This is a genomic window from Achromobacter marplatensis, assembly GCF_002209535.1.
GTDB lineage: Bacteria > Pseudomonadota > Gammaproteobacteria > Burkholderiales > Burkholderiaceae_B > Achromobacter > Achromobacter marplatensis.
The window spans coordinates 172,455-230,125 of sequence record NZ_NJIG01000002.1 but is presented as its reverse complement, the minus strand read 5'-3'; the positions used below and the strand labels follow the sequence as shown (position 1 = coordinate 230,125).

Annotated in this window: 49 protein-coding genes (1 of these 49 only partly in view); 29 read left to right on the top strand and 20 right to left on the bottom strand. The window is 66.0% G+C overall.

Going from position 1 to position 57,671, the window contains the following annotated elements; all coding sequences use genetic code 11:
• Positions 1-4 precede the first annotated feature (4 nt).
• From minC to minE, 3 genes are all read left to right on the top strand, one after another.
• Entirely contained in the window at positions 5-880 is an 876-nt protein-coding gene (gene minC / locus CEY09_RS04560; protein ID WP_088587743.1) for a septum site-determining protein MinC, read from the top strand.
• A 110-nt stretch (positions 881-990) separates the two neighbouring features.
• Positions 991-1,806, top strand: coding sequence for a septum site-determining protein MinD (gene minD, locus CEY09_RS04555; RefSeq protein ID WP_006226438.1), 816 nt, complete (start codon positions 991-993; stop codon positions 1,804-1,806).
• Between the two features lie 3 nt (positions 1,807-1,809).
• The gene (gene minE, locus CEY09_RS04550) at positions 1,810-2,070 is read left to right on the top strand and encodes a cell division topological specificity factor MinE (protein WP_006226437.1); all 261 of its coding nucleotides are present in this window, start codon (positions 1,810-1,812) and stop codon (positions 2,068-2,070) included.
• Positions 2,071-2,174: 104 nt separating this feature from the next.
• On the opposite strand, the gene CEY09_RS04545 is transcribed toward minE, so the two are convergent.
• The 4 genes from CEY09_RS04545 to CEY09_RS04530 all read right to left on the bottom strand — a co-directional run bounded on the left by CEY09_RS04545 (position 2,175) and on the right by CEY09_RS04530 (position 6,000).
• Entirely contained in the window at positions 2,175-2,399 is a 225-nt protein-coding gene (locus CEY09_RS04545) for a glycine zipper 2TM domain-containing protein (protein ID WP_088587742.1), read from the bottom strand.
• A 190-nt stretch (positions 2,400-2,589) separates the two neighbouring features.
• The gene (locus tag CEY09_RS04540; protein ID WP_088587741.1) at positions 2,590-3,123 is read right to left on the bottom strand and encodes an isochorismatase family protein; all 534 of its coding nucleotides are present in this window, start codon (positions 3,121-3,123) and stop codon (positions 2,590-2,592) included.
• A 193-nt stretch (positions 3,124-3,316) separates the two neighbouring features.
• Positions 3,317-4,990, bottom strand: coding sequence for an energy-dependent translational throttle protein EttA (gene ettA / locus CEY09_RS04535; RefSeq protein ID WP_088587740.1), 1,674 nt, complete (start codon positions 4,988-4,990; stop codon positions 3,317-3,319).
• Positions 4,991-5,076: 86 nt separating this feature from the next.
• Positions 5,077-6,000, bottom strand: coding sequence for a DMT family transporter (locus CEY09_RS04530; protein ID WP_088587739.1), 924 nt, complete (start codon positions 5,998-6,000; stop codon positions 5,077-5,079).
• A 96-nt stretch (positions 6,001-6,096) separates the two neighbouring features.
• Between CEY09_RS04530 and CEY09_RS04525 the strand changes: the two genes are divergently transcribed.
• Both CEY09_RS04525 and CEY09_RS04520 read left to right on the top strand, forming a co-directional pair.
• Positions 6,097-6,888, top strand: coding sequence for an AraC family transcriptional regulator (locus tag CEY09_RS04525; protein ID WP_088587738.1), 792 nt, complete (start codon positions 6,097-6,099; stop codon positions 6,886-6,888).
• Positions 6,889-7,011: 123 nt separating this feature from the next.
• Positions 7,012-7,527 carry a hypothetical protein gene (locus tag CEY09_RS04520; protein ID WP_006226431.1) on the top strand — a complete coding sequence of 172 codons (516 nt, stop codon included), beginning with the start codon at positions 7,012-7,014 and terminating at the stop codon, positions 7,525-7,527.
• Between the two features lie 126 nt (positions 7,528-7,653).
• Here the strand turns inward: CEY09_RS04520 and CEY09_RS04515 are convergent, their stop codons facing one another.
• The 6 genes from CEY09_RS04515 to CEY09_RS04490 all read right to left on the bottom strand — a co-directional run bounded on the left by CEY09_RS04515 (position 7,654) and on the right by CEY09_RS04490 (position 14,015).
• A complete protein-coding gene (locus CEY09_RS04515) occupies positions 7,654-8,649 on the bottom strand; it encodes an ABC transporter ATP-binding protein (RefSeq protein ID WP_006226430.1) in 996 nt (331 codons plus the stop codon).
• Positions 8,646-9,698: an ABC transporter ATP-binding protein gene (locus CEY09_RS04510; RefSeq protein WP_006226429.1), complete on the bottom strand. Its 1,053-nt coding sequence runs from the start codon at positions 9,696-9,698 to the stop codon at positions 8,646-8,648. The genes CEY09_RS04515 and CEY09_RS04510 overlap by 4 nt, the downstream gene beginning before the upstream one ends.
• A gap of 7 nt (positions 9,699-9,705) precedes the next feature.
• A complete protein-coding gene (locus CEY09_RS04505) occupies positions 9,706-10,620 on the bottom strand; it encodes an ABC transporter permease (protein WP_088587737.1) in 915 nt (304 codons plus the stop codon).
• Positions 10,620-11,609 carry an ABC transporter permease gene (locus tag CEY09_RS04500; RefSeq protein ID WP_088587736.1) on the bottom strand — a complete coding sequence of 330 codons (990 nt, stop codon included), beginning with the start codon at positions 11,607-11,609 and terminating at the stop codon, positions 10,620-10,622. Before CEY09_RS04500 ends, CEY09_RS04505 begins: the two co-directional genes overlap by 1 nt.
• Positions 11,610-11,753: 144 nt before the next feature.
• Positions 11,754-13,325 (bottom strand): ABC transporter substrate-binding protein, encoded by a 1,572-nt coding sequence (locus CEY09_RS04495; RefSeq protein ID WP_006226426.1) that lies wholly within the window; start codon positions 13,323-13,325, stop codon positions 11,754-11,756.
• A 183-nt stretch (positions 13,326-13,508) separates the two neighbouring features.
• Positions 13,509-14,015: a MarR family winged helix-turn-helix transcriptional regulator gene (locus tag CEY09_RS04490; RefSeq protein WP_006226425.1), complete on the bottom strand. Its 507-nt coding sequence runs from the start codon at positions 14,013-14,015 to the stop codon at positions 13,509-13,511.
• Between the two features lie 368 nt (positions 14,016-14,383).
• On the opposite strand from CEY09_RS04490, the gene CEY09_RS04485 reads away from it, so the two are divergent.
• The 14 genes from CEY09_RS04485 (at position 14,384) to CEY09_RS04420 (ending at position 31,645) form a co-directional block, all read left to right on the top strand.
• The gene (locus tag CEY09_RS04485; RefSeq protein ID WP_088587735.1) at positions 14,384-16,612 is read left to right on the top strand and encodes an indolepyruvate ferredoxin oxidoreductase subunit alpha; all 2,229 of its coding nucleotides are present in this window, start codon (positions 14,384-14,386) and stop codon (positions 16,610-16,612) included.
• A gap of 13 nt (positions 16,613-16,625) precedes the next feature.
• Complete coding sequence (locus tag CEY09_RS04480; protein WP_088588043.1) at positions 16,626-18,170, top strand: indolepyruvate oxidoreductase subunit beta family protein; 1,545 nt, start codon at positions 16,626-16,628, stop codon at positions 18,168-18,170.
• Between the two features lie 26 nt (positions 18,171-18,196).
• On the top strand, positions 18,197-19,174 hold the full coding sequence (locus tag CEY09_RS04475) for a PDR/VanB family oxidoreductase (protein ID WP_006226422.1): 978 nt from the start codon (positions 18,197-18,199) through the stop codon (positions 19,172-19,174).
• Positions 19,175-19,203: 29 nt separating this feature from the next.
• Positions 19,204-20,523, top strand: coding sequence for an aromatic ring-hydroxylating dioxygenase subunit alpha (locus CEY09_RS04470; RefSeq protein WP_006226421.1), 1,320 nt, complete (start codon positions 19,204-19,206; stop codon positions 20,521-20,523).
• Positions 20,520-21,011 (top strand): aromatic-ring-hydroxylating dioxygenase subunit beta, encoded by a 492-nt coding sequence (locus tag CEY09_RS04465; RefSeq protein ID WP_088587734.1) that lies wholly within the window; start codon positions 20,520-20,522, stop codon positions 21,009-21,011. Before CEY09_RS04470 ends, CEY09_RS04465 begins: the two co-directional genes overlap by 4 nt.
• A 9-nt stretch (positions 21,012-21,020) precedes the next feature.
• A complete protein-coding gene (locus CEY09_RS04460; RefSeq protein WP_088587733.1) occupies positions 21,021-22,655 on the top strand; it encodes an AMP-binding protein in 1,635 nt (544 codons plus the stop codon).
• Complete coding sequence (locus CEY09_RS04455) at positions 22,652-23,821, top strand: thiolase family protein (RefSeq protein WP_088587732.1); 1,170 nt, start codon at positions 22,652-22,654, stop codon at positions 23,819-23,821. Before CEY09_RS04460 ends, CEY09_RS04455 begins: the two co-directional genes overlap by 4 nt.
• Positions 23,818-25,059: an SDR family NAD(P)-dependent oxidoreductase gene (locus CEY09_RS04450; protein ID WP_088587731.1), complete on the top strand. Its 1,242-nt coding sequence runs from the start codon at positions 23,818-23,820 to the stop codon at positions 25,057-25,059. The genes CEY09_RS04455 and CEY09_RS04450 overlap by 4 nt, the downstream gene beginning before the upstream one ends.
• 41 nt (positions 25,060-25,100) lie before the next feature.
• Positions 25,101-25,886 (top strand): cyclase family protein, encoded by a 786-nt coding sequence (locus CEY09_RS04445; protein ID WP_006226416.1) that lies wholly within the window; start codon positions 25,101-25,103, stop codon positions 25,884-25,886.
• Positions 25,887-25,918: 32 nt separating this feature from the next.
• Positions 25,919-26,647, top strand: coding sequence for an SDR family NAD(P)-dependent oxidoreductase (locus tag CEY09_RS04440; RefSeq protein ID WP_088587730.1), 729 nt, complete (start codon positions 25,919-25,921; stop codon positions 26,645-26,647).
• A 173-nt stretch (positions 26,648-26,820) separates the two neighbouring features.
• Positions 26,821-27,972 (top strand): ABC transporter substrate-binding protein, encoded by a 1,152-nt coding sequence (locus CEY09_RS04435; RefSeq protein WP_006226414.1) that lies wholly within the window; start codon positions 26,821-26,823, stop codon positions 27,970-27,972.
• Between the two features lie 93 nt (positions 27,973-28,065).
• Complete coding sequence (locus tag CEY09_RS04430; RefSeq protein ID WP_088587729.1) at positions 28,066-29,106, top strand: branched-chain amino acid ABC transporter permease; 1,041 nt, start codon at positions 28,066-28,068, stop codon at positions 29,104-29,106.
• Positions 29,103-30,896 (top strand): branched-chain amino acid ABC transporter ATP-binding protein/permease, encoded by a 1,794-nt coding sequence (locus CEY09_RS04425; protein WP_088587728.1) that lies wholly within the window; start codon positions 29,103-29,105, stop codon positions 30,894-30,896. Before CEY09_RS04430 ends, CEY09_RS04425 begins: the two co-directional genes overlap by 4 nt.
• Positions 30,896-31,645 (top strand): ABC transporter ATP-binding protein, encoded by a 750-nt coding sequence (locus CEY09_RS04420; protein WP_088587727.1) that lies wholly within the window; start codon positions 30,896-30,898, stop codon positions 31,643-31,645. Before CEY09_RS04425 ends, CEY09_RS04420 begins: the two co-directional genes overlap by 1 nt.
• A 24-nt stretch (positions 31,646-31,669) precedes the next feature.
• On the opposite strand, the gene CEY09_RS04415 is transcribed toward CEY09_RS04420, so the two are convergent.
• The gene (locus tag CEY09_RS04415) at positions 31,670-32,605 is read right to left on the bottom strand and encodes a glycosyltransferase family 2 protein (RefSeq protein ID WP_006226410.1); all 936 of its coding nucleotides are present in this window, start codon (positions 32,603-32,605) and stop codon (positions 31,670-31,672) included.
• Between the two features lie 224 nt (positions 32,606-32,829).
• Here CEY09_RS04415 and CEY09_RS04410 point away from each other — a divergent pair, with 224 nt between their 5' ends.
• Positions 32,830-33,801, top strand: a complete 972-nt coding sequence (locus tag CEY09_RS04410) for a LysR family transcriptional regulator (RefSeq protein ID WP_088587726.1) — start codon at positions 32,830-32,832, stop codon at positions 33,799-33,801.
• A gap of 115 nt (positions 33,802-33,916) precedes the next feature.
• On the opposite strand, the gene CEY09_RS32690 is transcribed toward CEY09_RS04410, so the two are convergent.
• From CEY09_RS32690 to CEY09_RS04395, 4 genes are all read right to left on the bottom strand, one after another.
• The gene (locus tag CEY09_RS32690; protein WP_006226408.1) at positions 33,917-34,045 is read right to left on the bottom strand and encodes a hypothetical protein; all 129 of its coding nucleotides are present in this window, start codon (positions 34,043-34,045) and stop codon (positions 33,917-33,919) included.
• A 185-nt stretch (positions 34,046-34,230) separates the two neighbouring features.
• Complete coding sequence (locus CEY09_RS04405) at positions 34,231-35,163, bottom strand: sugar kinase (protein ID WP_088587725.1); 933 nt, start codon at positions 35,161-35,163, stop codon at positions 34,231-34,233.
• A complete protein-coding gene (locus CEY09_RS04400) occupies positions 35,156-35,803 on the bottom strand; it encodes a bifunctional 4-hydroxy-2-oxoglutarate aldolase/2-dehydro-3-deoxy-phosphogluconate aldolase (RefSeq protein WP_088587724.1) in 648 nt (215 codons plus the stop codon). The genes CEY09_RS04405 and CEY09_RS04400 overlap by 8 nt, the downstream gene beginning before the upstream one ends.
• A 22-nt stretch (positions 35,804-35,825) precedes the next feature.
• Entirely contained in the window at positions 35,826-36,611 is a 786-nt protein-coding gene (locus CEY09_RS04395; RefSeq protein ID WP_006226405.1) for an IclR family transcriptional regulator, read from the bottom strand.
• Between the two features lie 239 nt (positions 36,612-36,850).
• On the opposite strand from CEY09_RS04395, the gene uvrA reads away from it, so the two are divergent.
• From uvrA to CEY09_RS04365, 6 genes are all read left to right on the top strand, one after another.
• Positions 36,851-42,643 carry an excinuclease ABC subunit UvrA gene (gene uvrA, locus CEY09_RS04390; RefSeq protein WP_088587723.1) on the top strand — a complete coding sequence of 1,931 codons (5,793 nt, stop codon included), beginning with the start codon at positions 36,851-36,853 and terminating at the stop codon, positions 42,641-42,643.
• Between the two features lie 5 nt (positions 42,644-42,648).
• A complete protein-coding gene (locus CEY09_RS04385; RefSeq protein ID WP_088587722.1) occupies positions 42,649-43,785 on the top strand; it encodes an aminodeoxychorismate synthase component I in 1,137 nt (378 codons plus the stop codon).
• A 75-nt stretch (positions 43,786-43,860) separates the two neighbouring features.
• Positions 43,861-44,493, top strand: coding sequence for an aminotransferase class IV family protein (locus CEY09_RS04380; protein ID WP_006226403.1), 633 nt, complete (start codon positions 43,861-43,863; stop codon positions 44,491-44,493).
• A 95-nt stretch (positions 44,494-44,588) separates the two neighbouring features.
• On the top strand, positions 44,589-45,110 hold the full coding sequence (locus tag CEY09_RS04375) for a sigma-70 family RNA polymerase sigma factor (RefSeq protein ID WP_088587721.1): 522 nt from the start codon (positions 44,589-44,591) through the stop codon (positions 45,108-45,110).
• Positions 45,068-46,090, top strand: coding sequence for a FecR domain-containing protein (locus CEY09_RS04370; protein ID WP_088587720.1), 1,023 nt, complete (start codon positions 45,068-45,070; stop codon positions 46,088-46,090). Before CEY09_RS04375 ends, CEY09_RS04370 begins: the two co-directional genes overlap by 43 nt.
• A 105-nt stretch (positions 46,091-46,195) precedes the next feature.
• A complete protein-coding gene (locus CEY09_RS04365) occupies positions 46,196-48,583 on the top strand; it encodes a TonB-dependent receptor (protein ID WP_088587719.1) in 2,388 nt (795 codons plus the stop codon).
• 7 nt (positions 48,584-48,590) lie between these two features.
• Here the strand turns inward: CEY09_RS04365 and CEY09_RS04360 are convergent, their stop codons facing one another.
• On the bottom strand, positions 48,591-49,493 hold the full coding sequence (locus tag CEY09_RS04360) for a LysR family transcriptional regulator (RefSeq protein ID WP_088587718.1): 903 nt from the start codon (positions 49,491-49,493) through the stop codon (positions 48,591-48,593).
• Positions 49,494-49,704: 211 nt separating this feature from the next.
• On the opposite strand from CEY09_RS04360, the gene CEY09_RS04355 reads away from it, so the two are divergent.
• The 3 genes from CEY09_RS04355 to CEY09_RS04345 are packed head-to-tail and all read left to right on the top strand — an operon-like array spanning position 49,705 to position 51,766.
• Positions 49,705-50,964 (top strand): aromatic ring-hydroxylating dioxygenase subunit alpha, encoded by a 1,260-nt coding sequence (locus tag CEY09_RS04355; protein WP_088587717.1) that lies wholly within the window; start codon positions 49,705-49,707, stop codon positions 50,962-50,964.
• A gap of 2 nt (positions 50,965-50,966) precedes the next feature.
• Positions 50,967-51,440 (top strand): aromatic-ring-hydroxylating dioxygenase subunit beta, encoded by a 474-nt coding sequence (locus CEY09_RS04350; protein ID WP_035213777.1) that lies wholly within the window; start codon positions 50,967-50,969, stop codon positions 51,438-51,440.
• Between the two features lie 14 nt (positions 51,441-51,454).
• Positions 51,455-51,766: a non-heme iron oxygenase ferredoxin subunit gene (locus CEY09_RS04345; protein ID WP_088587716.1), complete on the top strand. Its 312-nt coding sequence runs from the start codon at positions 51,455-51,457 to the stop codon at positions 51,764-51,766.
• A 49-nt stretch (positions 51,767-51,815) separates the two neighbouring features.
• Here the strand turns inward: CEY09_RS04345 and CEY09_RS04340 are convergent, their stop codons facing one another.
• From CEY09_RS04340 to CEY09_RS04325, 4 genes are all read right to left on the bottom strand, one after another.
• Positions 51,816-52,655: a tRNA threonylcarbamoyladenosine dehydratase gene (locus CEY09_RS04340; protein ID WP_088587715.1), complete on the bottom strand. Its 840-nt coding sequence runs from the start codon at positions 52,653-52,655 to the stop codon at positions 51,816-51,818.
• Positions 52,656-53,542: 887 nt separating this feature from the next.
• On the bottom strand, positions 53,543-54,940 hold the full coding sequence (locus tag CEY09_RS04335) for an efflux transporter outer membrane subunit (protein WP_175216755.1): 1,398 nt from the start codon (positions 54,938-54,940) through the stop codon (positions 53,543-53,545).
• 5 nt (positions 54,941-54,945) lie between these two features.
• A complete protein-coding gene (locus CEY09_RS04330; protein ID WP_088587714.1) occupies positions 54,946-56,904 on the bottom strand; it encodes a MacB family efflux pump subunit in 1,959 nt (652 codons plus the stop codon).
• Position 56,905: 1 nt separating this feature from the next.
• Positions 56,906-57,671, bottom strand: partial view of an efflux RND transporter periplasmic adaptor subunit gene (locus CEY09_RS04325; RefSeq protein ID WP_006226391.1) — the 3' portion only. Its footprint extends 422 nt past the window's final position; only the last 766 of its 1,188 coding nucleotides appear in the window; its start codon lies off the right edge, out of view; the stop codon is at positions 56,906-56,908.

Here is a 57,671-nt window from a genome sequence, read left to right as displayed (position 1 = left end):
CAAGATGAACACTGAATCCCTAGCCCTGGACTTCAAAAGCGCCACCCTGTATGCCATCCGGGTGGTTCTGCACAGCGCAGACCCCGAACGCCTCGTTGCCGCGCTGACCAAGCGCATGGCCGACGCCGGCAGCTTCTTCGAGAACGAACCCGTCGTGATCGACGCCAGCCGCGTCGAAGAGAAGATCGATTGGAAGGCGCTGGTAGCCGCGTTGCGCAGCCATAACCTGCCCCCGATCGGCGTCGTGGCCGAAGGCGCCAATCTGAAAGCCGCGCGCGAAGCCGGCCTGACGCCGGTGGAACTGTCCACCCCCGCCGCCCGCCCGGCCCCGGTCGTGGATACCGCGCCGCCGAACGACGTGTCCACGCCCGTGCCCTCGGTGCCGGCCGCCGCCGTCGAGACCGCGCCCGCGCCCACCGATACGTCCGCCCCCGAGACGCCCGCCGCGGACAAGCCCGCCGCCGCCTCGGCCGAACCGATGCCGGCGCGCGAAGCCAGCAGCACCACGTCCGCACCCGCCCCGACGCAAGCCGCGCCGCATTCGTCGTCGGCGCTGGTCATCACCAAACCCCTGCGTTCCGGGCAGCGCGTCTACGCGCGGCACACGGACCTGGTCGTCATCGGCATGGTCAGCCAAGGCGCGGAAGTCATCGCCGACGGCAATGTGCACGTCTACGGCCCCTTGCGCGGCAAGGCCATGGCCGGCGCGCGCGGCGACACGTCGGCGCGCATCTTCACAACGCATCTGGACGCGGAACTGCTTGCCGTGGCCGGCGTGTACCGCGTGGTGGAAGACAAACTGGACCGGACGCTGCAAAACCAGCCCGCCCTGGTTCGCCTTGACGGCGACACCCTGCGCATCGAAGCGTTGAAAGCCTGACCGCTTTCTTCGCTGGTGCGCGAACGTCTCAACACATTCTGTAAGAAGCCTTACATGGGCTTTTTGCTTTACGATAACGCGATTTATTCGAACATAAGGGTTTGATCGTCATGACACGCATTGTTGTGGTGACTTCCGGCAAAGGCGGCGTGGGTAAAACCACGACGAGCGCCAGTTTTTCCGCGGGCCTCGCGATGCGGGGCCACAAGACCGCTGTCATCGACTTCGATGTCGGCCTGCGCAATCTCGACCTCATCATGGGCTGCGAGCGTCGCGTGGTGTACGACTTCGTCAATGTGATCCAGGGCGAAGCCACCCTCAACCAGGCGCTGATCAAGGACAAGCAGCTTGAAAACCTGTTCATCCTGCCCGCCTCGCAAACGCGCGACAAAGACGCGCTGACGCAGGAAGGCGTGGAAAAGGTCATCAACGACCTGAAGGAAATGGGCTTCGAGTACATCGTCTGCGATTCGCCCGCCGGCATTGAAACGGGCGCGCTGATGGCCGCCTATTTCGCCGACGACGCATTGGTCGTGACGAACCCGGAAGTCTCGTCGGTGCGCGACTCCGACCGCATCCTGGGTATCCTGGCCGCCAAGTCCAAGCGGGCTGTGGACGGCGGCGAGCCGGTCAAGGAATTCCTGCTGCTCACGCGCTACAACCCCAAGCGCGTCGTCGACGGCGAAATGCTGTCGCTGGGCGACATCGAAGACATCCTGCGCATCAAACTGATCGGCGTCATCCCCGAATCGGAAGCGGTGCTGCAAGCGTCGAACCAAGGCCTGCCGGCCATCCACCTGAAAGATACCGACGTCTCCGAAGCCTACAAGGACGTCGTGGCCCGTTACCTTGGCGAAGACAAGGCCCTGCGCTTTACCGATTACGAAAAGCCCGGTCTTCTGAAACGCCTGTTCGGAGGCAAGTAAGCAATGTCCTTCCTGTCGTTTCTGCTTGGTCAAAAGAAATCTTCTGCCTCCGTTGCCAAGGAACGGTTGCAGATCATCCTGGCCCACGAGCGGGGCCGCGGCGACTCGCCCGACTACCTGCCGCAGTTGCAGCAGGAACTTATCGCCGTGATTTCAAAATACGTGAAGATCAACCCCGAAGACATCAAGGTGCACCTGGAACGCCAGGACACGCTGGAAGTGTTGGAAGTGAAGATCGAGATGCCGCAAAACGAGGCGCCATAAGGCCGACGCGCGCCGGCCATCCGGCGCGCTTCAGCCCTCGTGCAAAACACGACGATAAAAAAAACGCCTGGCAATGCCAGGCGTTTTGCTTGGGGCGCGGGGGCTTAGTGTTTGCCGACCTGATCGCCGATCACACCACCGATCGCCGCTCCACCCACCGTACCCAGGACGCCGCCATTGGTGATCACGGCGCCTGCGACACCGCCCAATGCGGCGCCGCCGACCGTGCTCTTCTGACGATGGCTCATGCTGTCCCAGGACGAGCAGCCAGCCATGGCGGCGGTCATTGCCAGTGCGACACAGATTTTGGAAAGAGATGCGATTTTCATGATGAGGCTCCTATTCTTGTACCCCGGGGCCGCACCATGGACCTGACGCGAGCGCGCGGTCCCCTTATGGGTTTAGAGCTTTCAGGATCTCAAAATAAACGCACGGGTGGTGTGAGGTTTGCCCAGGAATTGTGTCAAACGGCGAGTGAATCTTTGCGCGCCCCCGGGACAGTGTTGCAGGCCGCGTCGGTTATTTGACCAGACGTAACACATCACGGAAACGCGGATGCTCGCAAGTCTCCATCCATTCGAAAATCGCCATTTCTGAAGTGACGATTTCAGCGCCGTGTGCACGCGCGCGGCGCAGCGCCGCATGATGGTCGGCAGGCTTGCGCGACCCCGCCGCGTCAGACACCAGCACGGCCTTGTAGCCCATGTCCACTAGGCCGATCACGGTTTGCAGCACGCAGATGTGGGCCTCGCACCCCGCCACCAGGATCGTCTTGCGCGCCGCCGGCAACCACGCTTCGAAACCCGGTTCGCGCGCGGATGAAAAGTGCATCTTCTGGAAGGTGGCCTGCACGATATCGCGCAGGGGATCCACCGTGACGCCCAGCATCTTGCTGTGATGCTCGGTGGCGATCACCGGCACATCGAGCAGGCGCGCAGCCTGCGCGAGCTTGTGCGCCGTGCCCAGCACGGCATCGCCATTGTGGATGACCGGCATCAGCCGGCCCTGCATGTCGACGATGAGCAGCGTGGAATCGGAAGCTTGCAGCAGCATGTTCGGGGCTCCAGGTGAATCCTTAGGATACCCCGTTCGGGCTTTCTCGATCATCGGGGCTGCTTGACGGTTGCGTGCGTTCGGCGATCGCATTCTCGAATGTCGTCGTCGCGCGCCACCCATCCCACGAGTGGAACGTCCGAAAAAAATCCCGGCGCACCGACCGGGATCTCTTGTACTGACTGGCTAAGGCTTACTTCAGCGCCTTGTAGCGCAGGCGCTTGGGCTTGGCGCCCTCTTCGCCCAGGCGGCGCTTCTTGTCGGCTTCGTACTCTTGGTAGTTGCCGTCGAAGAACACCGCTTGCGAATCGCCTTCGAAAGCCAGGATGTGGGTCGCGATGCGGTCCAGGAACCAGCGATCGTGGCTGATGACCATCACGCTGCCGGGGAACTCCAGCAACGCGTCTTCCAGCGCGCGCAGCGTTTCCACGTCGAGGTCGTTGGACGGTTCGTCAAGCAGCAGCACGTTGCCGCCGGCGATCAGCGTCTTGGCCATGTGCAGGCGGCCGCGTTCACCGCCCGACAACTGGCCCACGACCTTGTTCTGGTCGCCGCCCTTGAAGTTGAAGCGGCCCAGATAGGCGCGCGACGACATTTCGAACTTGCCCACCGTGAGGATGTCGGCGCCGTCGGCCACCGCATCGAACACCGTCTTCTTGTCTTCCAGCGCATCGCGCGACTGGTCCACATAGGCCAGCTTCACGGTCTGGCCGATTTTCACTTCACCCGAATCCGGCTGCTCGCGGCCCGCGATCATGCGGAACAGCGTCGACTTACCGGCGCCGTTGGGGCCGATGATGCCGACGATGGCGCCCGGCGGCACCTTGAAGCTGAGGTTATCGATCAGCAGGCGGTCGCCATAGGCCTTGCTGACGTTGTTGAACTCGATGGCCTCGTTGCCCAGGCGCTCGCCCACGGGAATGAAGATTTCCTGGGTTTCGTTGCGCTTCTGGTATTCGTAGGACGACAGTTCCTCGAAGCGGGCCAGACGCGCCTTGGCCTTGGCCTGGCGGCCCTTCGGGTTCTGGCGCACCCACTCCAGTTCCTTCTTGATGGTCTTCTGGCGGGCGGATTCCGAGGACTCTTCCTGCTTCAGGCGGTCTTCTTTCTGTTCCAGCCACGAGCTGTAGTTGCCCTTCCACGGAATACCGTAGCCGCGGTCCAGTTCCAGGATCCACTCGGCGGCGTTGTCCAGGAAGTAGCGATCGTGGGTCACGGCGACGACGGTGCCGGGGAACTTGTGCAGGAATTGCTCAAGCCACTCCACGCTTTCGGCGTCCAAGTGGTTGGTGGGTTCGTCCAGCAGCAGCATGTCGGGCTTGGACAGCAACAGGCGGCACAGGGCCACGCGGCGCTTTTCACCCCCGGACAGGTTGCCGACGATGGCGTCCCAGGGCGGCAGGCGCAGCGCGTCGGCAGCGATTTCCATCTGGTGCTCGATATCGTCCGAACCGCTGGACGCGGCAGCGGCGATGATGGCTTCCAGTTCGGCCTGTTCAGCAGCCAGGGCGTCGAAATCGGCGTCCGGCTCGGCATAGGCGGCATAGACCTCGTCCAGGCGCTTCTTGGCCGAAACGACAGCGCCCAGGCCTTCTTCCACCGACTGGCGCACCGTGTGCTCGGGGTTCAGTTGCGGTTCCTGCGGCAGATAGCCGATGTTCAGGCCCGGCATGGGAATGGCTTCGCCTTCGATCTCTTTATCGACGCCAGCCATGATCTTCAGCAGCGTCGACTTGCCCGAGCCGTTCAGGCCCAGCACGCCGATCTTGGCGCCAGGAAAAAACGAAAGCGAGATGTCACGCAGGATCTGCCGCTTGGGCGGCACGATCTTGCCGACGCGGTTCATGGTGTAGACGTATTGGGCCATGGGCTCGTATAGGGAAAGAAAGCTGATGAACCGTCGATTGTAGGCCGGAACCCTGACAGGCGCGCGTCAGGAGCCGCCGAAGGCGTTCAACCCGCCGCTTTGCCGGTGCGCAGGCCCAGGCGGGGCGTGCGCATTTGCGCCAGCATCACCCCGGCCAGCGCCATTGCGCCGCCCACAATATGGAAGACGTGAGGCTTTTCGTCCAGGAAGACCGCGGCGATCGCCACGGTGCCCACCGGCATCAGATTCAGGAAGATGCTGGCGCGGTTGGGGCCCAGGTGCTTGACGCCCTGCATCCACAGGAAGGGCGCAAACAGGGACGGGAAGATCGCCGCGTACAGCACCAGCGGCACGTTGTCGGCGTTCAGCGGAGACGGCGCGGCCATCAGGAAGGCCGGCAGCTGGAACAGCACGCCGAATGCCACCTGCACGTACAGCGACTGCCACGGCCCCACCGGCAGGCCCCAGCGACGCAGCAGCACGCCGTACAGCGCATAGGCCAGCGCGGCCAGGCCCATCAGCAGATCGCCCGGGTTCGCGCCCACCGACAGCAGGCGCGACGGATCGCCTTCGCCAATCAGCAGCGCCAGCCCGGCCAGCGACACCAGGCCGCCCAGCATTGCCATCAGCGTGGGCCGCTGGCGCAGCACCACTGCGCCCACCGCGATGGTCAGCAGCGGGATCATGGCCGTGATGATGCCCATATTGGTCGCCGTGGTGCTGGAGGCCGCCACGTAGGCCAGTCCCTGATACAGCGCCATCCCGAGCCCGCCCAACACCGCGAACTTGGGCAGGTACGGCACGATCAGGCGGCGCTGCGCCCACACGCCCGGCAGGGCGAACGGCGTCAGCACGGCGCCGGCGATCGCCCAGCGGTAAAAGCCGATGACAGCGGGCGAGATCACGCCGGCGGCCATCTTGGTCACGATCATGTTGACCGACCAGATCAGGGCCGCCAGCAAGGGGAACAACAGGTAGCGGGCGGGAATGTGGGAGGTGTCGCGCGTCATGGACGAGTCTTGCCGATAAGGATAGGGGGCCAGTGTAGGCCTTGTCCGAGACGACGTATATAATGAAAAACAGACAAATCCGCACGAACTTCCGACATGGAACTGGCTGATACCGCGCCCATCCTGGCCGGCGACCTGCCCTATCCGCTGGCCTGCCGCATCCTGCACTTCACGCCGCATTCCAGCATGCAGCGCCACAGCTCGCCGTGGGCGGAACTGAATTTTTCGCTGTCGGGCATCATGGAAATCGCCATCAACGGCGTCACCTACCTGTCCCCACCGCAGTACGCCATCTGGATACCGCCACACGTGGAGCACTGCTGCCAGAACGAAGGCGAAGTGCATTACGCCTGCATCGACATCCCGGCCGAGGCCTGCACCGGCCTGCCGGACGCGCCGTGCACGTTGGAGATCAGCGCAGTCACACGGGCGATCCTGGCCGACTTCGAACGGCGCGGCATCCGCTATCCGGCTACGCCGGAAGACCGCCGCATGGCGCAGATCGTCATCGACCAGCTCCGGCGGGCCCGCGCTTACGCGAGCTACCTGCCGTCATGCACCGATCCGGTGCTGGCCCCCATTCTGTCGGCGCTGCAGCGCATGCCGGGCGACAAGCGCGGCGCGGCGCACTGGGCCGCGAGCGCCGGCATCACCGAACGCACGCTGCTGCGCCATTGCCAACAACACCTGGGCATGTCGTTCAACGAATGGCGCCAGCGCCTGCGCGTCGTGTCGGCGCTGGGCCTGCTGGACGCGGGCCGCCCCGTGCAGGAAGTGGCCCGCGAACTGGGCTACAGCACGCCGTCCGCCTTCATCGCGATGTTCCAGCGCCTGACCGGCGAATCCCCCGACAGCGCCCGCAAGCGCAGCGCCGCGGCCCCCGCCTGACCGCGCCTCCCGGCGTCGTCATCCAAGCGTCCGATGCACTGCAACGCCGATCGCGCGACAATAACGCCTGACTCATGTATCTTGCCGTGCCGTCGCGGCTTCATCGCGCCCAGGAACCCCTTCATGTCCGCCTCTGCTACCCCTCCCGCCTCCGTGACCCACTTCAGCGCATCCGAACTGGACATGCTGGCCAAGACCGCCGACGCGCTCAGCGCCTATCTGGGCAAGCCCGTGCTGGCTGAAGTGATCCTGGGCGACGAAGGCACCGAATGGGTCACCTACGGCGTGCCGCTGGACGAGAACGCCAAGACCGAAGAAGACCAGACGCACGTCCAGCTAGGCGGCCCCGGCGCCCGCATCCTGGGCAACCGCGGCGGCCTGCCCCACGCCGACGACGACACCTACGATTGCCTCTACCTCTGGGCGGTCCAGATTTCCATGAATGAAGGCGAGCGCTTCATCAAACTGGACCACGACGGCGAAGAATCCGCCTGGTCCGACAACCTGGAAGACGTCCTGCCCTTCGCCCTGACGGAAGAACCGCAACCGGAGCCGAGCGAGGAAGAAGAGGACGACGACGATGAAGACGACGAAGACGACGACACGCCGTACGAACGCGTCGAAGAGCCGCGCCACTGATTGGAAAGAGCCCGGCGCCGCCGGGTGATGGGTTGCACGCGATAGCCGCCAGCGCCCCGGCCATCACATCCACGCGCTCCACCCATCCTACGACGCAACGAACTTCCAGCCTAAAGAACAGACGGATCACGCAGCGATCCGCCCCTCCTCCACGGCATGGCAAGCCACCACGGAAACCCCCGCCAGCCGAGCCACGGGCGCCTCCGCCCGGCACCGATCATTCGCATGCGGACACCGCGGATGAAACGTGCACCCTGATGGCGGATTCAACGGATTCGGCACTTCCCCGGCCACTGCGGTGCGCGGCTTGCCCGCTCCGTTGATGTCCGGAATCGCCTCCAGCAGCATCCGCGTATAAGGATGCCGCGGCCGCGCGAATAGCTCGTCGCGCGGCGCCACCTCCACCATGCGCCCCAGGTACATCACTCCCACCCGGTCCGCCACGTGATGCACCACCGCCAGGTTGTGCGAAATGAACAGGTACGTCAGCCCCAGCTTGCGCTGCAGGTCCTTCATCAGGTTCAGCACCTGTGCCTGCACGGACACGTCCAGCGCCGACGTCGGCTCGTCGCACACCAGGAATTCCGGATTCACCGCCAAGGCCCGCGCGATCGAAATGCGCTGGCGCTGCCCGCCGGAAAACTGGTGCGGATAACGCCCCTGATCCGCCGGATCCAGGCCCACCTGCTTCAACAATTCGCTGACCCGCGCCACGCGTTCGTCCGGCGTCATCTGGGTATGCGTCAGCATCGGCTCCGCAATGATGCGGCCCACGCGCCAGCGCGGATTCAAGCTGGCATAGGGATCCTGGAAAATCATCTGCAAACGCTTGCGCAAGGCGCGCCCGCCGGGCTCCGACATGCGCGACAAGGGCTGCCCGTCAAAGCGGATATCGCCGCGCGTCAACCCATACAGGCCCACCAGCATGCGGGCGACCGTGGATTTTCCGCAGCCCGATTCGCCCACAAGCGCCAGCGTTTCACCGCGGGCGATCTCGAACGACACGCCGTCCACCGCCCGCAGCATCACCTTGGGCTTGCCGGCCAGCTTGCGTTCCAACCACGGCGGCGACACATCGAACCAGCGCGCCGCGTCCTTCACTTCCACCAAGGGCGCGCTCATGCTGCCTCCTCTGATCTTTTGCCGTCGGACCACCCCGCCCCGTCGGGGGCGACAAACCCGCCTGGCGGGAGCGTCGTGGGGGCATTGCCGTTGTCATGCAACCAACAGGCCGCGCGCGACGTACCCGCCGGCAGCAACTCGGGGCGCTCGGTCGCGCAGCGCGGCAGGCGCTGCCCGCAACGCGGATTGAACGCGCAGCCCGGCGGAATTGCGTTCAGGCGCGGCATGCTGCCATCGATCTGCACCAGCCGGTCGCGATGGCCCTCCAGCGACGGGATCGATCCCATCAGCCCCGCCGTATAAGGATGGCGCGGCTTGTGGATCACGTCCGCCACCGGGCCGATCTCGGCCACGCGGCCCGCGTACATCACCGCCACGCGATCAGCGGTTTCTGCAATCACGCCCATGTCGTGCGTGATCAGCATCACCGCCGTGCCGTGTTCGCGGCACAGGCGTTTCAGCAGTTCGATGATCTGCGCCTGGATGGACACGTCCAGCGCGGTGGTGGGCTCGTCGGCCACCACCAGTTTGGGTTCAGCCGCCAAGGCCAGCGCGATCACCACCCGTTGACGCATGCCGCCCGAAAACTGGTGCGGATAGTGGTCGATGCGTTCACGCGCCGCCGGGATACCGGTGGACGCCAGCAGTTCGACCGCGCGGTTGCGCGCCTGCGACCACGTCATGTCCAAGTGCGTGACGATGGTTTCCGCCAACTGCCGGCCCACCGTGTACAGCGGGTTCAACGAGGTCAGCGGGTCCTGGAACACCGCGCCGATCTCGCGGCCGCGCACCCGGCGCATCTGCTCGTCGGGCAGGTTGTCGATGCGGCGGCCCGCCAGCAGGATCTCGCCCGCGGCAATGCGCCCCGGCGGCTCCAGCAGGCCGATGATGGACGCGCCGGTCAGCGATTTGCCGGCGCCCGATTCCCCCACCACGCCCAGGACTTCGCCCGCCTGGATGGAAAAGGACACATCGTCCAGGGCGCGTAGCGTGCCGCGGCGCGTGGGAAACTCCACGCGCAGATTGCGGACTTCAAGAAGTGCGCTCATGGTTACCTCAATTCAGCCGCGGGTTGAGTGCATCGCGCAGCCAGTCACCCAGGAGGTTGACCGACAGCACCAGCAGCACCAGCGCCGCGCCCGGGAAAATGGTGATCCACCATTCGCCGGAAAACAGGAAGTCGTTGCCGATCCGGATCAGCGTGCCCAGCGACGGCGCCGTCGGCGGCACCCCTACCCCCAGGAACGACAGCGTCGCCTCGGTGATGATGGCGGTGGCCAGATGCACCGTTGCCAACACCAGCACGGGCCCCAACACATTGGGCAGCACGTGGCGGAACATGATCACGGGAGATGCCACGCCGATCACGCGCGCGGCCTGCACGTATTCGCGGTTCTTCTCCACCAACGTAGAGCCGCGGACCGTGCGCGCATACTGCGGCCAGCCGGCCAGCGCGATGGCGCCGATCAGCACCGGGAATGCGATCAACTCATGCATCTCGCGCGGGACGGCGGCGCGCGCCACCCCGTCGATCAGCAACGCGATCAGGATCGCAGGGAACGACAGTTGCACGTCGGTGATTCGCATGATGAACGCATCGATGCGCCCGCCCGCGTAACCCGAGATCAGCCCCAGCACGATGCCGATCAGCATGGACAGCACCACCGACGCCAGCCCGATCAGGAGCGACACGCGGGTGCCGTACAGAATGGCCGAATACAGGTCCCGGCCCTGGCTGTCGGTGCCCAGCAGATAGGTCTGCTGGCCGTTGGCCTCCCAGGCGGGCGGCAGCAAGGCGTCCAGCAATTCCACCGTGGTCAGGTCAAAAGGGTTGTGCGGCGCGACCCAGCCGGCCCCGAAGGAGCCGATCAGCAGCAGCGCCAGCAGCACGGTCGCCACGATGGCCACGGGCGCCCGGCGCCAGGCCCAGGCAAGGTCGCTGTCCCACCAGCGTTTAAGTACGGCGCGCATCAGTGAGCTCCCCCGGCACGGGTCATGCCCGAACGCAAGCGCGGGTCCACGACGAAATACAGAAGATCGACGATCAGGTTGATCACCACGAACACCAGCGCGATCAGGCACAGGTACGCGGCCATGACCGGCACGTCGGCGAATTGGACCGCCTGGATGAACAAGAGGCCCATGCCCGGCCACTGGAACACGGTCTCGGTGACGATGGCGAAGGCGATGATGCCGCCCAGCTGCAGGCCGGTGATCGTGATGACCGGCACCATCGTGTTCTTCAGCGCATGGCCGAAGTGGATGGCGCGACGCTTCAGGCCCCGGGCGCGCGCGAACTTGATGTAGTCCGAACGCAGCACTTCCAGCATTTCGGATCGCACCAGGCGCAGCACCAGCGTCATCTGGAAGAGCGACAAGGTGATGGATGGCAGGATCAGGTGCTTCCAGCCGGTGGCCGTGAAGAGGCCCGACGTCCACCAGCCCACGCTGACGGTTTCGCCGCGCCCATAACTGGGCAACCATCCCAGTTGCACGGAGAACACCAGGATCAGCAGGATGCCGATCAGGAAGGTGGGCAACGACACGCCCAGCAGGGAACCCGCCAGCAGCATCTGGGACACCAGGCTATTGCGCTTGAGCGCCGTGTATACGCCCAGCGGCACGCCCACGACCAGCGCCAGCAAGGCCGCCACCATGGACAGTTCCAAGGTGGCCGGCAAGCGGGATTTGAGCAAGGTGGAAACGGGTTCGCTCTGGCGCAGGGAAATGCCGAAATTGCCCTGGGCGGCGTTGGCCACGAAATGGCCGAATTGAACGATGGCGGGCTCGTTTAACCCCAGGCGTTCACGCAACTCGATGCGCTCGGCATCGGTGGCGTCCTGCCCCAGCATGATGGTGACAGGGTCGCCGACGTATTGAAAAAGCACAAAGGCCAGTAGCGCGACGGTGAGCATCACCGCTACGGCCTGCAACAGGCGACGCAGTATGAAAGCAAACATAGATGGAAATACCCCCACGCCGCGCACGGTCAGCGTGCGTGCTGCCTCCCAAGGGGGCGTATTTTCCTTGGGACCGCTCGGCGGAAAAGAAGAAAACAAAACGGCGGGGGTCGGGTAGACCCCACGCCGTCCGGTTAATCAGGGTCAGTCAACCTTGACCCAATCCGCAACGAGGCGATTGTCGGCACGGTGGATGACCGTGACGTTCTTGCGCATCGCCCAGGGGATGACCTGGTCATGCAGCGGGATGTGGCCGAAGTCCTTGGCGTGCCCTTGCAGCACGGTGATGATGTCGGCGTCGCGCTTGGCGGGGTCGGTTTCGGTCTTGATGCGATCGATGATCACGTCAAGTTCCTTGTTGCTGTAGCCGCCCAGGTTGTACATGCCGTCAGCGCCTTCGCCCTTGGTGCGAATCAGGTTCTGCAGGGAATACATGGCGTCGAACGTGGGCACGCCCCAGCCGAACAGGAAGGCGCTGGTGTCGAACGACTGGACCTTGGGGAAGTACGTGGAACGCGGCATGGCGTTCATCGTGGCCTTCACGCCGACCTTGGCCCACATGCCGACCACGGCCTGGCAGATGGCTTCGTCGTTGATGTAGCGGTTGTTCGGGCAGTCCAGCGTGAAGTTCAAGGTGCCGTCGTAGCCGGCTTCCTTCAACAGCGCGCGGGACTTCTCGGGATCGTAGGGCACGCGCTTGTGCACGGATTCCGCCCAGCCATGTACCTGCGGCGCAATCATCGTGCCGGTGGGCGCGGACAGGCCGCGCATCACGGCGCGCTTGATGGCGTCCACGTCGATGGCGCGATACAGCGCTTCACGCACGCGGATGTCCTGGAACGGGTTCTTGCCCTTGATGTTCGAGTACTGCAGTTCCGGACGCTTCTGATCCAGGCCCAGGTAGATGGTGCGGTATTCGTTACCTTCCACGACCTTCTGCGCCTGGCGGATGCGCTCCAGATCCTGGGCCGCCGGGTCCAGCACGAAGTCGATTTCGCCGGACAGCAGCGCGGCGGTGCGCGTGGCGTTCTGCTTGATCGGCGTGAACACCACCTCGGTCACGTTGCCGACCTTGCCGGCCTTGTTCCACCAGTCCTTGTTTTCTTCAAAGACCGTGCGCACGTCCACTTCCCGCGACTTCAGCTTGTAGGGGCCGGTGCCGTTGGTATTGCGCGCGCCGTAGGTCTCTTCCTTGTTGACGTAGTCCTGCGGCTTGGCGATGTTGTTCTTTTCCGACCAGGCCTTGTTCATGATGAACACGTTGGTCAGCTGGCGCAGCAGCACGGGGTTGGGCGCCGACGTTTCGATTTCGATCGTCAGGTCGTCAATCTTGCGCGCTTCCTTGATGCCGGTCGTGTAGGCCTTGTAGTTGGACGTCGGGGCCATGGCGCGGTGGATCGAGAAGACCGCGTCGTCCGCCGTGAAAGCGGCGCCGTCATGGAACTTCACGCCCGGGCGCAGCTTGAAGCGGTACAGGGTCGGCGACAACTGCTCCCACTCCGTCGCCAGGCGCGGCACCACCTTGAACGTCTTGTCGTAGTCCACCAGCGGTTCGTAGATGTAGCTGTTGGCGGCGATCGTCATGCCTTCGTTCTGGGAGTGCGGATCGAAGGTGAGGATGTCGCCCTGGGCGGCCCAGCGGAAGGACTTGGCCTGCCCGATCGAGGGCACAGCCACGGCGGCGGCGATCGCGATAGCAATCAAGGTGCGGCGCATAGGGGTTAACTCCTGACATTAGTCTGAATACCGGCGCGAGTGTGCCTATGCGCCAGACCCCCGTCAATTCAGGGTTTATGCGTACCGGAGACCCTTTTCACAGAGAGAGAACAATTGGGGACACATATGCTTGTAACAAAATAATTGAAGCGAACAGCGTTCGAGTGCGCGCCTGCAACAGGCTTACTCGTCCGCGTCGATCGGCAGCTCCAGCGGCACGTGTTCCGTCATCAGCACGCCCAGCATCTCGATCAGCAACGCGGCGCGTTCTTCGCCGAAGGGCGCCAGCACCGCTTTCTGATGCTGAAGCGCCTGCTCGCAGAGAGATGCGATCAGATGGGTGCCCTTGTTCGTGATGCAGACCCGCGTCTGGCGCCGGTCGGCGCGGACGCCGGTGCGCGCCACCAGCCCTTCGGCCTCCATGCGCTGCACCACCTTGCTGAGCGTCGGCTGCTTGGTGATGGCCAGCACCGCCAGCGTGCCGATGGTTTCGCCCGGGCTGCCTTCCAGGCTGGCCAGCACGCGCCATTCGGTGACCGACAACCCGGCCGCCTTCACCTGCAAATGGAATTCGGCCGAAATGCGCTGGCTGGCCTGCGCCAGCAGATAGGCCAGGTAGCCGTCGACGAAACGGGGCCCCGCCGCGCCCCGACCTGTCAGAAGCGTGTCCCGCTGCTTGTCCAACCGCATGTTGCTTTGCTCCCACGCATCGGAATTCATGTTTGGCCGACGGCCGAAAAGCGCATTGCACCACGACGGCGCAAACATGCGCCATGATGAGCCGCAATGCTGTTGCGCAGCACAGGGTATACCCGGAATCGCAACCCGTTTTTGCACCATGCCGGCGCGGAAATACTGCCCTCGACCTAGAGAACAACCAGTATATACACCCTTGTTTTAGCGTGATATTTTTTAATTTCCATGAAATTTCATCTTTTTTGTTGACAGCTAAAACGTTGACTCCTAAAGTATTTTTCAGATGAAGTTTTCGTGGCATGACGATGCTGCACGGCAGCAAGGCTTGAGGACCGGCAATCCGGCCCGCGAAGGAGTTCGAGATGGCTGAAAGGTCTTTCAAGAAAGAAGTCCAGCAGTTGCGCATCGGCGAAGGCGAAGAGTTTCGCGGCGAGGGCATCCTTGCCGTGACCAAAGGCCTGCTGCAATCCGGCGTGGGCTATGTGGCCGGCTACCAGGGTTCGCCCATCTCGCACCTGATGGACGTGCTGGCCGACGCCAACGACATCCTGCAAGAGCTGGGCGTGCATTTCGAGGCCAGCGCCTCGGAAGCCACCGCCGCCGCCACGCTTGCTGCCTCGGTCATGTACCCGATCCGCGGCGCCGTCACCTGGAAATCTACCGTAGGCACCAACGTCGCCTCCGACGCGCTGGCCAACCTGGCCTCTGGCGGGGTCACGGGCGGCGCGTTGGTCATCGTGGGCGAAGACTACGGCGAAGGCTCGTCCATCATGCAGGAACGCTCGCACGCGTTCGCCATGAAGTCGCAGATCTGGCTGCTGGATCCGCGCCCCAACCTGGAAAGCATGGTCAAGGCGGTGGAAGACGGCTTTGAACTGTCGGAAGCCAGCAAGACGCCCGTGATGCTGCAACTGCGCATCCGCGGCTGCCACGTGCATGGCCGCTTCATCGCCAAGGAAAACAAGCGGCCCGCCTTTTCGCTGGCCGAAGCACTGGAAAGCCCGGCGCGCGATACCAGCCGCATCGTGCTGCCGCCCGCCTCGTTCCTGCACGAGCAGGAAAAAATCAAAGAGCGCTGGCCCGCCGCCATCCGCTACATCAAGGAACACAAGCTCAACGAGCACTTCGACGGCGACCAGAAAGACATCGGCCTGATCCTGCAAGGCGGGCTGTACAACGGCGTCATCCGTTCGCTGCAATTGCTGGGCCTGGCCGACAACTTCGGCAATAGCCGCATTCCGCTGTACGTCATGAACGTGACCTATCCGGTCATCGAAGACGAGGTCATCGATTTCTGCCGCGACAAACGCGCCGTGCTGCTGCTGGAAGAAGGCCAGCCTGACTACATCGAGCAGAACCTGCATGCCGTGCTGCGCCGCGCCGGCATCGACACCCACCTGTCCGGCAAGGACGTGCTGCCCATGGCGGGCGAGTACACGACGCAAGTCATGCGCGACGGCGTGCGCGAATTCCTGAAACGCCACCGCCCGGAATCGTTGCAGACCCATCCGGCCGTGGCGGTTGATGCGCAAGCCGAGGCCCGCCAGCTGGAAATCACCGAAGTCTCGCGCCCGAAACCGGCCAAGCCCGTCGCCGTAGAGCAGCCCATCACCTTCCACAAGCAGGTGGAAGGCCTGGCGTCCGTCGTGCCGCCACGGCCCGCCGGCTTCTGTACGGGCTGCCCCGAACGCCCCATCTTTTCCGCGCTGACGCTGGCGCAGGAAACGCTGGGGCAGCACCATATTTCCTGTGACATCGGTTGCCACCTGTTCTCCATCCTGCCGCCCTTCAACCTGGGCGCCACCACGATGGGCTACGGCCTGGGCGCGTCCAGCGCGGCGGCCTTCAACGTGCCGGCCGCCAAGCGCCCGATCTCCATCATGGGCGACGGCGGCTTCTGGCATAACGGCCTGTCCTCGGGCATCGGCAACGCGGTGTTCAACAAGTACGACGGCGTCATCGTCATCGTCGACAACTTCTACGCCTCGGCGACCGGCGGGCAGGACATCCTGTCGTCGCGCGCCGAGAACCCCGACCGTTCCACCAACAACCCCATCGACCATGCCGTGCGCGGCGTGGGCGTGAAATGGGTGCGCACGCTGGACCGCACGTATGACGTCGCACGCGTGCGCGCCACGATCGAAGAGGCGCTGACCACCGATATCAAGGGTCCCAAGGTCATCATCGCGCAGTCCGAATGCATGCTGAACAAGCAGCGCCGCATCAAGCCGCTGTTCAACAAGGCGGTCAAGGAAGGCAAGCGGGTGGTGAAGGAACGCTTCGGCGTGGACCCCGACGTCTGCACCGGCGACCACGCCTGCATCCGCCTGTCGGGCTGCCCGTCGCTGTCGGTGAAAGACAGCGGCGACCCCTTGAAGGAAGACCCGGTGGCGCACGTGGAAAGCAGCTGCGTCGGCTGCGGCAACTGCGGCGAAGTCGCCCATGCCGCGGTGCTGTGCCCTTCTTTCTACCGCGCCGACATCGTGCACAACCCGACGGGCGGCGACCGCTTCCTGGCCCGGGTGCGCGGTGCCGTCATCGGTTTCCTGCAACGCCGCCGCGCGGCGCGCCTGGCCCAATACGCCCTGTAAGGACGACAGCTTCATGAACCCGGTGGCACTGCAACAAGGCAACCCGATCAAGATCGCCATCCTGGCCATGGGCGGCCAGGGCGGCGGCGTATTGGCCGACTGGATCGTCGACATGGCCGAGCACGCCGGCTGGTGGGCGCAGACAACCTCGGTGCCGGGCGTGGCCCAACGCACTGGCGCCACGATCTACTACCTGGAATTGCTGCCCGAAGCCGATGTGCAGCGCGCCGGCCGGCCGCCGGCCCTGGCGCTGATGCCCACCCCGGGCGACGTGGACCTGGTGGTGGCCGCTGAACTGATGGAAGGCGGCCGCGCCATCCAGCGCGGCCTGGTCACCCCGGAACGCACGGTGTTGCTGTCGTCGTCACACCGCAGCTACGCCGTCAGCGAAAAATCCGCGCCGGGCAACGGCATCGCCGATCCCAACAAGGTACTGGAGGCCGGCCGCGCCGCCGCCAAGCGCTTCCTGTGCTTCGACCTGCAAGACCTGGCCGACCGCGCCGGCAGCGTCATCAGCGCCAGCCTGTTCGGCGCGGTGGCCGGCAGCGGCGCCCTGCCCTTTTCCCGCGAAGACTTCGAGGCCACCGTGCGCCGCGCGGGCCTGGGCGTGGAAGCCAGCCTGCGCGCCTTCGCGCTGGGCTTTGACGCCGCTCGCGAGGCCCCGGCCCAGCCGGCCGCCATCGACCTGACGCGCCCGGTGCCCGCCGTGCCCGAGCGCGCCGCCAGCCCCAAGACCCAGGCCTTGCTGGACACCATCAAGCGCGACTTCCCCGCCTGTGCGCAGCCCATGCTGGCGGCCGGCGTGCGCCGCCAGCTGGAATTCCAGGACGCCGCCTACGCCGCCGACTACCTGCGCCGCATGAAGACGCTGCGCGATCTGGACGCCCAACACGGCGGTGAGGCCCAACAGTGGGCGCTGACCTGTGCCGCGGCCCGCTACGTGGCCACGGCCATGGCCTACGACGACGTGATCCGCGTCGCCGACCTGAAGACGCGCGGCTCGCGCTTTGACCGCGTGCGCCAGGAAGTGGGCGCGCGCCCGGAACAGCTGGTCTTGACGACCGACTACATGCACCCGCGGCTTGAAGAGATCTGCGGGACCCTGCCCGTACGGATGGGGCGCTGGCTGGAAGGCTCCAAGGCCTTCGGCGGCTTTGTCGAACGCCGCCTGGGCAAGGGCCGGTTGATGCAAAGCAGCACGCTGGGCGGCTTCCTGATGCTGTATTCGCTGGCCGGCATGCGGCGCTTTCGCCGCAGCACGCTGCGCCACCAGATCGAATCCGCCGGCCTGGAACAGTGGCTGGACCTGATCGCGCGCCTGGCGCCGCAGGACTACGCCCTGGCCGTCGAAACCGTCAATTGCCGCCGCCTGGTCAAGGGCTATAGCGACACGCATGTGCGCGGCGGCGGCAAGTACCGCCAACTGATCGCCGCGGCGGCGCAACTGGTGGGCCGCCCCGATGCCGCCGACACCTTGCGCGCCCTGCGCGACACCGCGCTGGCCAACGAGAAGTGCGGCCCCATGGAACGCCAGCTGGCCGACAAGCTGGCCGCCTGACAAGAACACTGAAAGAGACAACCGCCGTGCAGACACTCAAACTGATCGTCCGGGAAGTCCGGCAAGAGTCGCCGCTGATCCGATCCTTCCGCCTGGCGCGCGAGGACGCCGGCCCGCTGCCCGCCTTCGGGCCGGGCGCGCACCTGAAGGTGACGGTGCCGGGCCTGCGCGACCCGCGCTGCTATTCGCTGGTGCAATTGGCGCCCCAGGCCGGGCAATTCGCCCAGCCTGTGGAATACCGGCTGGGTGTGCGGCTGGAAGAATCCAGCCAGGGCGGATCCCGCCACATGCATGGGCTTGCCGAAGGTGACGTACTGACGGTCGAAGGCCCGAAGAACGATTTTCCGCTGCATGAATCGCCTGCGGGCGACGAGCCCGTGGTGCTGATCGCGGGCGGCATCGGCATCACGCCGGTGGCATCCATGGCCGCCGCGCTGAAAGCCGCCGGCCGCGACTTCCATCTGCATTACTGCGGACGCAGCAAGGACCAATTGGCCTTCCTGCCCGAACTTGCCGCCTTGGCGGGCGACGCCCTGACCGTGCATGCCGACGACGACCCCTCATGCCGCTTCGACCTGCAAGCGTTGCTGGCCGCGGCCTCGCCGAAGCAGCATCTGTACGTCTGCGGCCCCAAAGGGCTGATCGACGCCGTCATCCACGAGGCCCGCGCGCGCCACTGGCCCGATGCCCACATCCATTTCGAACTGTTCGTCACGGCCGCCCCGCAGGCCGGCGACCAGCCATTCGAGGTTGAGCTGCGCCAATCGGGCCGCACGCTGACCATCCCCGCCGACAAGACCATCGTCGACGTCATGGAAGAAGAAGGCTGCGATCCAATGTTTGACTGCAAGCGCGGCGAGTGCGGCGTCTGCCAGGCCACGGTGCTGGAAGGCGAACCCGACCACCGCGACTACTACCTCTCGGATACCGAGAAAGCAAGCGGCAAGATCATCCAGATCTGCATCTCGCGCGCGAAGTCGGCGCGCCTGGTGCTGGACCTCTAAGGCCGCCGGGCTCACGACAAGGAAGCGACATGGCCAAATACCGCGATAACCCCGACGCCATCCGCGCCCTGTTGCGCGATACCGAAGTCCACAAGGACCTGTTCATCGACCAGGAACTGTTCGACCTCGAGATGGAGCGGCTATACGCCAACACCTGGGTCTACGTCGGCCACGACAGCCAGGTGCCCAATCCGGGCGACTACATCACCACCACCGTGGGCAACCAGCCCGTGGTGATGGTCCGCCACAGCGACAAGAGCGTGCGCGTGCTGCACAACCGCTGCCCGCACAAGGGCACGATGGTGGCGGGCGATGCCTGCGGCAACACCGGCAAGTTCTTCCGCTGCCCGTATCACGCCTGGACCTTCAAGACGGACGGCAGCCTGCTGTCGATCCCGCTGAAGAAGGGCTACGAGAACACCGGGCTGGAGAACTGCGAAGCCAGCCAGGGCATGGCGGCCGTCAAGGACGTGAAGAACCATCGCGGCTTCGTCTTCTGCCGCCTGAATCCAGAAGGCCAGTCCTTCGAGGACTTCTTCGGCGAATCACTGTCCACGCTGGACAACATGGTCGACCGTTCGCCCGAAGGCCGGCTGGAAGTGGCAGGTGGCGTGCTGCGCTACATGCACCGCTGCAACTGGAAGATGCTGGTCGACAACCAGACCGACACCTGCCACCCCATGGTGGCGCACGAATCGTCGGCCGGCACGGCCGTGAAGGTCTGGGAACAGGCGCCGGAAGGCACGCCCAAACCGATGGCGGTGGAACTGTTCGCGCCCTTCATCTCGCCTTACGAGTTCTTTGAGAACATGGGCATCCGCGTGTGGGAAAACGGGCACGGCCACACGGGCGTGTCGGACTCCATCCACGCGTCCTACTCGGGCGTGCCCGGCTATTGGGACGCGATGGTCGCCGCCTATGGCGAGGAGCGCGCCAAGCAGATCCTGGGCGACGTGCGTCACAACACCGTGTACTTCCCCAACATCATGGTGAAGGGCCCCATCCAGACGCTGCGAGTATTCAAGCCCATCGCGGCGGACCGCACGCTGGTCGAATCGTGGACCTTCCGCCTGGTAGGCGCTCCCGACCTGCTGCTGGAACGCACGCTCATGTACAACCGGCTGATCAATGCGCCCACCTCGGTTGTTGGCCACGACGACCTGGAAATGTACGAACGCGCGCAAGACGGCCTGAATTCCCGCGCGCGCGACTGGGTGAACGTGGGCCGGCTGTACACGCCCGACGAAATCGACCAGAAGAACGTCACCACCAATGGCACCAATGAATGGCAGATGCGCAACCAGTACCGCGCATGGGGCCGCTACATGACCGGACCGGAGTCGGTATGAGCGCAAGCGACCGCGAGTTGATCGATTTTGTCTACGCCGAGGCGCGCCTGCTGGACGAGCTGCGCTTCGAGGACTGGTTGGACCTGTACACCGAAGACGGCTACTACTGGATGCCGCTGGCGCACGGTCAGACGGACCCGAAGCTGCACGCCTCGCTGATGTACGAAGACAAGCTGCTGCTGCGCGTGCGCGTGGAACGGCTGGCCGGCCAGCGCACGTTTTCGCAGCAGCCGAAAAGCCGTTGCCACCACCTGCTGCAGGCGCCCACGGTCGAACACGGCCATCCCGACTCGGCGCCCGACGAAGGCCACCACGTCGTGCGCACCGCCTTCCACTATGTCGAAACCCGCCAGGACGCCCAGACGCTCTACGCCGGCTGGACCACGCACCATCTGGTGGAGCAGGACGGCGCCTTGCGTATCCGCCTGAAGCGCGTTGACCTCGTCAACTGCGACGCCGCGTTCGGCAACATCCAATTGTTCATGTAGGAGCGGCTTGTGAACACGACCGTCCACCAGGCTTTCCGCGACACCGCGTCGCGCCACGGCGCCCAGCCCTTCCTGTGCATCCTGCCGGAAACCGCAGCCGCCTATGGCATCGAAGCCGGCGAACTGGCCTACGCCCGCGCCGCCGACGCCATCGAGACGCTGCGCGCCGCTTATGCCCGCGCCGGCTATGGCCACGGCCACCGCGCCGGCCTGCTGCTGGAGAACCGCCCGTCGTTTTTCCTGCACTGGTTCGCGTTGAATGCGCTGGGCGTATCGGTCGTGCCGATCAACCCCGACCTGCGCGCGGCCGAACTGGAATACCTGACCGGCCACTCCGAGATCGCGCTGGCCGTCGCCTTGCCGGAACGGCACGCCGACCTGCTGGCGGCCGCCGCACGCGCCGGCCGCCCCTTGCGCGTGATGGGTCCGGACGACGCGCCGCCCGCCGCGCCCTTTGCCGCCCCGCTGGGCGACACCGCCCCGACCGAACTGAGCGAATGCGCGTTGCTGTACACGTCCGGCACCACCGGCCGCCCCAAGGGCTGCATCCTGCCGAACCGCTACTTCCTGCACGCGGGCGGCTGGTACGCCCGCATCGGCGGACTGGCCGCCTTGCGCCCCGGCCAGGAGCGCATGCTGACCCCGCTGCCGCTGGTCCACATGAACGCGATGGCCTATTCGGCCATGGCCATGATGTTGACGGGCGGCTGCCTGATCCCGCTGGACCGCTTCCATCCCAAGACCTGGTGGGACAGCGTGCGGGATTCCGGCGCCACCGTGCTGCATTACCTGGGCGTCATGCCCGCCATCCTGATGAAGGCGCCGCCGTCCGACGGCGACCTGCAACCCGCCATCCGCTTCGGCTTCGGGGCGGGCGTGGACCGCAAGCTGCACGCCCCGTTTGAGGCCCGCTTCGGCTTTCCGCTGCTGGAAGCCTGGGCCATGACCGAAACCGGCGCCGGCGCCGTCATCATCGCCAACCAGGAGCCGCGCCACATCGGCACCAGCAGCTTCGGCCGCGAGGAAGACGACGTGCAAGTGCGCATCGTGACCGACGCCGGCCAGCCGGCCGCCACCGGGGAACACGGCGAACTGCTGGTGCGCCATGCGGGCGACGACCCGCGCTACGGTTTCTTCGCGGGCTACCTCAAGGACGAGGCCGCCACCGCCGAAGCCTGGCAGGACGGCTGGTTCCATACGGGCGACATCGTCCGCCGCGAGGACGACGGCGCGCTGCGTTTCGTCGACCGGAAGAAGAACGTGATCCGCCGCAGCGGCGAGAACATCTCGGCCGTGGAAGTCGAAAGCGTGCTGATGCAGCACCCGCTGGTCAAGTCCGTGGCGGTGGCCGCCGTGCCCGACGCCGTGCGTGGCGACGAAGTGCTGGCCTGCGTCGTGCCGGAATCGCTGCCCGGAGGCGACGCAGGCATCTCGGATGCCGCACGCAGCATCGTGCAGTGGTGCCTGGAACAGCTGGCGTACTACAAGGCGCCTGGCTACGTCGCCTTCGTGGACAGCCTGCCGCTCACCACCACCAACAAGATCCAGCGCGGCGAGATGAAGGCGCTGGCGCCCACCTTGCCCGGCACGGCGCGCTGCGTCGACACGACCGGCATGAAGAAGCGCCAGGAGGCGCCCCGATGAGCCGCCTGGGCTATGACGGCATCGTGGCGGCCCTGCCGGTCACGATCCCGTACGAACGCTATTCCACGCATGCCGCCCACTGGTGGCTGGGGCGCGCACTGGGCGCGCTGATCCGGCAGTCCGGCGTGGCCAAGGCGGACGTAGACGGCCTGTGCGTGTCCAGTTTCACGCTGGCGCCCGATACCGCCGTAGGCCTGGTCCAGCATCTGGGCATGAGCCCGCGCTGGCTGGACCACATCCCGATGGGCGGCGCCAGCGGCGTTGCGGCCTTGCGCCGCGCAGCCCGAGCCGTACAGGCCGGCGACGCGAACATCGTGGCCTGCATCGCGGGCGACACCAACCATGTGGATTCCTTCCGCAACACCGTCAGCCAGTTCTCGCGCTTTGCGCAGGACGCCGTGTACCCCTACGGCGCCGGCGGCCCCAACGCCAGCTTCGCGCTGCTGACCACGAACTACATGCGCACGACCGGCGCCACGCGCGAAGACTTCGGCAAGCTGTGCGTGGCGCAGCGCGACAACGCACTGCGCTATCCGCACGCGCTGATGAAAAAGCCGCTGACGCTGGCCCAATACCTGGACGCCCGAGTCATCACCAACCCGATCCATCTGTTCGATTGCGTGATGCCCTGCGCGGGCGCCGATGCGTTTCTTGTCATGCGCGAGGCCCAGGCGCGCACGCTGAACCTGCCGTACGCCCGCATCCTGTCCACCATCGAACGCCACAACGCCTGGATCGACGATCCCATCCAGACGCGCGGCGGCTGGACCATGGACATCGACGAGCTCTACAGCCAGGCCGGCGCCGTGCCCGCCGACATGGACTTCCTGCAAGCCTATGACGACTACCCGGTCATCAACCTGATGCAGATCGAAGACCTGGGCTTCTGCGCAAAAGGCGCCGCCCCCGCCTTCATCCGCGACAACACCTTCACCGTGGACGGCAGCTTCCCGTTCAACACCAACGGCGGCCAGCTGTCCGTGGGCCAGGCAGGCGCCGCGGGCGGCTATCTGGGCATGGTCGAGGCGTTGCGCCAGCTGACCGGCACGGCCGGCGGCACGCAGGTGGCCAATGCCCGCATCGGCATGGTCAGCGGCTTCGGCATGATCAATTACGACCGCGGGCTGTGCACCGCCGCGGCCATTCTGGCCAGGAGCGACGCATGACCGAGCCGCTAGCCAAACCGCCCCGGAAGAACCCGGTTGCGCGTACCCGCCAGCCCACGCTGCCGCCCGGCTGGCGCAGTCGCAGCGCATTGGGGCTGACCGCGGCCGCCGCCGAGGGCCGTTTCGACCTGCAAACCTGCGCCGACTGCGGCGCGGTGCAATATCCGCCCCGCGAAGTCTGCGGCCACTGCCTGTCCGAGCACCTGCCCTGGCGCCCGGCCGACCCCAACGGCGTGCTGCTGGTCAGCACCACCTTGCACCACAGCAACGACCTCTATTTCCGCGAACGCCTGCCATGGCGCGTGGGCACCGTGCGCATGGACGCCGGCCCCTCGGTCGTGGCCCACGTCCACCAGGATTGCGCCGACGGCGACCGCGTGCGGCTGGCGCTGAAGCTGGATCGCAGCGGCCAGGCCGTGATGATCGCCCTGCCAGAAAGGAACACCCCGAACATGGAAGACGACAAGACGCTGCGCGAGACCTCGTGCGACCCGAAGTTCCGCCGGGCCCTGGTCACGGACGGCAAGTCCGCCGTGGGCCAGGCCGTGGCGCGCGCCCTGCTCGATGCGGGCTGCCCCACCGTGTTCCTGGGCGATCCGCAGGCCTGGAAGCGCGACGACGCCTTCGACGCCCTGGCCGCCGACCCGCGCGTGCAAACCGTCGTGATGGACGTCACCGACACGGATTCCGTCGAACGCGTGGCCGCCTCCATCGGCGGCAAGGTCGAGATCCTGGTGAACACGGCCGATCTGGAACGTGAAGGCGGCCTGCTGGGCCGCAAGGACGTGAACACCGCGCGCGACGCCATGGATGTGAACGTGCTGGGCCTGATGCGACTGGCGCAGTGCTTCGGCCCGGCCTTGTGCGGCCGCGCTGCCGACGGCGTGAACAGCGCCACCGCCTGGGTCAACGTACTGTCCATCTACGCGCACATGAACCTGCCCGCGCGCGGCATGTGGTCGGCATCCAAGGCAGCCGCGCTGTCCTTGGCGCAATGCCTGCGCGCCGAGATGCGTGGCGCGGGCGTGCGGGTGGTGAACGTGTTCCCCGGTCCGGTGGACCACGAATGGGAGCAGCGCACGCCTCCTCCGCGCGTAGCCCCCGCCGCCATCGCGGCCGCTATCGTGCGCGCACTGAAGGACGGCGTCGAAGACGTCTACGTTGGCGACGTGGCGCAGGAATTCCGCGCCCGGCTGGCCGAAAACCCCAAGGGACTGGAACGGGAACTGGGCGCCTGACGGCCCGCCCCGACAACGCACGAACCAAGAGGAGCAACAGCATGAGCCAGAACATTCTTGCCCAATTCATGTCGGAACTCGTGTCGGGCCGCATCGGCCTGGTGGACCTGACCGAGACCCTGACGCCGGAATTCCCCACCATCGTGCTGCCGCCGGAGTTCGGCCAGGCCTGGCCTTTCCGCATGGAGGAGATCTCGCGCTATGACGAGCGCGGCCCGGCCTGGTACTGGAACAACTTCTCGTGCTCGGAACACACGGGCACCCACTTCGATGCGCCGGCCCACTGGGTCACGGGCAAGGACCAGCCCGACAACACGGTGGACACGATCCCCATCGAGTCCTTCATCGCCAGTGCCTGCGTCATCGACTGTTCCGCCGAAGCGCGCGACAACCCCGACTTCCTCCTGACCATCGATTTCGTAAAGGCCTGGGAAGAAAAGCACGGCCGCATCCCGGCACGCTCGTGGGTGCTGATGCGCACCGACTGGTCCAAGCGCGCCAAGCCCGCCGAATACCTGAACATGCAGGCGGACGGCGCGCACTCGCCCGGCCCCGACGCGGACGTCGTGCCGTGGCTGATCAAGGAACGCGACGTGCACGGCTTCGGCACCGAATCCGTGGGCACCGACGCCGGCCAGGCACATCACCTGAATCCGCCCTACCCCTGCCACTACTACATGCACGGCAACAACCGCTACGGCCTGCAATGCCTGACGAACCTGGATCAGCTGCCGCCCACCGGCGCGGTGATCTTTTCGGCCCCGCTGAAGATCCGCAGCGGCTCGGGCAGCCCGCTGCGCGTGCTGGCGCTGGCGCCCAAGGCCTGACCGGCCGCGGCCACAACCAACAAAGGGAATCCATGACACAAGCGAATGTTGCCCTCGTCACCGGCGGCAGCGCCGGCATCGGGGCGGAGATCTGCCGCAGCATGCTGGACGCGGGCTATGAAGTGATTTCGATGGCGCGCCGCGCGGCCGACTTCAGCCATCCTCGCCTGCACAACATGCAGGTGGACCTGCTGGACGCCGACGCCACTGCCCAGGCCGGGCGGGAAGCCGCCGCCAAGTTCCCCATCAGCCACGTTATCCACAACGCCGGCGTCATCTGGCCCAACCTGCTGCCGCAGGTCACGCAGGAAGAACTGCACGGCCTGACCCAGATCCACCTGGGCGCGGCGATTGCCCTGGTGCAGGCGGCATTGCCCGGCATGCAGGAACGCAAGTTCGGCCGCATCGTGATGATGTCCTCGCGCGGCGCGCTGGGCCTGCCCACGCGCACCGCCTATTCGGCCACCAAGGCCGGCATGGTCGGCATGGCGCGCACCTGGTCGCTGGAACTGGCGCCCTACGGCATCACAGTCAACGTCGTGGCGCCCGGCCCCATCCAGACAGACATGTTCTACGAAGTGATCGAGCCCGGCAGCGAACGCGAAAAGCAATTGGCCAACGGCATCCCCGTCAAGCGCCTGGGCCGTTCGGACGACGTGGCGCGCGCGGTGATGTTCTTCGCGGACCCCGCCAACAGCTTCGTCACCGGACAGACGCTGTTCGTCTGCGGCGGCGCCAGCGTCAGCTCCATCACCATCTGAGCCCGCATTTCAAGCGCCCGTTCGGGTTTTGACGGATAGGTAAGCACGGGGACCGGGTCTACAGTGCTGAGCCTTGCCCTATAGAAAGTTTAAGCAACAAGTAATTCCCGCAGTTCCCCGTTTTCTCCGTTTTCAAGTCGCACGCCCATTGCTCCCTATCCGGAGGTTTTGCCATGCTGTCGAAGAAACTCCCCCTGGCCGCGGCCGCCGCCGTCGCCGCCCTGTTCGCCCTGCCCGCCCTGGCCCAAGTCAAGGTCGGCGTGGTCACGTCTTCCACCGGGCCGACCGCGCTGGTCGGCATTCCGCAGAAGAACACCGTGCCGCTGCTACCCAAGAAGATCGGCGACCTGACGGTGGAATACATCTCGCTGGACGACGCCAGCGATTCCACCAACTCGGTCACCGCCTTCAAGAAGCTGATCTCGGAGCAGAACGTGGACGCGCTGATCGGCCCGTCGGGTTCGCCCAACGCGATGGGCGTGATTCAGTTCGCGGCCGAAGCGGGCGTGCCGATGCTGGCGCCGGTAGGCACGGCGGCCGTCGTGCTGCCCATGAACGACCAAAAGAAGTGGGTGTTCAAGACCACGCAGAACGACGACATCATCGCCCGCGCGCTGGTGGACCACATGGTCAAGACGGGCGTGAAGACGGTCGGCTTCATCGGCCTGAACGATCCCTATGGCGAGAACTGGTACAAGGTCTTCTCGGGCCTGGCCACCGAGAAGGGCATCAAGGTAACCGCCAATGAACGCTATCTGCGCTTCGACAGCTCGGTCACGGGCCAGGCGCTGAAGATCCTGGCGGCCAAGCCGGACGCCGTGCTGGTGGCCGCACCCGGCGCCGCCAGCGTGCTGCCGCAGACGACCCTGTTCGATCAAGGCTACAAGGGCAAGTTCTACCAGACCCACGGCGCCGCGCTGCCCGACTTCCTGAAGCTGGGCGGCAAGAAGGTCGAAGGCACGGTGCTGGCCGCCAGCCTGATGCTGGTGCTGCCCGAAATGCCGGACAGCAACCCGTCCAAGAAGGTCGCCAGCGACTACATTGCGGCCTACGAAAAGCTCAACGGCTCCAAGCCCGCCACCTTCGGCGCCAACGTCTACGACGCCGGCCTGCTGCTGGAGAAGGCCGTGCCGCTGGCGGAAAAGGCCGGCAAGCCGGGCACCAAGGAATTCCGCAGCGCCCTGCGCGACGCGCTGGAACAGACCAAGGAGCTGGTGGGCACGCAAGGCGTCTACAACATGAGCGCGGCCGACCACAGCGGCTTCGACGACCGCGGTCGCGAACTCATCACCGTGAAAGACGGCAACTGGGCGCTCGTCAAGTAAGGCCTTAACCGCGGCGCGGACGGCGCAAACCGTCCGCGTTGCGCGGGCCGCCTTCGGGCCGCCCGGCATTTCCCGTCCCTGTCGGAATTTCGCATGAATGCTCAGATCGCCTTGATACTTGGGCAGGACGGCATCACCAACGGCGCGATCTACGCGTTGCTGGCGTTGTCGATCCTGCTGGTCTTTACCGTTACCCGCGTGCTGTTCATCCCCCAGGGCGAATTCGTCGCCTTCGGCGCGCTGACCATGGCGGCCATCCAGGCCGGCAAGCCCGTGCTGCTGGTCTGGCTGCTGCTGGCGTTCGCGCTGGCCGAAGCGGCTGCCGACCTGGTGGCGCGCGCCAAGCGTCCGGGCCGCGCCCGCGGCCTCTGGCGTATCGCGGCCAAGGCGATCTATCCGCTGGTCCTGGCGGCGCTGTTCTATCGGCTGCCGCTGGCGCAATTGCCCATGTCGGTGCAGGCGCTCTTGACCTTGATGCTGGTGGTGCCGATGGGCCCGCAGCTGTACCGCCTGTTCTACCAGCCCATCGCGTCGGCCTCGACGCTGGTGCTGCTGATCGTGTCCATCGCAGTCCACCTGGCGCTGGTCGGCCTGGGCCTTCTGGCTTTCGGCGCCGAAGGGGCGCGCACCGCGCCCTTCAGCGACGCCAGCCTGGCACTCGGCCCCATCAACATCAACAGCCAGGCGCTGTGGGTGGTGGCGGTGTCGGCGGTGCTGATCATCGTGCTGTACCAGTTCTTTGAACGCTCGATGTACGGCAAGGCGCTGCGCGCCGCCGCCTTCAATCGGCTGGGCGCACGACTCATGGGCATTTCCCCCATCTTCGCCGGCCGCGCCACCTTTTTCCTGGCCGCGCTGATCGGCACGGTGTCGGGCATCCTCATCGCCCCCATCACCACCATGTACTTCGACTCCGGCTTCATGGTCAGCCTGAAGGGCTTCGTAGGCGCCATCATCGGCGGTCTGGTCAGCTATCCGCTGGCCGCGGCCGGCGCCATCCTGGTGGGCCTGATCGAAGCCTTCTCGTCGTTCTGGGCCAGCGCGTACAAGGAAATCATCGTATTCACGCTGATCATCCCCGTGCTGCTCTGGCGCTCGCTGAAAAGCCATCACGTCGAGGAAGAAGACGAATGAACCCCCGCATCATCCTCTTCGTATTCCTGGCGCTGCTGGCGCTGGGGCCGCTGGCCTTGCCGCCGTTCTACGTGACCCTGCTGAACTACATCGGCCTGTATGCGCTGGTGGCGCTGGGCCTGGTGCTGCTGACCGGGGTGGGCGGACTGACCAGCTTCGGACAGGCCGCCTTCGTGGGCGTGGGCGCCTACACCACGGCGCTGCTCACCACCCGCGCCGACACCCTGCCGACCTGGCTGGCCTGGCTGGGCTCCTCCCCCTGGCTGACCTTGCTGGCCGGACTGGTGCTGACGCTTTTCATCGCCTGGCTGCTGGGCGCCATCACGCTCAAGCTGTCGGGCCACTTCCTGCCGCTGGGCACCATTGCCTGGGGCCTGTCGCTGTATTTCGCCTTCGGCTCCGTCGAAGGCCTGGGCGGCCACACCGGCATCCCGGACATCCCCGCCATCAACCTGTTCGGCTGGTCGCTGAACCAGGGCGGCAGCATTTATTACCTGATCTGGGCGTTCCTGCTGATTGCCGTATGGTCCACGCAGAACCTGCTGGATTCACGCGAGGGCCGCGCCATCCGCGCGCTCAAGGGCGGGCGCGTGATGGCGGAGTCGATGGGCGTGGACACGGCACGTTCGCGCATGGTGATCTTCATCATCGCCGCGCTGCAGGCCTGCGCCTCGGGCTGGCTGTACGCGCACATGCAGCGCTTCGTGAACCCCAACCCGTTCGGCCTGCAGATGGGCATCGAATACCTGTTCATGACCGTCATCGGCGGCGCGGGGCAGGTTTGGGGCGCCCTGGTTGGCGCAGGCGTGTTCACCGTGCTCAAGCAATGGCTGCAGGACTGGATGCCCAAGCTGCTGGGCCAGACCGGCAACTTCGAGGTCATCGTCTTCGGCTTTGGCATGGTGTTGCTGCTGCACCGTGCGCGCAGCGGCCTGTGGCCGGTGCTGACGCGCTGGATCCGCGTGAAGAAGCCCGTGCGCCGCGTGGACATGGACGCCGAACCCCTGCCCCGCAAGCCGATGCCGCCACGCGGCGAGGTCGTGCTCAAGGCCGTGGACGTGACGCGCAAGTTCGGCGGCCTGGTCGCCAACAACGCCATGAACCTGGAAATCCGGGCGGGCGAGATCCTGGCGCTGATCGGCCCCAACGGCGCCGGCAAGAGCACGATGTTCAACCAGATTTCGGGCGTGGACACGCCCACCTCGGGTCAAGTCACGCTGCTGGGCCAATCGGTGGCGGGCGTCGGCGCGCGCAAGATCGCGCGGCTGGGCCTGTCCCGCACCTTCCAGCACGTGCGCCTGCTCTCGCGCATGAGCGTGCTGGAAAACGTGGCCATCGGCGCCCACCTGCGCGGACATCGCGGCGTGCTGCCGGCCGCCTGGCGGCTGGACCGCCCCGAAGAATCCCGCCTGCTGGCCGAAGCGGCGCGGCAGGTCGAACGGGTGGGGCTAGGCAAGCATTTGCATGACGAAGCTGGCTCGCTGGCGCTGGGGCAGCAACGCATCCTGGAGATCGCGCGCGCACTGGCCTCCGACCCCTGCATCCTGCTGCTGGACGAGCCCGCGGCCGGCCTGCGCTATCAGGAAAAGTGCGAATTGGCCGAACTCTTGAAGAAGCTGCGTGCGGAAGGCATGGCCATCCTGCTGGTCGAGCACGACATGGACTTCGTGATGGGCCTGGTGGATCGCGTGGTGGTCATGGACTTCGGCGAGAAGATCGCCGAAGGGCTGCCCGCCGAGATCCAGCACAACCCCGCGGTGCTGGAAGCCTATCTGGGCGGAGTGGAATGATGACTGCGAAACTGCTGGAAGTGCGAGACCTGCGCGTCGCCTACGACAAGGTGGAAGCCGTGTCGGGCATCAGCCTGACGGTGGGTGAAGGCCAGATCGTGACCGTGATCGGGCCCAACGGCGCCGGCAAGACCACTCTCCTGTCCGCCATCATGGGCGTGCTGCCCTCGACCGGCCAGATCGTGTTCGGCGGCAAGGCCCAGGCGCACGCCGAGATCGAGGAAATGGTGGCGGCCGGTATGAACCTGGTACCCGAAAAGCGCGAGCTCTTCGCCGAAATGACGGTGGAAGACAACCTGATGCTGGGCGCGTTCCACCGCTTCCGTTGCGGCCTGCGCGACCAGGACAAGACGCTGGCCGAGGTCTACGAGCTATTTCCCCGCCTGAAGGAGCGCCACGCCCAGTTGGCCGGCACGCTGTCCGGCGGCGAACGCCAGATGCTGGCCGTGGGCCGTGCGTTGATGGCCAAGCCACGGCTCTTGATGCTGGACGAACCCAGCCTGGGGCTGGCGCCGCGCATCGTGCGGGAAGTGTTCCGCATCGTCGCACGGCTGCGCGAGATGGGCGTGTCGATCCTGCTGATCGAACAGAACGCCCGCGCGGCCCTGCAAGTGGCCGACTACGCGTACGTGCTGGAGACCGGCACCGTCACGCTGGAAGGCCCGGCGGCGCAAGTCGCGGTGGATCCGCGTGTCGTCGAGGTGTATCTGGGGCTGGGGCACGGCGCGCCAGCGGCGGCGCCCGCCTGAGGCCCGCGCCTGCAGGGCATGCGCCTACGCGACGCCGCGTCGACGGTCGCGGCGGTAGAGCGCATAACCCACGGGCCACATCGCCGCCACCATGAAGGTCGCCGCCGGGTTCGTCAGGCGGTAGGCCTGGACGGCCGTGGGCACGCCGGAGTGCTTCAGGTGCAGCCGGAAACGCGTGTAGCGCGCGGCCGCCATGATGAATTCGCGCGGCCGGAAGCGGAAGAATTCCAGGTGGTGCTGCAGCATGTCCCAGGCCAGCAGGTAGAGGCCCTGCGCATTGTTGGCCACCGACACGGCGCCCTGGCTCAGGCCGCCCGGCGTGTCATGATAGGTGCGCACCACGCGGTTAATGAAGCGGCTGAGATAGCCTGCGCGCGCCACCGCCCACCACACCAGGCTTTCCGGCACGAAACCCGCCACATCCTCGGGAAACGGATATTTTCTGAGGATGTCGGTGCGCATACAGCCGAATTTCTCGCCTTTGATGCGATAGCGGAAATACACGTCCACCGCCGTGCTGTCGAACACGTCCTGCGGATAGCGGTCGCCGACGATCGTGCCGTCGGGGCGCGCGCACAGGCCGGTGACGGCCACATAGGAATCGCGCCGTGCGGGCGGAATGCTTTCCCAGGCGTCCTTGAAGGTAGCCAGCGCGTCGGGGGGCATTTCGTCGTCGCTGTCCAGGCCGACGATCAGTTGGCCGCGCGCTTCCCGTACGCCGCGGTTGAACGCGGTTTTCTTGTGTTGGTTGTTCTGCCAGACGTAGCGGATCGGAAAATCGGCGCGCGTCTGCCAATCCAGGATGGAATCGTGGGTGTTGTCGGTGGAACCATCGTCCACCACCACCCATTCGAAGTCCCTGAATGTTTGCCGGGAAAGCGATTCATACACCCGGTGCAGCGTACCCGCCCGGTTGTAGGTGGGCGTCAGAACGGTGAAAAACGTTGGTGTATCGGTCATGCCTGCTATGCCCCTTTGCGATCTCCGTGACACCGCTGCGGTCTTGGTCTTAACTGTTTTCGCCTGAAGTGTAGGGGATATGCCTGCGTTAACCGATGCCGACCCATTCGAATTTGCAATCAAATCTGTCAACCCCTGCATTTTTTGACGGGTATTCGGGACCTTTAAGCGTTGGGGCGCGCGCGGGAGTGGCGTAAACTCGGGCGGCCAAATCCGGAATGCCTATGGAAGCTTCGACCGTCCAGCTCAATGACATCGCCTTGTTCGTAGAGGTTGCCAAGCGCAAGAGCTTCAGCCTGGCCGCGCGCGCGCTGGACATGCCCACGTCGACGCTCTCGCGCCGCATCAACGAACTGGAACGCGCAATCGGCTTGCGGCTGATCAACCGCAATACCCGCAGGCTGGACCTGACCGAGGCTGGCGCGGCCTATATGCGTCGCTGTCAGGGTTTGATCGACGAAGCCCGCCTGGCGCACGAGCAGTTGCTGTCGCTGTCCGGCGGCCCGTCCGGCAACCTGCGCGTGTCCATGCCCTACAGCCTGGCGATCTGGCTGCTGCCGGAAACCATCAACGATTTCACCGACCGCTATCCTGAAGTGGAGTGCGAGTTCGACCTGAGCATGATGACCGCGTCCGATGCGCAAGGCACCCCGTTTGACGTGGTGCTGCGCTTTGGCCGCAACACCGACTATCCGCTGGCCGCCATCGACACGGGCAACGGCAATGGCAACGGCACGGTCGTGGCGCGCAGCGACGGCGCGGTGGTGCAGGAACTGGTGTCGCTGAACAATTACCTGTATGCCTCCGACCGCTACCTGGAACGCTATGGCGAACCCAAGACGCCCGCCGACCTGACGCAGCACCAATGCCTGCGCACCACCATCGACGACGCCCATTCGCACTGGACCCTGCACAACGGCACGGACAGCGAAATCGTACCGGTCAGCGGCCATCTGGCCGCCAACAACATGAGCATTGCGGGCACGCTGGCGGGGTTGGATCTGGCCATCACGCGGATGCCCCACTGCCAGGCGCTGGACCCGATCATCAAACGCAATTCGCTGCGGCGCGTCTTGCCGGGCTGGTCGGTGGACCCGATCTCGATCTACGTGATTTACCCGTCAAGCATCCAGCCGGCGAAAACGCGGGCGTTCATGGATTTCATCAAGCCCAAGCTGGGGCCGGCGGTGGAGTGATGGCGCGCGGGTCGCTCGGGGGTTGCTCGCGGGTTGCTCATTCCGGCCGCGCCCCAAAAGAAAAATCCCCGCACAGCTTGCGCCGTGCGGGGATTTTTTCAGATCAGGGCGTTGATTAGACGCGCTTGATCTTTTCCAGCATCTTGAAAACACCCTTGGGCGACTTGACGAACAAGCGCTTGAAAGCCTTGCCCAGGCAACGGCGTTCCAGGGTGTTACGACGCACGCGTTTGCGTTCAGCCATGTTGATTCTCCTGTTGAATTTGCGGAAAGTGGCCCGCACAACCGGAAATAGGGCTGGCGGAAAAAATTCGGATAACTTGGCATTTTAGCCTGAAATCCTTGGCCTACGCCAATTGGGGCGGAAAGATTGGGTATAGGGCAGGAATGCTATCCGTCCCCAAGAACCCTGCCCCGTCCTGACGCCGCCTAGCCCGCCAGCAATTTCAGCCGTTCCAGCACCTGTTCCGCGCGCGGCAGCGGATCGACCGCGCCATACCCCAACGTGGACAGCGCCGCCGCCGCGTTGGCGTAGCGCACGGCGTCTTCCCAGGAATCGCCCTGGCAGCGGCGCGCCAGCAGGCTGCCCGCGAAGCAATCGCCCGCCCCCGTGGCATCCACGGCGTCCACCCGCAAGGCTGCAACCGGCGTCCGGGTGCGCCCGTCGTCGATGATGGAGCCGTCCTTGCCCAGTTTCAGCACCACGACGCCCGCCGCACCGCCGTCGCGAATCCAGTCCAGCGTGCGTTCGGGGTCGTCATTGCCGGTCAGGTGCTGCATGTCGTCCATGCTGGGCAGGAACACGTCGGCCTCGCGCATGGCTTCGCGCAGGACGGCGCGGGCGCGGTCCACCGGCCACAGCCGCAGGCGCAGGTTCGAATCCAGGCTGACCTGCGCGCCCGCGGCATGCGCGCGGGCGATGGCGGCGAACACGGTGTCGCAGGCGCTGGTGCTGATCGCCATGCTGATGCCCGACACGTGCAGGAAACGGCTGCGTTCGATCAGGCCGCTTTGCAGCAAGGCCGGGTTCATCAGGCTGGCGGCCGAGCCGCGGCGCAGATAGCTGAACGCGTGGCCGTCGGGACCGTGCTGCACGAAATACAGCCCGGTGTGGGCGTCGTCGTCCGTCTGCACGCCCGTCGTGTCCACGCCTTCGGACTGCCATAAGTCCAGGAACTGCGCCCCGAACGCATCATTGCCCACGCGGGTCAGGTAAGCGCAGCGCGCGCCCTGGCGGGCAGCCGCGATGACCGCGTTGGACGTGTCGCCGCCAAAGCCCTGCAAATACTGCAGCTGACCCTTGTGCGTCTGGTTCAGTTCGACCAGCGGCTCGCCCAGCGCGACGATGTCGAAATCAGCCATGGGCGGCCTCGCGGGTTCGAGTGATCTGGGCAACCAGCGCCGCCGTGTCGCGCGCGGCGAACGCGGCCTTGTCGTACAGGTTGCTGCCGATGCCCACCAGCCCGGCGCCGGCCGCAAAGTACGTGCCCATGTTGTCCTGGGTGATGCCGCCCGTGGGGCAGAAGATCGTGTCCGGGTACACGGACTTCAGCGCGGCCAGGTGCTTGGGGCCGCCCGTGTCCGCCGGGAACACCTTCACCACATCCACGCCGGCGCGGCGGGCGGCCAGCACTTCGGTAGGCGTGAACGCACCCAGCAGGCACAGGGCATCGGCCGCGTGCGCCATGTCCACGATCTCGATCGCCAAAGCGGGCGATACCAGGAAGTCGGCGCCAGCCACCAGCGCCTCGCGGGCCTGGGTTTCGTCCAGCACCGTGCCCACGCCCAGCAGCAGGCTGGCGCCGTGCTTGTCGCGCAGCGCACGCACCAGGTCGGTCACGCCGGGAATCGTCCAGGTCAGCTCCAGCGTGGTGCAGCCTGCCGCCACGGCGACTTCGGCGGCATAGGCGGCGGTGGCCGCGTCCGTGTAGCGCAGCACGGGCACGACCCGGGCGGCCAACAGGGCGGATAGCTTGGAGGCAATGGGAGCGGATGCGGTCATGGAATTCCTCAGGGGCGGGCGGTCAGACGCCGCCGGACGATGCCGGCAGGACGGCGAGTTTGGCCGCGGCGGCATCGCGCAGCCGCAGCAAGGGATCGATATAGGCGGCTTGCGGGTCATCGCGTCGCCGGAACAGCAAGGTGCTGACGCTGACGCCCGCCACGGGCCGGCCGGCCGCATCGCACAGCGCCACGCCGTAGCAAACGATGCCAGCTTCATTTTCCTCGTTGTCCATGGCGTAGCCGCGGGCGCGGTCCCCGTCCAGGACTGCCCGCAGGGCTGGCAGGCTGGTCACTGTGCCCGGCATGCGCGCTGGCAGCGGCAGGTCACGCAGCAGGCGCTCGCGGGCGGCGTCGTCCAGGGCGGCCAGATAGGCCTTGCCGACCGCGCTGGAATGCAGCGCCACCGACGACCCCACGCGCGACACCATGCGCACCGGGCCCGGGCTTTCCAGCTTGTCTATATAGATCATCTCCTGGCCGGCAGGCACCGCCAGGTGCACGGTTTCGCCGGTGGCGTCGCGCAGGGCCTGCAGGTCGGGCGCCAGCGCGGCGCGCAAGTCGAACTGCGACCAGGCACGGCTGGCCAGGGACATCAGGCGCGTTCCCAGGCGGTAGACGCCGCCGGTTTCGGCCACCATGCCCTGCTCGGCCAGCGCGGCCACGATGCGATAGACGGTGGGGCGCGGGTAGCCGCAACTGCGCGCAAGCGAGGCGGCCGTCGGCGGCTGGGGCGCGTCGGCCACCGCCTGCAGCACGGTCATGAACTTGGCAAACGCCGCAGCGCCCGCGACCTTGGTTTCCGACAAGAACGTCCCCAAATAGTGGCAACCAGCCTTAACTATGAACACACAGAATTCGCAAGGCAAACAGCGCGAATGTCAGACGAATCTGCGATACTGTTTATTTGTACAGCTAGTTAGCCTATACATGTCCATATTATGGACCAGTGACTCACAATATAGGCAATTATTCCATATCGCCGCGCTCGAAACCAGCGAAGGGTTATCGCTCGGGCAGGCGGCTTCCTCAGGCTACGATACCGTCCATGAGCTCCCAAATCCGCATCGTTGGCGCACGCCAGAACAATCTCAAGAACCTGGACCTGACTATCGCCACCGGCGAATTGGTCGTTGTGACGGGCGTATCCGGGTCCGGCAAGAGTTCGCTGGCCTTCGACACGCTGTACGCCGAGGGGCAGCGGCGCTACGTGGAAACCTTCTCGCCCTATGCGCGCCAGTTCCTGGACCGCATGGACAAGCCGCAGGTGGACCGCATCGAAGGCATCCTGCCCGCCATCGCGATCGACCAGACCAACCCGGTGCGCAGTTCGCGCAGCACGGTCGGCACGATGACCGAACTGAATGATCACCTGAAGCTGCTGTTCGCGCGCGGCGCGCGGCTGTACTGCCGCGGCTGCGGCAAGGTGGTGCGCCGCGACACGCCGGACTCCATCTACCATTCGCTGGCCGAACGCGCCGCCGTGGCGGGGGATCCGCGTCTGGTAGTGACCTTCCCCATCGCCGTGCCCGCCAACTTCACCGAAGACGAAGTGCGCGGCTTTCTTGAGCAGCAGGGCTACACCCGCGTGCACGCCGAGGAAACCGCCGTGCCGCGCGCCACCGCCGCGGCCAAGGGCGGTAAAGCCGCCAAAGGCGCCAAGAAGGGCAAGGCCGCGAAGGACGCCGGCGAAGAACGCCGCATCCTGCACGTCATCCAGGACCGGTTCCGTTTTGCGGGCACCGAACGTGAACGCGTGATGGAAGCGCTGGACACCGCGCTGCGCATGGGCGCCGGGCACCTGGCCGTCTACGTGATGGACGCCGAAGGCGGCGACGCGGAAATCTGGAAATACAGCGACCGCCTGCATTGCGCCGACTGCAACATCGAATACACCGACCCGCTGCCCAGCAGCTTCTCGTTCAATTCGCCGCTGGGCGCCTGCGAATCCTGCCGCGGCTTCGGCCGCGTGATCGGCATCGATTTCGGCCTGGTCATCCCGGACGAGAACAAGACCCTGCTGGAAGGCGCGATCAAGCCGTGGACCACGCCGTCCTATAAGGAATGCCAGGACGAACTGCAGAAGTACGCGCCGCGCGCGGGCGTGCCGCTGGGTGTGCCCTGGAAGGCGATGAGCGAAGAGCACAAGCGCTGGGTGCTCTACGGCACCCCCGACTGGAAGGACGGCAACGACGCCTGGAAGCACCAGTGGTACGGCGTGCAGCGCTTTTTCGACTGGCTCGAAACCAAGGCCTACAAGATGCACGTGCGCGTGCTGCTGTCGAAGTACCGCAGCTACACGCCCTGCCCCACCTGCAACGGCGCTCGCCTCAAACCCGACGCGCTGCTGTGGCGCCTGGGCACCAAGGAAGAAGCCGACACGGTGCTGCCGCCGGAAGACGGCCGCTACCAGCGCTTCATGCCGGTCGGCGCCAACTGGACGCGCGACCAGCTGAACCACCTGGGCGGCCTGTCGATCCATGACGTGATGCTGCTGCCCATCGAGCGGGTTCGGCGCTTTTTCGACGAGCTGTCGTTTTCGGGCGCGCTGGACGCGGCCACCGACCTGCTCATGACCGAAGTGCGCGCGCGCCTGAAGTTCCTGTGCGACGTGGGCCTGGGCTACCTGACGCTGGACCGCCAGAGCCGCACGCTGTCGGGCGGCGAAGTCCAGCGAATCAATCTGACGACCGCGCTGGGCACCTCGCTGGTGAACACGCTGTTCGTGCTGGACGAACCGTCCATCGGCCTGCACCCGCGCGACATGCACCGCGTGGTCGAAGTCATGCACCGGCTGCGCAACGCCGGCAACACGCTGGTGGTCGTGGAACACGATCCGCAGGTCATGGTCGCCGCGGACCGCATCATCGACATCGGCCCGGGCCCCGGCGAACGCGGCGGCTACATCGTTTTCGACGGATCGCCCAAGCAGCTGCGCGCCGCCGACACCCTGACGGGCAATTACCTGGGTGGGCGCCAGCGCGTGGAAGCGCCGCGTCCGATGCCGGTCGCCAAGAACACGCCGCGGCTGCTGCTGGAAGGCGTCAACGCGCACAACCTGAAGAATGTCTCGGTGGAGTTGCCGCTGGGCCGGCTGGTCTGCGTGACCGGCGTGTCGGGTTCGGGCAAGTCCACACTGGTGCAGGACGTGCTGTATCCCGCGCTGCTCAAGCAAAAGGGCAAGCCGTCGGAAGCGCCCGGAGCGTTTGACCGCCTGTTGGGCGCCGAGCAGATCGCCGACGTCGTCATGGTGGACCAGACGCCCATCGGCAAGACGGCCCGCTCCAATCCCGCCAGCTATGTAGGCGCCTTCGACGCCATCCGCAAGCTGTTCGCCCAGGCCCCGCTGGCGCGCGAACGCGCCTACACGGCCGGCACGTTCAGCTTCAACGGCGGCGACGGCCGCTGCCCGACCTGCGGCGGCACCGGCTTCGAGCACGTGGAAATGCAGTTCCTGTCCGACGTGTACCTGCGCTGCCCCGATTGCGACGGCAAGCGCTTCCGCCCCGAAGTGCTGGAAGTGCGTGTCGAGCACCTGGGCAAGAGCGCTTCCATCGACGAAGTTCTGGCCATGACGGTCAGCGAAGCGCTGGACTTCTTCAAGGGCCTGCGCGACGTGCAGACGGGCCTGGCGCCGCTGGCCGACGTGGGCCTGGAATACGTGCGGCTGGGGCAACCCGTGCCGACGCTGTCGGGCGGTGAGGCGCAACGCCTGAAGCTGGCCGGCCACCTGGCCGAAGCCGCGCGCAGCGGCATCTCTACCGCCAAGGTCGCCAAGAAGGGCAGCCTGTTCCTGTTCGACGAACCCACCACCGGCCTGCACTTCGACGACGTCGCGCGCCTGATGCGCGCCTTCCGCAAGCTGCTGGCTGCGGGCCACACCCTGCTGGTCATCGAACACAACCTGGACGTGATCCGCGCGGCCGACTGGCTGATCGACCTGGGCCCTGAAGGCGGCGACGCCGGCGGCCTGGTGCTTGGCGTGGGCACGCCTCAGGACCTGATGGACAACCCCAAGTCCCACACCGGCGCCGCGCTGCGCGACTACGAAGTCAGCATCCTGCCGGCCGACGTGGTCGTGACCAGCGACGCCGACGCGCAGGAAGTGGAGCAGGCCGGCCTGACGGCCCGCATCGCCGAACCCGCCGCGACGTATGGCCAAGCCAACGGCGCGGGCGAAGGCACGCCATTGCAATCCGTGATGCGCGCGCGCCGCCAGGGCAATATGGCGATCGAAATCCGCAACGCGCGCGAACACAACCTGAAGAACATCAGCGTCGAAATCCCGCACGACAAGTTCACCGTGATCACCGGCGTGTCCGGCTCGGGCAAGTCCACGCTGGCCTTTGACATCCTGTTCAACGAAGGCCAGCGCCGCTACCTGGAGTCGCTAAACGCCTACGCGCGCGCCATCGTGCAACCGGCGGGCAAACCGGACGTGGACGCCATCTTCGGCATCCCGCCCACCGTCGCCATCGAACAGCGCACCAGCCGCGGGGGCCGCAAGTCCACCGTGGCCACGATGACGGAAATCCACCATTTCCTGCGCCTGCTCTATGTGAAGCTGGGCACGCAGTACTGCCCGGACTGCAACGTGGCCGTCGAACCGCAGAACACGGACCAGATCGTGGCCCGCCTGCTGCGCGACCACAAGGGCGAGCACATCGGCCTGCTGGCTCCGCTGGTCACCGCCCGCAAGGGCTATTACACGGACCTGGCCAAGTGGGCCGGTTCCAAGGGCCATACGCATCTGCGCGTGGACGGCGAGTTCATCCCCGTGGCCCCGTGGCCGCGCCTGGACCGCTATAAGGAACACACCATCGAACTGCCCGTGGCGGACGTGGTGGTCGACCCGGCCAACGAGGCTGACCTGCGCGCCGCGGTCAAGAGCGCGCTGGAAAACGGCCAGGGCGTGATGTCGGTAGTGTGGCCGGTGAACAAGCTGCACGAAGCGTTGAACAGCGAATTGCAGCAGCAGCATTTCTCGGTCAAGCGCGCGTGCCCGTCTTGCGGCACCAGCTTCCCCGAACCCGATCCGCGCCTGTTCTCGTACAACTCCAAGCACGGCTGGTGCACGGGCTGCTTCGGCACGGGCCTGCAATTGCAAGGCTTCGACGAAGAGCAGACCGGCGAGGAAACCGCCTGGAACGCCTGGTATGAAGGCGAGGCCAAGGCCTGCACGCAATGCGACGGGCAGCGCCTGAACCGCGTGGCGCGCGCCGTGCGCTGGCGCGACAAAACCATCGCAGAACTGGCGTCGCTGCCCGTGTCGGATGCGCACACGTTCTTCACCGGACTGGTGGCGCGCGGCCGCGAAGGCGAGATCGCCCGCGACATCCTCACGGAAATCCGCGGACGCTTGAACTTCATGCAGGAAGTCGGGCTGAACTACCTGGCGCTGGACCGCGCCGCCCCGACGCTGTCAGGCGGCGAGGCGCAGCGCATCCGGCTGGCCGCGCAGTTGGGCTCCAACCTGCAGGGCGTCTGCTACGTGCTGGACGAGCCCACCATCGGCCTGCATCCGCGCGACAACCGCATCCTGCTGAACGCGCTGGCCCGCCTGGAAGAAAACGGCAACACGCTGGTGGTGGTGGAGCATGACGAAGACACGATCCGCCGCGCCTCGCACGTGATCGACATCGGGCCGGGCGCGGGCATCCGCGGCGGCCGCGTGGTCGCGGAAGGCTCCGTGCAGGACCTGATGGATGCGCCGGAATCCGTCACCGGGCGTTATCTGAAAACACCGCTGCAACACCCGCTGCAAGGGCGCCGCGCGGTCGAGGCCGACACGCCGATGATCGAGATCCGCGGCGCGCGCTTGCACAACCTGCGCAGCGTGGACGCCAAGATCCCGGTGGGCCGACTGAGCGTCGTGACGGGCGTATCCGGTTCCGGCAAGTCCACCCTGGCGCGCGAAGTGCTGCTGGACAACCTGAGCCAGGCCGTCTCGCAAGGCAAGTCGCCGGGCTGGGCGGGCTGCGAAAGCATCAAGGGCTGGGAAGCCATCGACCGCGTGCTGGAAGTGGACCAGACGCCTATCGGCAAGACACCGCGCTCGTGCCCGGCCACCTATGTGGGCTTCTGGGACGACGTGCGCAAGCAGTTTGCCGATACCCGCGAAGCCCGCATGCGCGGCTGGACGGCGGCGCGGTTCTCGTTCAATACCGGCGACGGCCGCTGCCCGGTCTGCGAAGGCCAGGGCATGCGCACCATCGAAATGAACTTCCTGCCGGACGTGAAGGTGCCGTGCGACGCCTGCAACGGCGCGCGCTTCAACAGCGATACGCTCAGCGTGCAGATGCGCGGCAAGAATGCCGGCGAACTGCTGTCCATGGAAGTGGACGACGCCATCGGCTACTTCGCGGCGCACCCGAAGATCCACCGCCCGCTGCAGCTGATGCAGGACGTGGGGCTGGGCTACCTGACCTTGGGCCAGCCTTCGCCCACCCTGTCGGGCGGCGAGGCACAGCGCATCAAGCTGGTGACCGAACTGTCCAAGGCGCGCCTGACCGACGGCCTGATCAAGACCGGCCGCGCCTCGCGCATTCCGCACACGCTGTACGTGCTGGATGAACCGACGGTGGGCTTGTCGATGGCTGACGTGGAAAAACTGATTCATGTGCTGCACCGCCTGGTGGAGGCGGGCAACACGGTCGTTGTGATTGAGCATAATCTGGACGTCATCGCCGAAGCCGACTGGCTGCTGGACCTGGGCCCCGAAGGCGGCACGGGCGGCGGCCAACTGGTTGCCGAAGGCTCGCCGGAACATGTGATGACCTTGGCCGACCACTCCCATACCGGACGCGTCCTCACGGAATTCCTGGCACATCAACCGCAGTAATACGCATGGAATGTCGTTTTGAAGACCGGCTGGCCGGCCGCGCGCTGCGCTTCGAGGGCTTTTGCTCCCGGATCGAAGCGCGCGCCGCGGCCGACGTCGCCCCCGTGCTGGCGGCCATCGAGGCCGCGCGGCGGGAGGGGCGATGGATCGCCCTGTTGCTGGATTACGAATTGGGCGAATGGCTGTTGCCCGAGGCCGCCCTGGCCGCGCCCGCCGGCCCGTGGACGCCCCCGCGCGACGACGGACGCCCCCGCCTGACCGCGCTGGTGTTCGAACGCAAGATCGACGAGGCCCCGTGGGACGCGCCCGACGCCGGCAGCGCGCCCGCGTCCATCAGCCTGCCTGCGCCGCGCATGACCGAAGCAGACTATGTGCGCCAGATCGACGCCATCCGCGGGCTGATCCGCGACGGCGAGCTCTATCAGGTCAATTTCACGCAAGCGCTGGATCTGCAGTACCAGGGTGATCCGGCCACGCTCTACCGCCGCATCGCCGCCCGCAATCCGGTGGCCCACGGCGCCTTCATCCAGGACGGCGACCGCACGGTGCTGTCTTTTTCACCCGAGCTCTTTGTGCGGCGTGAAGGTCCGCGGCTGACGACCCGCCCCATGAAAGGCACCGCGCCGCGCCACGCCGATCCCGTCGAAGACGCGCGCCTGGGCCAGGAATTGCTGGCCAGCGAAAAGAACCGCGCCGAGAACCTGATGATCGTGGACTTGCTGCGCAACGACCTGGGCCGGCTGGCCCAGCCGGGTTCGGTCAAGGTCGACGCGCTGTTCTCGCTGGAACGCTACCCCACGGTCTGGACCATGACGTCCACCGTCTCGGCGCTGGCGCCGGAGGCCACGCTGCAAGACGTGCTTTACGCCCTGTTCCCTTGCGGTTCGATTACGGGCGCCCCCAAGGTGGCCGCCATGCGCCGCATCCGCCAGATGGAAACCGCGCCGCGCGGGCTGTACTGCGGCAGCGTGGGCTGGCTGGCGCCGGATGGCGATTTCTCGTTGAACGTGGCGATCCGCACCCTGGTGCTGGACCCAGCCGGCCACGGCGTCTACAGCGTGGGCGGCGGCATCGTGCACGACTCGAACCCCGCGGAGGAATGGCAGGAATGCCATTGGAAGGCCCGGATTTTGCGCGCCTGACGATATAACCGTAGGATGGCGGCAGCGGGAGTAGCATAGAGCGCGGCCCCGCCCGCCTTGTCCCAGGAGAGTCCCATGCAACCCGAATTGATCGAGACCATCCTGGTCGATGCCGAACAACGCGTACCCCTGCTGGCCCGTCACCTGCAGCGCCTGGAGGCGTCCTGCAAGGCGCTGGGCTATGTCTGGGGCGGACGGTCGGTGGAAGGCGACATCATGATCGCCGCGATGGGGCTCGTCACCCCTGGCCCGCATCGGCTACGCTTGCTGGTGGCCCGAGACGGCTCCCGCCATATTCAGACCGCCCGGCTGCCGCCGCTGCCCGCCATCCAGGAGGTGATGCTGGCGCCCGAGGCGCTGCGTTCCTCGGAACCGCTGCTCCGCTACAAGACCACGCACCGCCCCTGGTACACCAAGACGATCGAATGGCTGCCCGCGCACCCGCATATCTTCGACCTGCTGTACCTGAACGAACGCGGCGAGCTGTGCGAAGGCAGCCGCAGCAACGTGTACCTGCGCATGGACGGCCATTGGTACACCCCGCCGGTCGATAGCGGCTGCCTGCCCGGCGTGCAACGCGGCGAACTGCTGGACACGGGCAACGTCCGCGAACGCGTGCTGACGCTGGCCGATCTGCACGCCGCCGACGAGATCCGCCTGTCCAATGCCCTGCGCGGCTGGTTCACGGTCACGCTGCGGGAAGCCTGAGCCCGCCTGCCAAGGGCATGCGCCGATTGCCAAACCGGCGCCGCTGAATAATAATTGATACTCATTCTTATTGACGTCATGTCAGCGGTTCCATCGTGTCCTCCCCCCGCCTTGCGGCATCCGCCCGCATCGAGTCCCTGTACTGCGACCATCACGGCTGGCTGCAGGAATGGTTGCGGCAGCGCCTGGGCAACGCGTTCGATGCGGCCGACATCGCGCACGACACGTTCGTGCGCCTGTTCCGCAACCAGGAACCGATACGCGAACCGCGCGCATTCCTGACCACGATCGCCCACGGGCTGGTCGTGAACCACTGGCGGCGCCAGGACCTGGAACGCGCCTACCACGACACGCTGGCCACCGTCGCAGACACTCACCTGCCCTCGCCCGAAGATCGCGCGCTGCTGATGGACGCCCTGTGCGAACTGGACGCGCTGCTGAACCAGCTGAATCCCAAGGCCCGCACCGCCTTTCTGTTGGCCCATCTGGAAGGCCTCACTTATATCGAGATCGCTGAGCAGCTGCAGGTGTCCGAGCGCATGGTGAAGAAGTACATGGCGCAGGCGATGCTGCAGTGCCTGACCTCAAGCCTGGCGCCGGCGCCGGTCGCGCCATGATGCCCGCCCGCGGCGCCTCTCCCAGCTTCAAGGTCTTGCAGGAAGCCGCCGAATGGTTTGCGGTGTTGCGGGCCCCGGCGGTGCCCGCCGATGAGCGGTTGCGCTGGCGGCAATGGCACGATGCGGACCCCGCCCATCAGCTGGCCTGGAGCCAGGTCGAGGCCATCAGCGGCAAATTCCTGAACGTGCCCGGCGGCGACAAGCCGATGGCGCACCGCTTGCTGGATGCCGCGGCGGCCAAGCGCGCCCAGCGCCGGCGCGCCATGAAGATGCTGACCCTGCTGTGCGGCACCGCCCTGGGCGTCTGGGCTTCCGCACGGACCGCCCCGTGGCGCGTCTGGACGGCCGAACATGCCACCGGCCTGGGCGAACAACGCCAAATCCGGCTGGCCGACGGCGCCAGCCTGTGGTTGAACACGGATAGCGCGATCGACGTCGACTACCGTGCGGACCTGCGGCGCATCCACCTGATCGCGGGCGAGATCCTGATCGACACCGCGCCCGACATCCAGTCGCCCGCCCGCCCCTTCGTGGTCGACACCGCCGAGGCGCGGCTGCGGGCCTTGGGCACTCGCTACAGCGTCTACCAGGAAGACGGCGCCAGCGTCGTCGCGGTGTTTGACGGCGCGGTAAGCGTCGAGCCATTGCAGGCAGGCGCGCGCCCCCTCTTGCTGCACGCCGGCCAGCAGTCCCGCGTTACCCGCACCGGCGCCGACGCGCCGGTGCCCGCCGACGAGGCCCGCCGCTCGTGGTCCAACGGGCTGATCGTCGCCGAGAACATGCGCCTGGGCGATTTCATCGCCGAGCTGTCGCGTTACCGGCGCGGCTATCTGGGGTGTGCGCCGGAAGTGGCCGACCTGCGGATCGTCGGCGCCTATGCCGTGGGCGACACGGACCGCGTACTCGCCGCGCTGGCGGCCACGCTGCCGGTGCGCGTGCGGGCCACCATGCCCTGGTGGGTGGTCGTGATTCCGAAGTAATTCGCGCCGGGCACAACTATTTTCAGGCGGAGGTTCCCTTTTCGATGCCCGTGTTTGGCATACGGGGTGAAGACCGACTTCTCTCCCTATCGACAAGGCCCCGCCATGCATTCGTCACCCCCCATCCGCCGCACCGTCCTGTCGCTGGCGATCCGTTCCAGCTTGCTAGGCATCGCCCTGGCCACCGCCGTATCGGCAGTGGCGCAGTCCGCGCAATCCGCGCCGGCCGAGCGCGACTACGACATCGCGCCCGGTGCGCTCAGCCGGGTCCTGACGCAGTTCGCGGCGCAGGCTGGCATCCAGATGTCGGTCGAAGCGTCGCTGACCGCCGGCCGCGACAGCCCCGGCCTGCGCGGCAGGCAATCGGTGCAAGGCGGCCTGAACGCGCTGCTGGCAGGAACGGGGCTGGAAGCCGTCAACCGCGGCGGCGGCGAATACACCTTGCGCGCCAGCCTCACGCCCGGGGTGACGACCTTGCCCAGTGTCACCGTCATCGGGTCGGCCACCGCCGCCCTGCAACAGGACGGGCTGGCCAGCGACGGTTACCGCTCGGGGACCTTGTCTTCCGTCGGCGCGCTGGGCGGCATGGATTGGCAGCATACGCCCTACGCCTTCAACGTCGTGTCGCGGGAACTGCTGCAGAACGTGCAGGCGCAGTCCCCGGACGACGTCTACAAGATCAGCCCGTCCACCCTGTCGCAGACGCCGCAGATCAGCGGATGGGCGCCGATGGTGAAGATCCGTGGCTTCAACAGCTATGACCGGGCCGAAGATGGCTTGCGTCGCTCTTACGGCTTTGCCGCGTCGCTGGAAGACAAGGAGCGGGTCGAAATCCTGAACGGCTTGTCGGGATTCCTGTTTGGCGCCGCCTCGCCCGGCGGCATGGTGAACTACGTCAACAAACGCCCCACGGCAGAGCGGCTGAACAGCATCACGGTAGGCAACTACGGCGGCAGCCAGTACTACGTGCACGGCGACTTCGGCGGCCCCGTCGACAGCAATGGCAAGGTCGGCTATCGCGTCAATCTCGTGCGCCAGGACGGCGACACCGCAGTGGATGACCAGAAGATCGACCGCACGCTGGCCAGCGCGGCACTGGACTTCAACATCACCGATCGCTTCAAGCTTGAGCTGGGCGCGTCCTATGGCGATTACAAGATGCAGGCGCCTTCGTCCTACTGGTTCTTCCGGGAAGGCGTGTCCCGTCCCACCTTGGACACCAGCAAAAACTGGAGCCAGCCGTGGATCCGCGACGAGACCGAAACCCGCAAATGGATGGCTCGCGCCACCTATGAGGCCAGCGACAACCTGACGCTGCGCGTGGCGCACATCCGCGAATATCAAGACAGGCCCGTGCAATACCACACCATGAACTCGGTGCGCGGACCCGGTGAGTATTTCCAGTTGCGCCAGAAGGTGGGCCCGACCCGCACCGAGTCGGAATCATGGCAAGCGTTGGCGGACATTTCGTTCGGCACCGGCCCCGTCGCCCACAAGATCACGATGGGCTATTACGGCTACACGGACAGGCAATGGCAGACCAACTACTTCCCCAGCACCGGGTATCTGGGCCCCTACGGGCTGGATTCGCCTACGCATGTCGCGGAGCCGGTTTGGCCGTCCACGCCGTCCAAGGCGATGTACTTCTCCAGTCGCGTCCGCAACGACAACTTCATGATTGGCGACCTGATCCGGTTCAATGAACAGTGGTCGGCGCTGGTCGGCATCAACCGCAGCACGATCCAGACCATCGACCGCGATGCAAATGGCAACGCCACCCAGCCGGACTATGACCGGGGCCGGAACTCGCCCAACGCGTCCCTGATCTTTACGCCCGCGCCATGGCTGACGACGTATGCGACCTATATCGAAGGCCTGGAGCAAGGAGGCATCGCGCCAGAGGAGGCCGTCAACCGGCTGCAGACCATGCCGCCGATGCAAAGCAAGCAAAAGGAGCTGGGCATCAAGGCCGAACTGGGTGGCGTGCTGGTCAGCGGCGCATTGTTCGATATCGAGAAATCCTACGAATTCACCAACAGCGCAAATGTCTACGCGCAAGACGGTATTCAGCGCCACCGCGGCGGCGAAGTGTCGGCCGTGGGCAAGGTGACCGAGGGATGGACCATTATGGGCGGCGCCACCTTGCTGCATGCACGCGTCGAAGGAGGCGCCAACGACGGCCAGGTTCCCATAAACGTCCCGAAATTCATGGCAAAACTTTATTCCGAATATGCACTGCCTTTCGCGCCGGGGCTCAGCGTCACCGGTGGGGTCTACCATGTGGGCAAGCAATGGGCGACGGCCACCAACACCAGCCGCTTGCCCTCCTACACCACCTTCGACTTGGGGCTGCGTTACGCAGCCAAGGTGTCGGGCCGCCCGTTGACGCTGCGCTTGAACGTCAACAACCTGACAGGCAAAGACTACTGGCTCAACAGCTATTACCTGGGCAGCCCCCGCAGCGTCGCGCTGTCCGCCCAAGTCCAGTTCTGACCGCCCCTCAATCCGCGAACTCGTCCACCACCACTTGCCGCAACCACTGGTTGGCGGGTTCGCGGTGGCTGCGGGCGTGCCAGAACACGTTGATGACGGACGCCGGAATCTTCACCGGACAGGGCGCCGTCGCCAGGCCGAAAGGCTGACAGGCGCAGTCGGCGAATCGCTGCGGCACCACCGCGATCATGTCCGTGGCGGCCAGCACCGGCCCCACCGCCATGAAATGCGGCACCGTCAGCCGCAGGCGGCGGCGGATGCCGGCGTGTTCGATCACCTCGTCCACCACGCCGTGGCCGGTGCCTTCGGACACGATGGCCACGTGTTCGGCCGCCCGGAACTGCCGCGCCGTTACGCCTGAGCGCGCCAGCGGGTGGTCGCGCCGGAAGATGCACACGTAGGGCTGGCTGAACAGCTTGCGCTGGAAAAAGCCGCTTTTCAGGCCCGGCAGGAAGCCCATGGCCAGGTCGATGCGGCCACGCTCCATCTCGTCTTTCACGTCGATCGACGTCGTGCGCACCGTCCGGATCGTGACGCCGGGCGCCGCGCCATCCAGCGCCCGCATCAAACGCGGCAGGAAATAGGTTTCGCCTACGTCGTTCACGCCGATCACGAACGCCCGCTCGCTGCGCGCGGGATCGAAGCGTGCCCGCGCGTTCAACGTGCTGTGCAGCGCGCCCAGCGCATCGGCGATGGGCTGGGCCAGCGATTCCGCGTAGGGCGTGGGCACCATGCCGCGCGACGTGCGCAGGAACAACTCGTCGCCCAGCAGCTTGCGCAGCCGGCCCAGCGCATTGCTGACGCCGGGTTGCGAAATGCCCAGGCTCTGGGCCACGGCGGACACCCGGCCGTGCTTCTGCAGTTCATTGAAGACGACCAGCAAATTTAGGTCCACGTCTTTCAGGTTCATGCGCTTGTCTCCACCAATATTGATTTTGGTGATCTGTCTTATCAAGCAGATTCTATTTATTTATTCGGCAGTCTGCCCGATGATGAGGCGACAACTGCCCGCGCCGATGCCGCGCGGGTCCTGCCCGCCCCAGCGGCGCAGATGAACAATGGAGACAAGCCATGCAATCCGCCACGCCCTGTAGACCGGGCGGCCACCCCGGAGGCCGCCCATGAACGCCCCCGACCAGCCGCTCACCTTCGTTCCGCCCTGGCAGGGCGACGGCTCCCACCGTATCCCCTTCGGCGTCTACACCGATGCCACGCTGCACCAGCGCGAACTGGAGCGCTTCTTCTACCGCTCGCACTGGAGCTACGTGGGCCTGGAGGCCGAAATCCCCAACCCGGGCGACTTCAAGCGCACTGCGGTGGGCGAAAGGTCCGTCATCCTGCTGCGCGATAACGACGGTCAGGTGCGCGTCGTGGAAAACGTGTGCGCTCACCGCGGCGTGCAGTTCTGCCGCGAACGCGCCGGCAACCGCAGCGAATTTGTCTGCCCCTACCACCAGTGGAATTACGACCTGCAGGGCAACCTGATCGGCGTGCCCTTCCGGCGCGGCGTGAAGCAGGACGGCAAGGTGAACGGCGGCATGCCGCCCGATTTCAAGCCTGAAGAACACAGCCTAACCAAGCTGGCAGTGGCTTGCCGCAACGGCGTGGTCTTCGCCTCGTTCGACCACGGCGTGGAATCGCTGGAAGACTACCTGGGTCCGGACATCCTGCACTACTTCGACCGCGTCTTCGACGGCCGCGAACTGGTGATCCACGGCTACAGCCGCCAGCGCATTCCGGGCAACTGGAAACTGATGCAGGAGAACATCAAAGACCCCTACCACCCGGGCCTTTTGCATACCTGGTTCGTCACCTTCGGGCTCTGGCGCGCGGACAACCGGTCGGAACTGAAGATGGACCGCCATTTCCGCCACGCCGCCATGATTTCCACGCGCGGCCAGGGCGGCAAAGGCAGCGTCACCAGTGGCGTGTCCAGCTTCAAGGAGCAGATGTCGCTGAACGACGACCGCTTTCTGGACATCGTGCAGGAGCCGTGGTGGAACGGCCCCACCGCCGTGCTGATGACGTTGTTCCCCAGCGTCATCATCCAGCAGCAGGTGAATTCGCTGTCCACTCGCCACATCCAGCCCGTGGGCCACGACGCCTTCGATTTCGTCTGGACCCACTTCGGCTTTGCCGACGACACGCCCGAGATGACACGCCGGCGCCTGCGCCAGGCCAATCTGTTCGGCCCGGCCGGCTTCGTGTCGGCCGACGACGGCGAAGTCATCGAATTCTCGCAAGCGGGTTTTCAACAGAAGCCGTGGCACCGCAGCGTGGCGGAGCTGGGCGGCAAGAGCGCCGAGAACACCGACCACATGGTGACTGAAACGCTGATCCGCGGCATGTACGCGTATTGGCGCCGCGTGATGGAGGCATGACGATGCTGGACTTCCCGCTCTACTACCAGCTGACCCGCCTGTACGCCGACTACGCCGCCGCGCTGGACGCCGAAGAATGGGAGAAATGGCCGGACTTTTTCCTGGAAGACTGCACCTACAAGGTGCTGCCCCGCGAAAACCACGAGCGCGGCTATCCGCTGGCGACCATGGCGTTCGAAAGCCGCGGCATGCTGAAGGACCGCATCTACGGCGCCACCGACACGATCTTCCACGACCCGTACTACCAGCGCCACGTCGTGGGCGCGCCGCGCGTGCTGTCGGCCGACGGCGACCGCATCGAATCCGAGGCCAGCTACGCGGTGTTCCGCACCAAGCCCAACCAGCTGACCACGGTCTTCAACGTGGGACGCTATCTGGACGTGGTGCGCCAGACGTCCGACGGCCTGAAGTTCGAATCGCGGCTGTGCATTTTCGACAGCGAACTGATCCCGAATTCGCTCATCTATCCCATCTGACCAGGACAATCGCTATGAGTACGCAATGGATCAAGGCCATCGCGCGGGCCGACGTGCCGGAAGAAGCCGTCATCGCCGTGCTGGCGGGCGACCGCGAGATCGCGCTATACGGTGTCGACGGCGAGGTCTACGCCACCGCCAACCTCTGTACGCACGGCAACGCCCGTCTATGCGATGGTTTCCTGGAAGGCCACGAGATCGAGTGCCCGCTGCACCAGGGCCGTTTCGACGTTCGCGACGGCAAGGCGTTGTGTTCCCCCTTGCGGGAAAACGTGGCGACCTACCCCGTCAGGATCGAGGACGGGATGGTGTTCGTGGCGCTGTAAGGCGAAGGCCGGGCGGCCGGTACGCCGTGACGCGGCCACCGGCCGGCGTTCAGATCGCCAGCCGCAGCGCCTCGTTGGCAGCCGCCATGCCCATGGCGGCCGTCACGGTCACAACCGAACCGTAGCCCGCGCACGACAGCCCTTGCGGCGCGATGTTCTGGCCCGAGGCGCCCACGTCGTCTTCGCCCTCGACGGGGCGGGTCCAGGCGTCGGGCAGGATGGCGGGCTGGTCGAACCACAAGGCATGGATGCCCATCTTCGGCACGCGCTTGAGCGCCTTGCCGTTCTGGTCGGACGCGCGCGGAAAGCCATGTTCGCGGCGCAGCTTGTTGCGCAACTTGGCCAGCAAGGCGTCGTTCACCGCAGCCGACAGGTCCCCCGCCCGCAAGGCGAGCGGATCCGTCTTGCCGCCGGCGCCGCCGCACAGCAGCATCGGCACGCCCAACGCCCGCGCATGCAGGATCATCGCGATCTTGGCGGCGGCCTGGTCAGTGCAATCGATGATGACGGTGTAAGGCCCGGGCAAGACGTCGGCGACGTTCTCGGGCGACACGAAATCGTCCACCCGCGTCAGCCGGCATTCCGGATTGATCGCCAGCACCCGTTCCGCCATGGCATCCACCTTGGATTGGCCCAGCGTGGACGACAGCGCATGGATCTGGCGGTTGACGTTGGATTCGGCGATGTGGTCCAGGTCGATCAGGGTCAATGCCCCGACCCCGCAGCGCGCCAGCGCCTCGACGGTCCAGGAACCGACGCCGCCCAGGCCGGCGACCGCAACGTGAGCGTTTTGCAGGCGCGCGGGGGCTTGAGGGCCGTAGAGACGGGACAGGCCGCCGAAGCGGCGGTCAAGGTCGGCGGGGGGGATCGGGTGATCGGGGGAGTTCATGGGGGGTATTTTATAGGGCGGGGCGTTGTCGGTGTTTAGGGGCCGGCGTTGTGCTTCGTAGGTCGCCCATCGCCGCGGTTGGCGTGCGGGCGCGCGCCCACGATTGCGGTCCGGAGCCTTCGCTCCGGACTTCCCCCTCGTCATCTTCGTTGCGGCCTACGGCCGCTGCCTTCAGATTCCCTCGGGCGCATCAAGGTTGCGCGCCCGCACGCCAACCGCAACGACGGGCTGCCGCCGTCTTGGGTCGGTGCGCTGCTAGACCTGTATGCAAGGACGAGTCTTGCGCTGCCCGCCGCTGAAGGCCGCGCAGGCGGCCGTCATCGGCATACGCGTTCTGCCGCGTCGTAGGATGGGTGCAGCGCGGCAAAGTCGTCATAAGACCGGGACCGACTGCCGCGCGTAACCCATCAGGTTTGCGACCGTCTGATGGGTTACGTGCGGCAGAGATCAACGTGCTCGTAGGGAATGGAGCGCACTTCACCCATCCTACGAAATCAATCGGCATCCTCCCGACGCAAGACCCCGTGAAAGCCCCAAAAGGCCGCCCGCGCGGCCGGCCTGGGGCGAGGCCCGCAAGATCTTTCACCACCCACCCATGGCGGGAGGGAACCCCAAGCAAACCGTCCTCCCCAGCTGACGTCAGATTTCAATTAGCAGAGCCCGGCGTGGCGGTGGGGCGGGGTGCGCGGGGAGTCGATGCGCCCGAGGGAATCTGAAGGGAAGGCCGCAGGCCTGGACGAAGATGACGACGGGGCTAGTCCGGAGCGAAGGCTCCGGACCGCAATCGTTGACCCGCGCGCCCCGCCCCACCGCCACGCAGGGCGTCTCAAGAACCTCAAACATCACGCAACGAGACAACCGCCAACACCCGACACCCAACGCCGATATCAACGAACCACAACATCATCCCCCCCCAGCGCCCGATAAACCGTCACCTGGTTCACCAGCCGGTTCAATCCGTTCTCGTCCCGCGCAATCTCCGCCGTCCGCCGCTTCTCCTGCGCATCCAGCCAGTCCTTCAACGACACGGCCCCTGCCCGGTAGCGCACTTCGTACAAACGTTCGGCGTCGCGCGCCGCCCGCAACGACACCGCCAGCTGCTCCGCCTGCAATGCCAGTTGCGTCCGGTTCGACAGCGCATTCTCCACGTCCGCCATCGCCTGATACAGCGACTGCCGGAAATTGACGACGCGTTCTTCGTAGTCGGCCTTTGATATCTTGATGTTCAGCTGCATCTGGTTCCATTGCAGGAACGGCAGCGTCAGGCCCACGCCCAGGGACGCGACGGGGTTTTGCAGGATGTTCGATAGCGTGGGGCTGGCGCTGCCCACGGCGCCCGTCAGGGTGACCGGCGGATAGAAGCTGGCGCGCGTGGCGTCGACCGTGGCCAGCGCTTCACGCAGGCGCAGTTCCGCTGCGCGCAGGTCCGGGCGGCGACCCAGCAGGTCGGCGGGGACGCCGGCGCGTGCTTCGGGCAGCGGGTACTGCGGCAGCCGGGCCGGGTCGGCCATGCTGCGGTCGGGCGGGCCGTCGAACAGGATGGTCAGCGCATTCGTGTATTCCACCCGCTGCTGCACCAGCAGGGTGTGCGCCGCCTGCTGGCTGGCCACGGTCTGCTCGGCTTCCGCCAGTTCCAGGGCCGATGCGCCGCCCGCGGCGTACTGCGCGCGCACCAGGTCCTGCGTGCGGCGGGCGTAGGCGATGCTTTCTTCGCTGCTGGCGATGCGCTGGTTGATGAAGGCCGTCTGCCAGTACAGCGTGGCCGTGGTGCCCACCAGGGACAGGGCCGAGGACTGGCGGTCCTGCTCGGTGGCCAGCGCCTCCCACTGGGCGGCATCGCGCTGGCGCGACAGCTTGCCCCACAGGTCGACCTCGTAGCTCACAGTCAGCTCGGTGGCATTGGTCCGCGCGATGGCGCGGTCGCCGTACAGGTTGCGGTTGCGCGACACGTTGGCGCTGCCGCCCAGTTGGGGGATCAGTTGGTCTTCGGTCAGCCCCGCCTGGTACTGGGCGCGGCGCACCCGGATCGCCGCGGCGGCCAGGTCGTTGTTGCGCGCCAGCACGGCATCGACCAGGCCGTTCAAGACCGGATCATTGAAATTATGCCACCACGCACCGCCGTCAGCCAGCGGCGCTTGCGCGTCGCCCGGGACGCCATGCGTCCAGGCGGCGGGCGCCTGGGTCAGCGGGGGCTCGTAGTCGGTACGCAGCAGGCTGCCGCAACCGCCCAGCGCCAGAAGCAGCGCCAGGGCGGCGGGGGTGCGAATCAAAGAAACCGCTTTCATCGTCCTCATTCCCGGGCCAACGCCTCGACGGGATCCAGGCGCGCCGCATTGCGCGCCGGCAAATAGCCAAAAAGCACACCGATCAGCGTCGAGCACGTGAATGCCGCCACCATCGATGCCGTGGAATAGATCATCTGGAACGAACCTGCCGTCGCCTTGAACACCAGCACGCCCAGCGCCAGCGACAGGATGATGCCCAGCGCACCGCCGATCAGGCAGACCAGCACGGCTTCGATCAGGAACTGCTGCATGATGTCGCTGCGCCGCGCGCCCACCGCCATGCGCACGCCGATCTCGCGGGTGCGCTCGGTGACGGACACCAGCATGATGTTCATGACCCCGATGCCGCCCACCATCAGCGAGATCAGCGCGATCAGGGACACCAGCAAGGTCATGGTGGCCGTCGTGCGCTCGATGGTCTTGCGGATGGCATCCGTGTTGAACACAAAGAAGTCCTTCACCACGTGGCGGCGCATCAGCACGCGCTCGATAGCCCGCTCGGCCGCGGCCGGCGGCGTGGCGTCGTTCACCCGCACCGTAATGCTCTTCAAGTGCTGCTGGCCCAGCACGCGCGACAGCGCGGTGGTGTAGGGGATCCAGACATTCAGCGATTCGTTGTTGCCGAAGACGGAATCTTTCTTCTCGGTCACGCCGATCACGCGGGCCGGCATCGATCCCAGGAACACCACCTGCCCGATCGGGTCCGTATGCGACCCGAACAAGGTCCGTCGCGTGCCTTCGTCGATCACGACTTCCTGCGCCCGGCGCACCACGCTGGTCTCGTCGAAGAACTTGCCCTGCGCCAGTTTGACGGCGCGCACGCGGAAGTACTGTTCGCCTACGCCCTGGATCGAGCCGTTGACCGACACGTTGCGGTAGCGCAGCGTGTTGCTGGTGACGACTTCGGGGGTGACGCTGTCTACATAAGGTTCGCGCGCCAGCGCGTCCGCGTCGGCGGCGACCAGCGTGCGGATGTTGACGGCTTTCTCGTCACCGAAGTCCTTGCCGGGGAACACTTCGACGGTATTGGTGCCGATCGCGCTGATGTCTTCCAGGATCTTGCGCCGCGACCCTTCGCCCAGCGCCACCACCGACACCACGGCCGCGATGCCGATGATGATGCCCAGCATGGTCAAGGACGTGCGCAGCCGGTGCGCGTTCATGGACAGCAGCGCCATGCGCAGCGCCTCGCCGCAGCGGTCCAGGTACGACTGCCAGGCGGGCCGCTTGGGCAATTCCGGCGGCGGGTCGCGCTCCGCGTCCCGCCGCGGCGCGTCGGGATTGCGCTTGTCCGCGACGATCTCGCCGTCGCTGATCTCGATGATGCGTTGCGCATGGCGCGCCACATTCATATCGTGCGTGACGATGATGATGGTGTGGCCAGCCGCGTTCAGTTCTTCCAGGATGCGCAGCACTTCCTGGCCGGTATGCGTGTCCAGCGCGCCGGTGGGTTCGTCGGCCAGGATGATGTCGCCGCCGTTCATCAGCGCGCGCGCGATGCTCACGCGCTGCTGCTGGCCTCCCGACAATTGACCGGGGCGATGCTCAGACCGGTCGCCCAGCCCCAGCCGCTTCAACAATTCCTCGGCGCGGGCCATCCGGGCTTCGCGGCGCTTGCCGGCGTAGACGGCCGGCATTTCGACGTTGCCCTGCGCCGTCAGATCGGACAGCAGGTGATAGCGCTGGAAGATGAAGCCGAAGTGTTCCCGCCGCAACTCGGCCAGCTCGTCCGGGCCCAGCTCACCCGTGCTGCGCCCGCTGACCCGGTAGTCGCCTCGGGTCGGGCGGTCCAGGCAGCCCAGGATGTTCATCAGCGTGGACTTGCCCGACCCGGACGCGCCCACGATGGCGACCATTTCCCCGGCCTCGATGGTCAGGTTGATGTCCTTCAGGACGGCAATGGTCTGCTCACCCGCGGGGAACTCGCGGCGTACCCCGGAAAGCGAGATTAGCGGGCCGCTCATGTCAGGCCCCCGGCGCCGCGGCGGCCGCAGGCGCAGAATCCGCCGTCACGACCCGCTCGCCCACCTCCAGCCCTTCCAGCACCTGCGCCTGCACGTTGTTGTTCATGCCGATCTTGACCTGACGCACTTCAGTCTTGTTGTCCTTCAAGACCACGCGCACGGCATAGCGGCCGTCTTCGCCGCGCTTGCCCAGCGCCGAGGCCGGCACCACGACGGCGTCCTTGGCCTCGCCCAGCACGATGAAGACCTGGGCGGTCATCGAAATGCGCAGCTTTTCGTCGGGGTTGGGCACGTCGAACAGGCCGTTGTAGTAGACGGCGGCGGTGGTTGAACTGCCGGTGGAAGACGTCAGCGACGACGTCGCGTCGTCTTTCTGGATGGAGTCCGGCGCCGGTTCCACCGCGCGCAGCTTGGCCTGGTAGCGCTGGTCGGGTTCGCCCAGGATGGTGAAGTACACCGGCAGCCCCGCCTTCACGCGGGTCACGTCGGCTTCCGAGATCTGCGCCTTGATCGTCATGGTGTCGACCTGGGCCACCTTGATGATGGTAGGCGCGCTCTGGATAGAGTTGACGGTCTGGCCTTCCTTGGTCACCACGGCCACCACCATGCCGTCGATGGGCGAGACGATGCGCGTGTACCCCAGGTTGACGCGGGCGGTGTCGACCTGAATCTCGGCCTGCGCGATCTGCGCGTCAAGCGAGGCAATCTCCGCGCGCGTCACGGCCAGCGTGGCCTCGGCCGTCTCAAAGGCTTCGCGCGAACTGGCG

Bases quoted from the DNA above. Each gene is read 5' to 3' on its own strand.
- minC (WP_088587743.1), top strand. From the start codon at position 5: ATGAACACTGAATCCCTAGCCCTGGACTTCAAAAGCGCCACCCTGTAT.
- CEY09_RS04530 (WP_088587739.1), bottom strand. From the start codon at position 6,000: ATGACGCGCGACACCTCCCACATTCCCGCCCGCTACCTGTTGTTCCCC.
- CEY09_RS04510 (WP_006226429.1), bottom strand. From the start codon at position 9,698: ATGAGCGCACTTCTTGAAGTCCGCAATCTGCGCGTGGAGTTTCCCACG.
- CEY09_RS04540 (WP_088587741.1), bottom strand. From the start codon at position 3,123: ATGCTGCTGCAAGCTTCCGATTCCACGCTGCTCATCGTCGACATGCAG.
- uvrA (WP_088587723.1), top strand. From the start codon at position 36,851: ATGAGCTCCCAAATCCGCATCGTTGGCGCACGCCAGAACAATCTCAAG.
- CEY09_RS32690 (WP_006226408.1), bottom strand. From the start codon at position 34,045: ATGGCTGAACGCAAACGCGTGCGTCGTAACACCCTGGAACGCCGTTGC.
- CEY09_RS04350 (WP_035213777.1), top strand. From the start codon at position 50,967: ATGCTGGACTTCCCGCTCTACTACCAGCTGACCCGCCTGTACGCCGAC.
- CEY09_RS04525 (WP_088587738.1), top strand. From the start codon at position 6,097: ATGGAACTGGCTGATACCGCGCCCATCCTGGCCGGCGACCTGCCCTAT.
- CEY09_RS04445 (WP_006226416.1), top strand. From the start codon at position 25,101: ATGAGCCAGAACATTCTTGCCCAATTCATGTCGGAACTCGTGTCGGGC.
- CEY09_RS04490 (WP_006226425.1), bottom strand. From the start codon at position 14,015: ATGCGGTTGGACAAGCAGCGGGACACGCTTCTGACAGGTCGGGGCGCG.
- CEY09_RS04485 (WP_088587735.1), top strand. From the start codon at position 14,384: ATGGCTGAAAGGTCTTTCAAGAAAGAAGTCCAGCAGTTGCGCATCGGC.
- CEY09_RS04470 (WP_006226421.1), top strand. From the start codon at position 19,204: ATGGCCAAATACCGCGATAACCCCGACGCCATCCGCGCCCTGTTGCGC.
- CEY09_RS04480 (WP_088588043.1), top strand. From the start codon at position 16,626: ATGAACCCGGTGGCACTGCAACAAGGCAACCCGATCAAGATCGCCATC.
- CEY09_RS04495 (WP_006226426.1), bottom strand. From the start codon at position 13,325: ATGCGCCGCACCTTGATTGCTATCGCGATCGCCGCCGCCGTGGCTGTG.
- CEY09_RS04415 (WP_006226410.1), bottom strand. From the start codon at position 32,605: ATGACCGATACACCAACGTTTTTCACCGTTCTGACGCCCACCTACAAC.
- CEY09_RS04335 (WP_175216755.1), bottom strand. From the start codon at position 54,940: ATGAAAGCGGTTTCTTTGATTCGCACCCCCGCCGCCCTGGCGCTGCTT.
- ettA (WP_088587740.1), bottom strand. From the start codon at position 4,990: ATGGCCCAATACGTCTACACCATGAACCGCGTCGGCAAGATCGTGCCG.
- CEY09_RS04505 (WP_088587737.1), bottom strand. From the start codon at position 10,620: ATGCGCGCCGTACTTAAACGCTGGTGGGACAGCGACCTTGCCTGGGCC.
- CEY09_RS04345 (WP_088587716.1), top strand. From the start codon at position 51,455: ATGAGTACGCAATGGATCAAGGCCATCGCGCGGGCCGACGTGCCGGAA.
- CEY09_RS04355 (WP_088587717.1), top strand. From the start codon at position 49,705: ATGAACGCCCCCGACCAGCCGCTCACCTTCGTTCCGCCCTGGCAGGGC.
- CEY09_RS04440 (WP_088587730.1), top strand. From the start codon at position 25,919: ATGACACAAGCGAATGTTGCCCTCGTCACCGGCGGCAGCGCCGGCATC.
- CEY09_RS04420 (WP_088587727.1), top strand. From the start codon at position 30,896: ATGACTGCGAAACTGCTGGAAGTGCGAGACCTGCGCGTCGCCTACGAC.
- CEY09_RS04430 (WP_088587729.1), top strand. From the start codon at position 28,066: ATGAATGCTCAGATCGCCTTGATACTTGGGCAGGACGGCATCACCAAC.
- CEY09_RS04360 (WP_088587718.1), bottom strand. From the start codon at position 49,493: ATGAACCTGAAAGACGTGGACCTAAATTTGCTGGTCGTCTTCAATGAA.
- CEY09_RS04435 (WP_006226414.1), top strand. From the start codon at position 26,821: ATGCTGTCGAAGAAACTCCCCCTGGCCGCGGCCGCCGCCGTCGCCGCC.
- CEY09_RS04385 (WP_088587722.1), top strand. From the start codon at position 42,649: ATGGAATGTCGTTTTGAAGACCGGCTGGCCGGCCGCGCGCTGCGCTTC.
- CEY09_RS04515 (WP_006226430.1), bottom strand. From the start codon at position 8,649: ATGAGCGCGCCCTTGGTGGAAGTGAAGGACGCGGCGCGCTGGTTCGAT.
- minE (WP_006226437.1), top strand. From the start codon at position 1,810: ATGTCCTTCCTGTCGTTTCTGCTTGGTCAAAAGAAATCTTCTGCCTCC.
- CEY09_RS04520 (WP_006226431.1), top strand. From the start codon at position 7,012: ATGTCCGCCTCTGCTACCCCTCCCGCCTCCGTGACCCACTTCAGCGCA.
- CEY09_RS04450 (WP_088587731.1), top strand. From the start codon at position 23,818: ATGACCGAGCCGCTAGCCAAACCGCCCCGGAAGAACCCGGTTGCGCGT.
- CEY09_RS04465 (WP_088587734.1), top strand. From the start codon at position 20,520: ATGAGCGCAAGCGACCGCGAGTTGATCGATTTTGTCTACGCCGAGGCG.
- CEY09_RS04410 (WP_088587726.1), top strand. From the start codon at position 32,830: ATGGAAGCTTCGACCGTCCAGCTCAATGACATCGCCTTGTTCGTAGAG.
- CEY09_RS04340 (WP_088587715.1), bottom strand. From the start codon at position 52,655: ATGAACTCCCCCGATCACCCGATCCCCCCCGCCGACCTTGACCGCCGC.
- CEY09_RS04400 (WP_088587724.1), bottom strand. From the start codon at position 35,803: ATGACCGCATCCGCTCCCATTGCCTCCAAGCTATCCGCCCTGTTGGCC.
- CEY09_RS04455 (WP_088587732.1), top strand. From the start codon at position 22,652: ATGAGCCGCCTGGGCTATGACGGCATCGTGGCGGCCCTGCCGGTCACG.
- CEY09_RS04405 (WP_088587725.1), bottom strand. From the start codon at position 35,163: ATGGCTGATTTCGACATCGTCGCGCTGGGCGAGCCGCTGGTCGAACTG.
- CEY09_RS04500 (WP_088587736.1), bottom strand. From the start codon at position 11,609: ATGTTTGCTTTCATACTGCGTCGCCTGTTGCAGGCCGTAGCGGTGATG.
- CEY09_RS04365 (WP_088587719.1), top strand. From the start codon at position 46,196: ATGCATTCGTCACCCCCCATCCGCCGCACCGTCCTGTCGCTGGCGATC.
- CEY09_RS04425 (WP_088587728.1), top strand. From the start codon at position 29,103: ATGAACCCCCGCATCATCCTCTTCGTATTCCTGGCGCTGCTGGCGCTG.
- minD (WP_006226438.1), top strand. From the start codon at position 991: ATGACACGCATTGTTGTGGTGACTTCCGGCAAAGGCGGCGTGGGTAAA.
- CEY09_RS04545 (WP_088587742.1), bottom strand. From the start codon at position 2,399: ATGAAAATCGCATCTCTTTCCAAAATCTGTGTCGCACTGGCAATGACC.
- CEY09_RS04330 (WP_088587714.1), bottom strand. From the start codon at position 56,904: ATGAGCGGCCCGCTAATCTCGCTTTCCGGGGTACGCCGCGAGTTCCCC.
- CEY09_RS04380 (WP_006226403.1), top strand. From the start codon at position 43,861: ATGCAACCCGAATTGATCGAGACCATCCTGGTCGATGCCGAACAACGC.